This window comes from Streptomyces sp. NPDC093149 (assembly GCF_044754145.1).
Lineage (GTDB): Bacteria > Actinomycetota > Actinomycetes > Streptomycetales > Streptomycetaceae > Streptomyces.
This window is the reverse complement of record NZ_JBIVON010000022.1, coordinates 1-57,671: the sequence shown is the minus strand read 5'-3', so window position 1 is coordinate 57,671 and position 57,671 is coordinate 1. Positions and strand designations below refer to the sequence as shown.

The 57,671-nt window shown below is 71.7% G+C and carries 38 protein-coding genes (1 of these 38 running past the window's edge); 32 read left to right on the top strand and 6 right to left on the bottom strand.

The features are described 5' to 3' along the window. From ACIQCZ_RS36945 to ACIQCZ_RS36915, 7 genes are all read left to right on the top strand, one after another. On the top strand, positions 1-146 hold the end of the coding sequence (locus ACIQCZ_RS36945; protein WP_402289585.1) for a ScbR family autoregulator-binding transcription factor. The gene continues 511 nt to the left of window position 1, outside the view; only the last 146 of its 657 coding nucleotides appear in the window; the start codon falls outside the window, past its left edge; it ends in the stop codon at positions 144-146. 232 nt (positions 147-378) lie between these two features. Continuing rightward, positions 379-1,215, top strand: a complete 837-nt coding sequence (locus ACIQCZ_RS36940) for a BTAD domain-containing putative transcriptional regulator (protein WP_402289584.1) — start codon at positions 379-381, stop codon at positions 1,213-1,215. A 17-nt stretch (positions 1,216-1,232) separates the two neighbouring features. Continuing rightward, entirely contained in the window at positions 1,233-1,970 is a 738-nt protein-coding gene (locus ACIQCZ_RS36935) for a ScbR family autoregulator-binding transcription factor (RefSeq protein ID WP_402289582.1), read from the top strand. 182 nt (positions 1,971-2,152) lie between these two features. After that, a complete protein-coding gene (locus ACIQCZ_RS36930) occupies positions 2,153-2,983 on the top strand; it encodes an acyl carrier protein (RefSeq protein WP_402289579.1) in 831 nt (276 codons plus the stop codon). A gap of 14 nt (positions 2,984-2,997) precedes the next feature. Beyond that, positions 2,998-4,863, top strand: coding sequence for a beta-ketoacyl synthase N-terminal-like domain-containing protein (locus ACIQCZ_RS36925; RefSeq protein ID WP_402289577.1), 1,866 nt, complete (start codon positions 2,998-3,000; stop codon positions 4,861-4,863). Continuing rightward, positions 4,860-5,696 carry a 4'-phosphopantetheinyl transferase family protein gene (locus ACIQCZ_RS36920; protein WP_402289575.1) on the top strand — a complete coding sequence of 279 codons (837 nt, stop codon included), beginning with the start codon at positions 4,860-4,862 and terminating at the stop codon, positions 5,694-5,696. Before ACIQCZ_RS36925 ends, ACIQCZ_RS36920 begins: the two co-directional genes overlap by 4 nt. Positions 5,697-6,394: 698 nt before the next feature. Beyond that, positions 6,395-8,755, top strand: coding sequence for an AAA family ATPase (locus ACIQCZ_RS36915; protein ID WP_402289605.1), 2,361 nt, complete (start codon positions 6,395-6,397; stop codon positions 8,753-8,755). A 31-nt stretch (positions 8,756-8,786) separates the two neighbouring features. On the opposite strand, the gene ACIQCZ_RS36910 is transcribed toward ACIQCZ_RS36915, so the two are convergent. Both ACIQCZ_RS36910 and ccrA read right to left on the bottom strand, forming a co-directional pair. Continuing rightward, positions 8,787-10,535, bottom strand: a complete 1,749-nt coding sequence (locus ACIQCZ_RS36910) for a 3-hydroxyacyl-CoA dehydrogenase family protein (protein ID WP_402289573.1) — start codon at positions 10,533-10,535, stop codon at positions 8,787-8,789. Beyond that, on the bottom strand, positions 10,532-11,884 hold the full coding sequence (gene ccrA, locus ACIQCZ_RS36905; protein WP_402289572.1) for a crotonyl-CoA carboxylase/reductase: 1,353 nt from the start codon (positions 11,882-11,884) through the stop codon (positions 10,532-10,534). Before ccrA ends, ACIQCZ_RS36910 begins: the two co-directional genes overlap by 4 nt. A 211-nt stretch (positions 11,885-12,095) precedes the next feature. On the opposite strand from ccrA, the gene ACIQCZ_RS36900 reads away from it, so the two are divergent. Both ACIQCZ_RS36900 and ACIQCZ_RS36895 read left to right on the top strand, forming a co-directional pair. Continuing rightward, the gene (locus ACIQCZ_RS36900; protein WP_402289570.1) at positions 12,096-12,860 is read left to right on the top strand and encodes a thioesterase II family protein; all 765 of its coding nucleotides are present in this window, start codon (positions 12,096-12,098) and stop codon (positions 12,858-12,860) included. After that, complete coding sequence (locus tag ACIQCZ_RS36895; RefSeq protein WP_402289568.1) at positions 12,857-13,876, top strand: 3-oxoacyl-ACP synthase III family protein; 1,020 nt, start codon at positions 12,857-12,859, stop codon at positions 13,874-13,876. Before ACIQCZ_RS36900 ends, ACIQCZ_RS36895 begins: the two co-directional genes overlap by 4 nt. A 67-nt stretch (positions 13,877-13,943) precedes the next feature. On the opposite strand, the gene ACIQCZ_RS36890 is transcribed toward ACIQCZ_RS36895, so the two are convergent. Then, positions 13,944-14,141 carry a hypothetical protein gene (locus tag ACIQCZ_RS36890; RefSeq protein ID WP_402289565.1) on the bottom strand — a complete coding sequence of 66 codons (198 nt, stop codon included), beginning with the start codon at positions 14,139-14,141 and terminating at the stop codon, positions 13,944-13,946. Between the two features lie 181 nt (positions 14,142-14,322). Beyond that, the gene (locus tag ACIQCZ_RS36885; RefSeq protein ID WP_402289564.1) at positions 14,323-15,060 is read right to left on the bottom strand and encodes a thioesterase II family protein; all 738 of its coding nucleotides are present in this window, start codon (positions 15,058-15,060) and stop codon (positions 14,323-14,325) included. A gap of 291 nt (positions 15,061-15,351) precedes the next feature. On the opposite strand from ACIQCZ_RS36885, the gene ACIQCZ_RS36880 reads away from it, so the two are divergent. The 6 genes from ACIQCZ_RS36880 (at position 15,352) to ACIQCZ_RS36855 (ending at position 20,944) form a co-directional block, all read left to right on the top strand. Then, a complete protein-coding gene (locus ACIQCZ_RS36880; RefSeq protein ID WP_402289561.1) occupies positions 15,352-16,173 on the top strand; it encodes a BTAD domain-containing putative transcriptional regulator in 822 nt (273 codons plus the stop codon). Between the two features lie 81 nt (positions 16,174-16,254). Further along, positions 16,255-16,998 carry a thioesterase II family protein gene (locus ACIQCZ_RS36875; RefSeq protein WP_402289559.1) on the top strand — a complete coding sequence of 248 codons (744 nt, stop codon included), beginning with the start codon at positions 16,255-16,257 and terminating at the stop codon, positions 16,996-16,998. Between the two features lie 40 nt (positions 16,999-17,038). Beyond that, a complete protein-coding gene (locus ACIQCZ_RS36870) occupies positions 17,039-18,304 on the top strand; it encodes a beta-ketoacyl-[acyl-carrier-protein] synthase family protein (RefSeq protein ID WP_402289557.1) in 1,266 nt (421 codons plus the stop codon). Beyond that, complete coding sequence (locus tag ACIQCZ_RS36865; RefSeq protein WP_402289555.1) at positions 18,301-19,557, top strand: ketosynthase chain-length factor; 1,257 nt, start codon at positions 18,301-18,303, stop codon at positions 19,555-19,557. Before ACIQCZ_RS36870 ends, ACIQCZ_RS36865 begins: the two co-directional genes overlap by 4 nt. Positions 19,558-19,610: 53 nt before the next feature. Continuing rightward, positions 19,611-19,877 (top strand): acyl carrier protein, encoded by a 267-nt coding sequence (locus ACIQCZ_RS36860; protein ID WP_402289552.1) that lies wholly within the window; start codon positions 19,611-19,613, stop codon positions 19,875-19,877. A gap of 131 nt (positions 19,878-20,008) precedes the next feature. Beyond that, positions 20,009-20,944: an MBL fold metallo-hydrolase gene (locus ACIQCZ_RS36855; RefSeq protein ID WP_402289549.1), complete on the top strand. Its 936-nt coding sequence runs from the start codon at positions 20,009-20,011 to the stop codon at positions 20,942-20,944. 7 nt (positions 20,945-20,951) lie between these two features. Here ACIQCZ_RS36855 and ACIQCZ_RS36850 read toward each other — a convergent pair whose 3' ends face one another. Both ACIQCZ_RS36850 and ACIQCZ_RS36845 read right to left on the bottom strand, forming a co-directional pair. After that, positions 20,952-21,410 carry a nuclear transport factor 2 family protein gene (locus ACIQCZ_RS36850; protein ID WP_402289547.1) on the bottom strand — a complete coding sequence of 153 codons (459 nt, stop codon included), beginning with the start codon at positions 21,408-21,410 and terminating at the stop codon, positions 20,952-20,954. A 46-nt stretch (positions 21,411-21,456) separates the two neighbouring features. Beyond that, a complete protein-coding gene (locus ACIQCZ_RS36845; RefSeq protein ID WP_402289545.1) occupies positions 21,457-21,957 on the bottom strand; it encodes a nuclear transport factor 2 family protein in 501 nt (166 codons plus the stop codon). A 150-nt stretch (positions 21,958-22,107) separates the two neighbouring features. Here ACIQCZ_RS36845 and ACIQCZ_RS36840 point away from each other — a divergent pair, with 150 nt between their 5' ends. The 17 genes from ACIQCZ_RS36840 to ACIQCZ_RS36760 all read left to right on the top strand — a co-directional run. Then, positions 22,108-23,877, top strand: a complete 1,770-nt coding sequence (locus ACIQCZ_RS36840; RefSeq protein ID WP_402289543.1) for an AMP-binding protein — start codon at positions 22,108-22,110, stop codon at positions 23,875-23,877. Beyond that, positions 23,874-25,619, top strand: a complete 1,746-nt coding sequence (locus ACIQCZ_RS36835; RefSeq protein WP_402289542.1) for an FAD-dependent oxidoreductase — start codon at positions 23,874-23,876, stop codon at positions 25,617-25,619. The genes ACIQCZ_RS36840 and ACIQCZ_RS36835 overlap by 4 nt, the downstream gene beginning before the upstream one ends. A gap of 2 nt (positions 25,620-25,621) precedes the next feature. After that, on the top strand, positions 25,622-26,404 hold the full coding sequence (gene fabG / locus ACIQCZ_RS36830; RefSeq protein WP_402289539.1) for a 3-oxoacyl-ACP reductase FabG: 783 nt from the start codon (positions 25,622-25,624) through the stop codon (positions 26,402-26,404). A gap of 25 nt (positions 26,405-26,429) precedes the next feature. Continuing rightward, complete coding sequence (locus tag ACIQCZ_RS36825) at positions 26,430-27,386, top strand: aromatase/cyclase (protein ID WP_402289538.1); 957 nt, start codon at positions 26,430-26,432, stop codon at positions 27,384-27,386. 214 nt (positions 27,387-27,600) lie between these two features. Further along, positions 27,601-30,066 carry an FkbM family methyltransferase gene (locus ACIQCZ_RS36820; RefSeq protein WP_402289537.1) on the top strand — a complete coding sequence of 822 codons (2,466 nt, stop codon included), beginning with the start codon at positions 27,601-27,603 and terminating at the stop codon, positions 30,064-30,066. A gap of 14 nt (positions 30,067-30,080) precedes the next feature. Beyond that, positions 30,081-30,932, top strand: a complete 852-nt coding sequence (locus ACIQCZ_RS36815; protein WP_402289535.1) for a 3-hydroxyacyl-CoA dehydrogenase family protein — start codon at positions 30,081-30,083, stop codon at positions 30,930-30,932. 50 nt (positions 30,933-30,982) lie between these two features. After that, on the top strand, positions 30,983-31,237 hold the full coding sequence (locus ACIQCZ_RS36810) for an acyl carrier protein (protein WP_402289533.1): 255 nt from the start codon (positions 30,983-30,985) through the stop codon (positions 31,235-31,237). Positions 31,238-31,259: 22 nt separating this feature from the next. Then, entirely contained in the window at positions 31,260-32,411 is a 1,152-nt protein-coding gene (locus ACIQCZ_RS36805; RefSeq protein WP_402289530.1) for an acyl-CoA dehydrogenase family protein, read from the top strand. Continuing rightward, on the top strand, positions 32,408-33,445 hold the full coding sequence (locus ACIQCZ_RS36800) for an HAD-IIIC family phosphatase (protein ID WP_402289528.1): 1,038 nt from the start codon (positions 32,408-32,410) through the stop codon (positions 33,443-33,445). Before ACIQCZ_RS36805 ends, ACIQCZ_RS36800 begins: the two co-directional genes overlap by 4 nt. A gap of 61 nt (positions 33,446-33,506) precedes the next feature. Further along, positions 33,507-43,781, top strand: a complete 10,275-nt coding sequence (locus tag ACIQCZ_RS36795; RefSeq protein ID WP_402289525.1) for an amino acid adenylation domain-containing protein — start codon at positions 33,507-33,509, stop codon at positions 43,779-43,781. Further along, a complete protein-coding gene (locus tag ACIQCZ_RS36790; protein ID WP_402289523.1) occupies positions 43,774-44,655 on the top strand; it encodes an alpha/beta fold hydrolase in 882 nt (293 codons plus the stop codon). Before ACIQCZ_RS36795 ends, ACIQCZ_RS36790 begins: the two co-directional genes overlap by 8 nt. Before the next feature lie 17 nt (positions 44,656-44,672). After that, positions 44,673-45,974, top strand: coding sequence for a cytochrome P450 (locus ACIQCZ_RS36785; RefSeq protein ID WP_402289521.1), 1,302 nt, complete (start codon positions 44,673-44,675; stop codon positions 45,972-45,974). After that, positions 45,971-46,477: a hypothetical protein gene (locus ACIQCZ_RS36780; RefSeq protein WP_402289518.1), complete on the top strand. Its 507-nt coding sequence runs from the start codon at positions 45,971-45,973 to the stop codon at positions 46,475-46,477. Before ACIQCZ_RS36785 ends, ACIQCZ_RS36780 begins: the two co-directional genes overlap by 4 nt. Next, the gene (locus ACIQCZ_RS36775; protein ID WP_402289515.1) at positions 46,474-47,013 is read left to right on the top strand and encodes a DinB family protein; all 540 of its coding nucleotides are present in this window, start codon (positions 46,474-46,476) and stop codon (positions 47,011-47,013) included. The genes ACIQCZ_RS36780 and ACIQCZ_RS36775 overlap by 4 nt, the downstream gene beginning before the upstream one ends. 98 nt (positions 47,014-47,111) lie before the next feature. Beyond that, positions 47,112-48,302: a macrolide family glycosyltransferase gene (locus tag ACIQCZ_RS36770; protein WP_402289512.1), complete on the top strand. Its 1,191-nt coding sequence runs from the start codon at positions 47,112-47,114 to the stop codon at positions 48,300-48,302. A 219-nt stretch (positions 48,303-48,521) separates the two neighbouring features. Further along, a complete protein-coding gene (locus tag ACIQCZ_RS36765; RefSeq protein WP_402289509.1) occupies positions 48,522-50,159 on the top strand; it encodes a glycoside hydrolase family 1 protein in 1,638 nt (545 codons plus the stop codon). 94 nt (positions 50,160-50,253) lie between these two features. Continuing rightward, positions 50,254-57,671 (top strand): SDR family NAD(P)-dependent oxidoreductase (locus ACIQCZ_RS36760; protein WP_402289507.1); only part of this gene is annotated, 7,418 nt, incomplete at its 3' end.

Genomic DNA, 57,671 nt, shown 5'->3' with positions numbered 1-57,671 from the left:
GGTGGCTGTCCGAGGAGACGATCACCGGATTCTGGGACCTGATGCTGCCGAGGCTCGCGAGCCGGCGAAAGCCGGTGCCGGTCAGTTCGTCCCCGGCCGGCGGCCTCCGGCGCACCGTGATGCCGACGGCACGAGCAACAGACTGATCATGCTGTTTTGAGGGTTCGGCAGGGGGTGGCCCTGTCGAAGCCCCCTCCTCGCCTCCGAGATGCGGAGGGGCTCTGTTGCGTGCGATCCGCGAGACCCCCAGGTCAGGCGGCATCGAAGGCGCCAAATAAAACAGTACGGACGGTTTGATATTGACAAACCGTGTGTCCTGTTTTTTACTCAGGGTACTTCGGAGTGGCTCACCATTCATGCACGGATAGGGGAAACGGCGTGGATATCGATGTACTGGGCGCGTTGGCCGTCCGCGAGAACGGGCTCTCGGTGACGCCGACGGCGCCGAAGCCGCGACAGGTACTGGCCCTGCTGGCGCTGCACGCCGACCAGGTCGTGCCCGTGGCCACACTGATCGAGGAACTCTGGGGCGACCGCCCGCCGCGCAGCGCACGCACCACGCTGCAGACCTACGTACTGCAGCTGCGGGACCTCATCGCGACCGCTCTCAGGCACGATCCGCAGGGGGCCGAGCCGCGCTCCGCCAAGGACGTGCTCGTCACCACACCGGGCGGCTACCTCCTCAACACCGACGGCGGCACCAGCGATGTGCGCGAGTTCGAGCGGCTGGCAGGGCTGGGCTACCGGGCGATGGACGCCGGTGACTTCCCGGGCGCGGCCCGGCAGTTGGGCGAAGCGCTCTCGCTGTGGACCGGATCCGCACTCGCCGACGTCCAGGCAGGGACGCAGCTGGAGATGGAGACCCGGCGGCTGCAGGAGACCCGGCTCTGCGCCCTCGACCAGCGCATCGAGGCCGATCTGAGGCTGGGCCGGCACCGTGAACTGCTGGCAGAGCTGACCGTGCTGGTCAGCCGCTATCGCACCCACGAGAATCTGCACGGCCAGTTCATGCTGGCGCTGCACCGCTCCGGGCGCCGCAGCGAGGCACTCGACGTCTATCAGCGACTGCGCGCCGTTCTGGTGCGGGAGCTGGGGTTCGAACCGTCCGCCGGACTGCGGCGGCTGCAGCGCTCGATCCTGATGTCCGGTCCGGAGCCCGCCCTCGACCCGGTCGCCGCCGGTGGCGGCGGCGAGCGTCTCAGCCGGGTCGGCTGAGGGGAAAGGCGGTCGAGATGCAGGCCAGATCGCAGCGGACTCGCCAGAGGCTGGTCCACGCGGGCGCGCAGATGTTCAACCGGAACGGCTACGCCAACGCGACGCTGGGGCAGATCGCCGGGGCCGCGGGGATGACGAAGGGAGCGCTGTACTTCCACTTCGCCTCCAAGGACGCACTCGCCGACGCGGTGCAGGAGCGGGGCCGCGCCATGGTGCAGGACTTCATCACGGAGCACCAAGAGGCGGGCGTGCCGCCGGTGCAGGTGCTCATCGACATGACGCACTGGCTGGCCCGGACGTTCCACGACGACCCGGTCATCCGGGCCGGCTTCCGGATCACCAACGAGTGCACCGGGCGGCAGCCGCCCGTCACCGACTTCCACCAGACCTGGATCACCGAGGTGCTGCGGCTCCTCGGCCAGGCCCGCGAGGCGGGGGCACTGCAGGACCGCGAGACGTACGACGGACCCGAGACGCTGCTGTCCGCGACAGTGTGCGGAATCGGCGTGCTGGCCGGCACCGGTATGCCGCACCCGCAACTCAGCGACCGCGTCACGGCGTTGTGGAAGCCGCTGCTGTCCGCACTGGTACCGCAGGACGACATCGCGGACTACCGCACCCACCCGCCGGTCACCGCCGGAAGCACCCACCCGCCGGTCACCGCCGGAAGCACCCAGTCGCCGGTCACCGCCGGTGGCGGGAACACCCGGTCGCCGGCCGCCGCCGGGAGCCCGGCCCGGGAACGCGCGGCCTGACACCGCGCCCACCGCGTACGGCGACACAGCTCGCTCGTACGACGTAGTCGCGGGGCAGCGGTCCCTCCTGGGGACCAGGCCGTGCCCGCACGGTTCAGCACGGGCGGCGATTGCCCCCGTTCAAACGCACCTTCGATACTTCCCTCGTCGGCCAGCCGGGACGGACACTTTGGAGCCCATCCATGCCCCATGAACGTCAGACCTCCCTCAGGGCGCATGCCGCTGTGCCGCCCCCCGACGTGGTGACCGAGCTCGTCACGGTGCTCGCCGGCGTCCTGCGGCTGAAGCCCGAGAAGATCGATCCCGAGCAGACCTTCCGGTCGCTGGGCATCGACTCGCTGCTGACCGTGGAGTTCGTCGCCACGGTGAACACCCGGTACGGCACGGCCGTCAAGGCCGCCGCGCTGCTCGACCACCCCACTCCACTGGCCTTCGCCCGGCACATGGCGCACGAGCTGGGACCGCGGGGCTCCACGGCCGCGGACGGGCCGCCGCTGTCCGGGCCCGAGATCCGGGTCATCGCCCCGGCCGTCGCCGCGGCTTCGCCCACACCGCTCTCGGCACCCCCGCCCTTGCCGGGCGGGCCGGCTCCGGCGACCGTACCCCCGGGCCCGGGGGTACGGGAGATCCTCGACCTCCTGCGCGAGGAACTGGCCCGCATCCTGTGCTGCGACCCCTGGGACATCGGCCCCACGACCGCCTTCAACCTGCTCGGGGTGGACTCCATCATCGGCGCGCAGTTCGTGGCGGTCATCAACCGCACGTTCGGCACGAGCGAGCGGGCAGCCACACTCCACAGCCACCCCGATCTCGCCGCGGTCGCCTCGCACATCGCCCTCCTCACCAAGGCACCGACGACGGCCCCGGCGGCCGCACAGACCCCGGTGACAACGGTTCCGGCGACAGCCACCGCGGAGCCCGAACCCCTGGGGGTACAGGCGCTCCTCGACGCGGTACGCGACGACCGGCTGTCCATCGACGAGGCGCTCACGCTGCTGCCCAGGCGGGCGTGAACAGGCAAAAGACAATGAACGAACGCGAAATACTCACCCGGTTCAAGGCCGGAACCCTGGAGCGCGGACAGGCCGTACGGCTACTGGCCGAACTGGAGGCCGCGCCCGCCCCCGGCCCGCAACCGGTTCTGTCACCGGCTTCGGACCGGGCCCCTTCACAGACCCCCGGTCCGAACACACCGAAGATCCCGCCGAACACACCGCCAAAGCTCCCGCACAGCACACAAGTCCCTGACGTCGACGACCGGTTCGCCGTCGTCGGCATCGCCGGCCGATACCCGCACGCCCCCGATCTGCGCACCTACTGGCAGAACATGCGCGAAGGACGGGACACCTCGTCGGCCGCGCCGACCGGCCGCCCCGGCACGCCTCCACTGGGCGCGGGGCAGCGCGGACACTTCCTTGACGGGGCCGCCGACTTCGACGCGGACTTCTTCGGGCTGACCGACCACCGGGCGAGCCTGATCGACCCTCAGGAGCGGCTCTTCCTCGAAACGGTCTGGGAGGCACTGGAGGACGCCGGCTGCACCGGCACCCGGCTCGACACCCTGACCGGCCCCGGTGGTGCGCCGCGCGGCCTCGGGGTGTTCGTCGGCGTCAGCGCCGCCGACTACGCGCTGGTGGCCGCCGAGGCCTGGGCACGGGGCGGGCGGCAGATGCCGGAAAGCGGCCACTGGAGTATGGCGGGCCGGCTGTCCGGCCTGCTCGAACTCAGCGGCCCGGCGCAGGCCGTCGACACCGGCGAGTCCTCCGCCCTCGTCGCGGTGCACCTCGCCGTCGGCGCGCTGCGGCGCGGGGAATGCGCGGCGGCCGTGGCCGGCGGGGCCGAACTGCTGCTGCACCCCTCGCGCGGCCGGCAGAACGCCGGGGAGGGAGTGGGCGCCGTGGTACTCAAACCGCTCGCCCGCGCGCTTTCCGACGGCGACCATGTGCACGCCGTCATACGTTCCACCTCCACGGGCCCCAGTGCCAGAACCGGCACACCGGGGCTGCGCGAGACCCGGGAGACCACCGCCTGCCGGGTGGGCCACGCCGGGGCCGTCACCGGTCTCGCGGCCCTGACCGCCGCCGTGCTCCAGCTGCGGCACGGCACTCTCGCGCCCGCCCGGGGCAGGGACACGGCCACGCCCTGGCCGCGGCCCCGCGACGCGCGGGGCCATGAGCTTCCCCGGACGGCCGCCGTCGAGGTCACCGGTGCGGGCGGGCCGTTCGACGCCCGGGCCGTCCTGGAGGAGTTCGTCCCGGACGCCCACCCGCAGAACGGCCAGGACGACGCGTGCGAGGACACCGGCGAACGCGACGAGCTGATCCTGCTGTCCGCCCCCACCCCCGCCCATCTCGCCGCCACCGCCGCCCGCCTCGCCGCCTGGCTCACCCCGGACCACGGCAGAAGCGGGGACACCGGCACCGGTGACGAGCCGGCGGCACTGGCGGACGTGGCCCGCGCCCTGCGCACAGGCCGCGCCGCACGCCCCTGCCGGATCGCGCTCCTCGCCCGCGACATCCCCCAACTGGTCCAGTCGCTCAGCACGTTCGTGTCCGAGCACGCCACCGCCGAGGAAGCCGGCGGCGACACGCACAACAGCCATGCCCGCGACAGCGATGCGCGCTACGCGGATCTGCGCACGGGCGGATCCGATCCGTTGGGCCTGGGCGATGTGCCGGAGACCCGCGACTACCTCGGCGCGCTGTGGCGCGCCGGCCGCATCGGGCAACTGACACGCCTGTGGCTGTCCGGGCTCGACATCGACTGGGCCGCCCTGGACCCCGGACCGGGCCCCGCACGCGCCCTGGTGCCGCTGCCCCCCTCGGCCTTCCTGCGCCGTCCCCTGTGGCTCGGACACCAGGAGGCCGCGGAGGGGACGAGGAGGGACACATGACCGGCCTCCCACCGGCGGAGCACTCCGCCACCGGGCTCGCACCGGACCGGCCCGAACCCGTCAAACTGTGGTTCTGCCCCAACGACGAACTCACCCCCGGGGTCGCCGCCACCCTGGCCACGCACTGGCTGGACGAGCACGAACAGGAGATCGCGAGCCGGTTCCTGTTCGAACGCGACCGGCGCCAGTACCTCGTCGCCCACACACTCGTACGACGGGTGCTGGCGCTGGAGAGCGGGGTGCCCGAGGCGGAGGCCGTGATCTGGCGTTCCTCACGGGGCCGGCCGTTTCTGCAGAAACCCGCCGAAGGGCTGCCGCGCGGCGGCCGGGAGCTGGACTTCAACCTGTCCCACGCCCATGGCCACAACTTCCTCGGCGTCGTCCGGCGCCATCGGATCGGGGTGGACGTGGAGCGCCTCGACCGCGACGGCCAGGGATTCGACACGATCGTGGAAACCTTCGCGGACGAGGAACAGCGATGGGTGGCCCAGGCCGCGCCCGGCCGTCCCCGCGACCGCCGGGTGCTGCGGCTGTGGACGCTGAAGGAGGCGTACTCCAAGGCACGCGGGCTGGGGCTCCAACTGCCCTTCGACAGCTTCGCGTTCACCCTGGCCGAGGACCGGGGCGTACGGGGCTTCCGGCCGCCCGGGACCGAGGCCGCGCTGCCGTGGCGGTTCCTCGAACTGGAGCCGGTGCCCGATGTGCTGGCGGCCGTCGCCGTTGCGGCCGGGACCGATGTGCCGCCCGTCTTCCAGCTGCACCACGGATTTCCGTGGGCCCGCGGGGCGCCCCGGCTGCTGCCACTGCCGCAACCGGTGACCGTGCCCGCGTAGACGCAGGGGACGGCGACAGAGGGGCTCCAGGTTCTTGGGCCGGCGGGCCGCCCGCCGACGACAGCCGCACCCGCACGCAGGCCGGCAGCCGGCCAAGGAGCCCCTTGTGCGACCGTGCCACCGCCGCGGGCCGCCGCAGGAGCCGAAAAATTCCGGGACACGATGGCACTGTTCCGCCGCGCCCGTCACCGCCGTCACTGCTGCCACCGCCGCGGACGGCGACGGGCGACGCCGGGGAATCACCGCCGGCCCGGTCACCTCCGCCTCCCTCGGCCCGCCCCTCGTCCTCGCGGGGGTCACGCGCGGCTCCAGCTGCCACCTGCCCCCGCTCGCCCCCGGGGGGAGTTCGTCATCGACGTCCCCGGCGGCCATCACGGCACGCCCGCACGGCGCCTCACGCCCGCACGGCGCCTCACGGCCCCCGGTGCGGACCATTTCGGCGGCGGGGAGTCCGAGAGCCGGCCCGGCGGCGATCCGCCGCCCCCGCCGGACACACGGCCCTGCTGCCGAGCCGCCACCCCGGCGGACGTCGCGCCCGCAGAAGAAACGACCTGCTGCAGGGCAGCCCCGGCCGAAGTGCGCACGAGCGGCTCGAGCGGGGCTCCGGTCCGGTACCAGCGAAGCTTCCATGTTCCCGTGCAGACTTCCCGGAACAGGACGGCGGCCACCAGGGCCGCCCGACGACTTGGGGGTTGCCGGTGCGGCTGGCGCGGCGCGGCGCACAACTCGGCCTGCTCGGGCAGTTCCTCGAAGCTGCCCGGCGGGGCGAGGGCCACGCGGCGCTCGTCACCGGCAGCCCCGGCACCGGCAAGAGCGCCCTGCTGCAAGTCTTCGCACAGGAGGCCGGACACTCGGGCGCGCTGGTGCTGAACGCGTCCGCGTCCCCGGCCGAGACGGACCTGCCCTCAGGGGTCGTGGGGCAGCTGCTCAGCGGCGCGGGACCGAACGCCGAATACCACCACCGGGCACGAAGTCCCTCACCACGGCACTCCTTCGAGGGCGCCACTTCGCGCGAGGAGCCCGGGGACGCCCCGGCCGTACTCCACGACGCCCTGCGCGACCTCGCCGCGACCGCCCCCGTGGTGGTCCTCGTCGACGATGTCCACCACGTGGACGAGGCCTCCGCCCGGTGCCTGCTGTACGTGTGCGGACGCCTCGCGACGAGCCGGATCCTGCTGGTGATGAGCGGCCGCCCACGGCCCCGCTCCCGGACCCCGCTGCCGTTGCCGCTGGCCGAACTGCTGAGACATCCCCGCTGCACCTCCCTACCGCTCACGACCTTCGACAAGGACGGCGTCGCCGACTTCCTGGCCGCGCCCTCGGGCGGCGGAATGGACCCGCCCACGGCGAGGCGGCTCGCCCCCGACTGGCACCGCTTCACCGGCGGGAACCCACGGCTGCTGCGCGGGCTGCTCGACGACCACCGGGACTGCGAACCGGTGCGCCCCTCCCGCCCGGTGGCGGGCACGGCGTTCCGGCGGGCCGTCACCGGCTGCCTGCGGGGAGCCGGTGCCCCGGCGGTGTCGGCCGCGCGGGCCCTGGCCGTGCTCGCCGACGCCTCGACACTCACCCTGCTCGCCCGGCTGCTGGAGACCCCCGAACACGCCGTCGGCCCCTGCCTGGACGAACTCGACACGATCGGACTGCTCGACGGCGGACGGCTGCGCCACGAAGGCGTGCGGGCGGCCGTGCTGGAGGAACTGTCCGCCGAGGAGTCCCACCGGCTGCACACCGCGGCCGGCCGGATGCTGTACGAGAACGGCGCCGAACCGGCCACGGTCGCCCGTCACCTGGTCGCCGCCGAAACCGCCGGTGCCCGGCCCGGCCCGGTGTGGGCCGCCACGGTGCTCACCGAGGCGGCCCGGCACACGATGAGTTCCGGCCGGGCACGGCAGGCCGCGGACTTCCTCCGTACCGCCCACCGGGCCGGCGGCCACGACGGAGCCGGGCTGCTGACGATGCTGGCCCGCGCCGAGTGGGAGACCGATCCCGCAGCCGTGATCCGGCACCTGCCCGACCTCGAACAAAACCTCGGCGCCCGGTCGCCCGCCGCCATGGACACCGCGGGCGTGGTGGGGCTGCTGCTCTGGCACGGCCGCCCGGCCGGGGCGGCGCGGGCCCTGTCACAGCCGCACCACCCCGGCGCGCCGGGCGAGCCGGCCGCAGCGCTGGCGTACGTCTACCCGGATACGGGCACAGGCCCGTTCCCGCACGACGCGGCCGGGACCGGCCGGGAGCCGGCCGAAGGCGCGGCCGAGCAGCGGGACGAAGCTGCCGAACGCGTACTGGAGTCGATCGTCTACGACCACGCGCCACCGGCGTCCGTCGCCGCCGTCCTGTCGGCGCTGCTGCACACGGGGGAGACCGGGCGGGCCGCCCGGTGGTGTGCGCTGCTGGCCGGCGCGGACGGCACGCGGGCGACCCCGGCCCGCCGGGCGGTGGCCGCCGCGGCGGCGGCCGTGGTGCACGAACGGACCGGCGCACACGACGTCGCGGCCGAGCACGCGGGCCGGGCGCTGTCGTTGCTGTCGCCGGGGGCCTGGGGGGTGGCCATCGGGATGCCGCTGTCCGCGGCGGTGCTGGCCGCGACCCGCCGGGGCGCGTACGAGGAAGCAGCGGCGCGGTTGCGTACCCCCGTGCCCGCCACGATGTTCCACACCCGGGCCGGACTGCACTATCTGCTGGCCAGAGGCCACTACCAACTGGCCGTCGGGCGCCCGAAGGCCGCTCTCGGCGACTTCCACGCCTGCCGTGACCTGCTGGCCGCCTGGCGCCTGGAGCCGCAGGGCGCCACCGACTGGAGCACCCCCGCCGCCGTCGCCCTGCGGGCCCTGCGCAGCGAGGACACCGCGAACGGCGACCCGGCCGCCGCTCTGACCGAGGCCGAGCGGCGGGTCGCGGTGCTGGCGGCCGACGGATGCACCAACCGGGCCATCGCGGCCCGGCTGTACGTCACCACCAGCACGGTGGAGCAGCATCTGACCCGGATCTACCGCAAGTTGTGCGTGAAGTCCCGCCTGGACCTGGCGGGCCTCGTGACGGCGCGGCCCCGGCCCTGACCCCCGGGACGGGCCCCGGGCCGGGGAACGGTCAGCGACGCGCGGCCGAGGTGCACAGCCCCCGCCCGTTCTTGCGGCCCAGCACTCCCGCCGCCACCAACTCCTCCAGGGCGGGAGCCGGTTCGTACTCGGGCGTCTGGAAGCACGCGTACAGCCGGTTCTGGATGGCGAGCGAGACATCGAGACCGATGGCGTCCAAAAGCGCGAACGGGCCCATGGGGTAGCCGAATCCGGACCGGATCGCGTGGTCCGTCTCCTCGATGTCCACGTCGTGCCGATCCAGCAGGGCGAGGGCCGCGCCGAGGTAGGGGAACAGCAGACTGTTGACGATGAAGCCGGCACGGTCCGGGCACACCACCGCCGTCTTGCCGAGGGTGCGGCAGAAGGCACGGGCCGTGGCCAGGACCTTCCGGCCCACCGTCCCGGTGTGCGCCAGCTCCACCAGTTTCATCACCGGCGCCGGGTTGAAGAAGTGGATTCCCACGACATCGGCCGGGCGGCCGGACGCCTCGGCACACTCGGCGACGGAAAGACTCGAAGTGGTGGTGGCCAGCACGGCGCCGGGAGCGCAGATCTCGCCGAGCGCCGCGAACACCGCGCGCTTGACGCCGATGTCCTCGGCGACCGCCTCGATCACCAGATCGCAGTCGGTCAGCGCCGCCATGTCGTCGGCGCCGGTGAGGAGTTCACCGGCCGATGCCTTGACCTGCACGGTGACCCTGCCCCGCCGAACGCCTCGGGTGAGGGACTCGTCGATGGCCTCCAGCGCCCGGCCGGCCTTCCTCGCGGTGCGGGCCACGAGGACCGTGGGGTACCCGGCCCCCGCCGTGACCTCGGCGATACCGCGTGCCATCGCACCGGAGCCGAGCACACCCACCCGCCGCACCGCCGCGACATCCGTGTCGCCGGGGCCATCGGCCGCACAGCCGATCACGGCACCGGTCTCGTCGTACGCGTAGAACCCGTCGCCGCTCGTGCGGCCGAGCCGTCCGGCCGCGACCATCCGGCTGAGCAGCGGGGCGGGTTCGAAGGCGCTGTCGCCGGTGCGCCGCCACAGTTCCGTCAGCGCGGTGTGCGCGGTCCTGAGACCGATACGGTCGAGCGTCTCCAGGGGGCCCGCCGGCAGTCCGCAGCCGAGCCGCATGGCGGTGTCGATGTCGTACTGGGTGGCGTACCCCTCGTCGAAGAGGATGACGGCACGGTTGAGGAACCCGTAGACCAGCGCCGTGGCGTCGGCGGCGGGCCGGGCGCCGACCGCGACCGGGTCGAGCCCGGCCGATGCCACCAGCGCGTCCACGGCGGCGGCAGTGTCCGGGGAGGTCAGAGCCGTCCGTACCGGTTCGACGGGGCTGCCGGCGACGGGCGGGATGAACAGCCGCAGCCCCGCGACGTCGCCCGGGCGGCCGGTGGCGACGGCCAGACGCGCGACGGACAGCGCCGCCGTGGTGGTCACCACCGGGGTGCCGGGCGGACAGACCGCGGCGATCCTGCCGAGCACATCGCTCTTGACGGCCGGGTCGTCCGGTACCGCCTCGATGACCAGACCGGCCGCGCGCAGCGCCGTGTGGTCGGCGGTGAAGGCGACGTCGGGGCGCACCGGGCCGTCCTCGGCGGCGAGGGCGGCCTTGAGCCGGCCGGCCACCCGGGCCAGGACGTCGAGGTCGCTGTCCACGGCGACGACGGTGTGACCCGCGCGGTGCAGCAGATGCAGGAGGGCCTCGCCCGCCGAGCCCAGGCCGACGATGCCCGTCACGGGTGCGGTGGTCTGTTGTGCAGTCATGAGGTCCGCGCCTCCTCTTGCCGGAAACGGTTGATGGCGCCGATGTGCTTCTCGCGCAGTTCCTCGTTCCGCACGCCGAGCCCCTCGCACGGGGCGAGCGCCAGCACACCGACCTTGCCCTGGTGGAGATTGCGGTGGACCTCGTACGCGGCCTGGCCGGTCTCCTCCAGCGGATACGCCTTCGACAGCGTCGGGTGGATCTTTCCCTTGGCCACGAGCCGGTTGGCCTCCCACGCCTCGCGGTAGTTCGCGAAGTGCGAGCCCACGATCCTCTTCAGCGACATCCACAGATAGCGGTTGTCGTACTCGTGCTTGTAACCGGACGTCGAGGCGCAGGTGACGATCGTGCCGCCCTTGCGCGCCACATACACACTCGCACCGAACGTCTCGCGGCCCGGGTGCTCGAAGACGATGTCCACGTCCTCGCCGCCGGTGAGCTCACGGATACGCGTGCCGAACCGCTTCCACTCGCGCGGGTCCTGGTCGTGCTCGTCCTTCCAGAACCTGTACCCCTCAGCGCTGCGGTCGATGATCGCCTCCGCGCCCATCCTCCGGCAGATGTCCGCCTTCTGCTCGCTGGAGACGACACAGACCGGGTTGGCACCACCCGCCAGCGCCAACTGCGTGGCGTACGAACCGAGTCCGCCGCTGGCACCCCAGATCAGCACATTGTCGCCCTGCTTCATCCCCGCACCGTTGCGCGAGACGAGCTGGCGGTACGCGGTCGAGTTGACCAGACCGGGAGCCGCCGCCTCCTCCCAGCTCAGGTGCTCGGGCTTCGGCATCAGCTGGTTCGACTTCACGAGCGCGAGCTGCGCCAGGCCGCCGAAGTTCGTCTCGAAGCCCCAGATCCGCTGCTCGGGGTCGAGCATCGTGTCGTCGTGGCCGTCCGAGGACTCCAGTTCCACCGACAGACAGTGCGCGACGACCCGGTCGCCGGGATGCCAGGCGTTGACACCGGGGCCGGTGCGCAGCACCACGCCCGCCAGGTCGGAACCGAGGACGTGGTACGGCTGGTCGTGGCGGGCGGCGCCCGGGAACCGCCTGGCGTACCGCTCCAGGAACCCGAAGGTCGGCAGCGGCTCGAAGATCGACGACCACACGGTGTTGTAGTTGACGGCACTGGCCATGACGGCGACCAGGGCCTCGCCCGGACCCGGCTCGGGGGTCGGCACATCCTGCAGATGAAGCGACTTGCGCGGATCCTTGTCCGCGGAGGACATTCCCTCGAACATGCCGGTGTCCTCCTTGCGGACAACGGCGCCGCGATAGCTCTCCGGGAGCCGAAGACCCGCGAAATCCTGCGCCGTCGCGTCCTCGGAGAGAAGAGCACTGATGATCTCGTCCACGTGAATTCCCTGAATTCTCTTGAGAGCCGAGGAGGGCGAAGCCGGCCACCGTTCATCAGCGTGGGACACGGCACCGCCGCGGGGCACCCCTGTCCGCCCCCTCTGAACGCACACGCCGGCCCTAGGGGCCGGTTAGGGGAACCCCCGGGGCGGTGCGCACAGCCATCCTTGGCCCCTATCGCGGCTTCACTCGGATCGGCTAGGAGAACTCATGACGGGAATCCCCGACAGCCCTTGGTTCAGGAACTACCGTCCCGCTCCGGACGCACCCCTGCGCCTGGTCTGCCTGCCGCACGCCGGTGGTTCGGCCAGCTTCTACTTCCCGGTGGCGCGGGAGCTCTCGCCACAGGTGGAGGTCCTGGCCGTCCAGTACCCCGGCCGGCAGGACCGCCGCACCGAGCCGGCCGTCACCGGCCTGGAGGCGCTGGCCGACCGGATCGCCGAGGCACTGGGGCCGTGGACGGACCGGCCGTACGCGCTGTTCGGGCACAGCATGGGCGCCGTCGTCGGCTTCGAGGTGGCCCGCCGGATGGAAGCGGCGGGCAACGGTCCCGCCGAACTGTTCGTCTCCGGCCGCCGCGCCCCCCTGCTGGACCGCGGCGACGAGTGGCAGCCGGGCACCGACGAGGAGGTCGTCGCGGAGATCCGGAAGCTGAACGGAACCGGAGGCGCGCTCCTCGACGACGAGGAGACACTGCGCATGATCCTGCCCGCACTGCGCGCCGACTACGGGGCGGTGCGCGGCTACCGCTACCGCCCGGGACCGGCCCTGGACTGTCCCGTCACCGCGTTCACCGGCGACCAGGACCCCAAGGCACGCGTCGAGGACGTACAGGCATGGGTGAACCACACCCGGTCCGGATTCGGCCTGAGGGTCCTGCCCGGCGGGCACTTCTTCCTCGTCGAGGAACAGGACGAGGTGCTCCGCACTGTCCAGGAGCGGCTGGCCCGGACACCGGTGGCAGTGCCGGCATGACCGTGTACTCGCCCGCCCCGGGCGGCACCGGGATCATCGGCACCGGCTCGTACCTGCCCGAACGGATCGTCAGCAACGAGACGGTCGCCGCCCGGGCCGGGGTCACCGCCGAATGGATCGAACGCAAGACCGGCATCCGGGAGCGGCGCTACGCCGCGGACCACGAGGCCGCCTCCGATCTCGCGACCGAGGCCGCCGTGCGGGCCCTGGCCGACGCCGGGGCCCGGCCGAAGGACCTCGCCTGGATCATCGTGGCGACCTCCACCCCCGACCATCCGCAGCCGGCCACCGCCGTGTTCGTGCAGCACCGCCTCGGCGCACGCCGGGCGGCGGCCTTCGACGTGAACGCCGTGTGCGCCGGCTTCATCGCCGCGCTGCACACCGGTTCCCGGCTGCTGGCCGTGCCCGAGACCGATGGACGGCGACGCCTGGCGCTCGTCATCGGCAGCGAGGTCTACTCACGCATCATCGACCGCGAGGACCGCAGGACCGCACCGCTGTTCGGGGACGGGGCGGGTGCCGTGGTGCTCGGACCGGTGTCCGAGGGCCGCGGGCTCCTGGGTACGGGCATGCGCACCGACGGCCATCTGCACGGGCTGATCGGTGTCACCGCGGGCGGCAGCAGGAAGCCCGCGTCGCAGAAGACCGTCGACCGCGGCGACCACTTCTTCCGGATGCAGGGCCGGGACGTACGGGACTTCGTGGAGCGGGAACTGCCGGACGCCGTCACAGGCACCCTCGACGCCTTCGGGGTGACGGCCGACGAGGTCGACCACTTCGTACCGCACCAGGCCAACGGAGAAATGCTGCGGAGCGTGGCCGGCCGGCTCGGACTGACCTCGGCACGTGTCCACCTCCCGGTGGAGCGACACGGCAACACCGGGGCCGCCTCGATACCGCTGGCACTGGACGACGCCTGCCGCGCGGGTGAGCCGTCCGACGGCGACCTGGTGCTGCTGGCGGGGTTCGGCGGCGGAATGACGCTGGGCACCGGCCTGCTGCGCTGGGGCCGCTGACGGACGTCCGCTCCTCCCGCTCCCCGCGGGGAAGCGGCGACGCCTCGCGCACGGCCTTCAGCACCGGTCAGCCGGCCGGCACCACCCATCCCGTTTCCGGCAGCCGGGACGTCAGGGCATCGAAGCGCCGTGCCGGCGCCTCCTGCTCCCGGCCCGGTTCGCCGATACGCCGCCGCAGCCCGGCGATCTCGCCGCCCGGGCCGGGCACCTCCACCACTGCCACGGTCCCCGGCAGGGCAGGCAGCCGGAGCGGGACCGGCAGCATGGCTCAAGAACGCCCCCACCCGGCCGCGCAGCGCCGGTCCCGGCCCGACGCCGGAGCGTGTCCATCAGCTCGCGGCGCGCCCGCCCGCACACACCCAGCGCCCCGGCCCGGCGGCCACCCCGGTACAGGCAGCCGGAATTCGGCCCGCGCGCCGCCCACGACGGCCCGGGGCCGAGTACGGTCATCGCGGCACCGCGCGGGTGGATCCGTCGCGTGCGAGCGCACGCCGGATGTCCTCGGTGATCTGCCGGGTCAGCGCGGTGGGGTCGGGCTGGAAGTAGAAGTGCCCGCCCTCGAACAGATGCACGCCGAGGAAGTGCTCCGACCGCTCGGCCCAGCCGGCCAGGCGCGCGGGCGGAGCCACCGTGTCGGCGGTGCCGCCGAAGACCGACAGCGGCACGGGCAGCGGCGCCGGGTCGGGCGCCGGGCGCCAGGTCTCCACCAGCCGCAGGTCGCCCCGGATGGCCGGGCCGAACAGCTCCCACAGCTCGGGGTCCTCCAGGACCGCGGCGGGCGTGCCGCCCATCGCCGCCAGTTCGCGGCGCAGCCCGTCGTCGTCGAGCAGGTGCCGGTGGGTGCCGTCGCCGTCCGGGCGGGGCGTTCCGCGCGCCGACAGACCCAGCCAGACGGGCGGCGTGCGGCTCTCGGCCAGGACCCTGCGGGTGAGCTCATAGGCGATGAGGCCGCCCATGCTGTGACCGAACAAGGCGTACGGGCCGGTGAGTTCGGCATCCAGCTCGGCGCGGAAGTGGTCCACGAGCTGGAGGGCGTCACCGATGGTGGGACGGTTCGTCAGCAGACCGCGGCCGGGGGCATCGAGAAGCCGCACGTCCCAGCCGGCCGGGAAGCGGCCCGGCCAGTCCCGGTAGGGCAGATGCGAACCACCTGCGTGGTGGAACACGAACAGGCGCAGTTCCATGCTGACTCCGTCCCACGGTCTTGGGTCAAAACACCGGACGATAGCGGGTCCGCAGGCCCGCGATCATTTCTCCGAGCCCGGTTCGAGCATGTGTACGCACGTTCTCGAGTGTGCGGAGCGGCTTTCCGCCGCCGCTCGTTGGAGGGCCGCTAGAACGCAGGTCGAGGACCGGGGGCGGGTAGGGCGAACGGAGCTAGCGTGCGGAACGCCAACAGCTTCGAGCCAGCACCTGCCCGACATTGATCCGCCGGACAGGCACTGGGGAATCGACCGGGCAACGGGGAGGAAATCGTGGAGATTCAGGTCCTGGGTCCACTGAGTGCCGACGCCAACGGGGTGTCGATCGTTCCGACCGCGGGAAAACCGCGGCAGATTCTGGCGCTGCTCGCCTCCTACCCGGGCCGGGTGATGCCCGTGCCCACGCTCATGGAGGAGATCTGGGGCACCAACCTGCCCCAGAGCGCGATGACCACACTGCAGACGTACATCCTTCAGCTGCGCCGCAGGCTGGGCACCGCGATGGGACCGGACGCGCCCGGCACCGCCAAGGAGGTGCTCGCGACCCGGCACGGCGGCTACCTGCTGCAGATCCCGCAGGAGTGCGTCGACGTGCACCGCTACGAACAGCTGGTCTCGGCGGGGCAGAGCGCCTTCGACGACGGCGACGACGCCCGGGCCGGGAGCCTGTACCGCGAGGCGCTGGGGATGTGGCACGGCCCGGCCCTCGTGGACGTACGCGTCGGACCGATCCTGGAGATAGAGGTCCTGCGCCTGGAGGAGAGCCGTCTGGTGACCGTGGAGCGGCGCATCGACACCGATCTGCGACTGGGCCGGCACAGCGAACTCCTCGCCGAACTCACCGACTTGATAGCACGTCACCCCCAGCACGAGGGGCTGCACTCGCAGGCGATGGTGGCGCTGTACCGCTCCGGCCGCCAGGCCACCGCCCTGGACGTCTACCGCAGGCTGCGCACCCGCCTCATCGAGGACCTGGGCGTGGAGCCCTCGCCGCAGCTCCAGCGGCTGCACCAGGCGATGCTCGCCGTCGACCCGGCGCTGGACACCATCAGCGGACCACGCCGCGGCTCCACCTTCGATCTGTACGCGGCCTGAGCCGAGCGGATCTCCAGGCACTGTCGAGGAAGGCCGGCGACCCTGAGGCCGGCCGGCGAACACACCCAGGAGGTACGGCAGATGGCCGACGAACAGCCGGTACGGATGCACTGCTTCGCGCACGCCGGAGCCGGCGTCTCGTCCTTCTACAGCTGGCCCGGCGATCTGGGCCCCGGCGTCGAACCGCTGCCGAGGCTGCTGCCGGGCCGCGAGGCCAGGCGGCGCGAGCCCCGTGTCACCGGGCGCGAGGCACTGCTGGCCGATGTGATGAACACCTTCGCCCGGACGCCGGACGCTCCCTACGTGCTGTACGGGCACAGCCTCGGCGCGATGATCGCCTACACCGTCACCCGCGCCCTGCACGAGGCCCGGCTGCCCGGCCCGGCACTGCTCGCCCTCGGCGCTTGCCCGCCGCCCGACGCCGCCTCCGAACTGTCCGACGCCGCAGGGGAGTCCGAGGACCGGCTGCTGGAACTGCTCGACGGGGCCGGCGCTCTCCCGGAAGGGGCGGCACCCGGCGGACTCTGGCACCGGGCCGTGCTGCCGGTGCTCCGCGACGACCTGACCCTCGCCGACGACCTGCGGGCCAACGCCCGCGAACCGGTCGCGGGCGCGCCGCTGTCCGTGCCGATGCTGGTCGTCTCCGGTACGCACGACCCGCTGGCGCAGCCGGACGTGATGGCGGGCTGGCGGCGCTGGAGCACGGGACCGGTGGTGACCCGGACCGTGCCCGGAGACCACCTCTTCGTACGCGGCCACGAGCTGCCGCGTCTGCTCGGGCGCGCCTGCCGGGTCGTACGGCGCACCGTGCCGGCCCGCGGCTGACCGCCACCGACCACAGGAGGACAGACATGGGGGACAGCCCATGAGACGCGTCGTCATCACCGGGATCGGGGTGGTCGCCCCCGGCGGGGTCGGCACCAAGGCGTTCTGGTCACTGCTGACCGAGGGCCGCACCGCGACCCGCCGCATCACCCTCTTCGACGCCTCCTCGTTCCGCTCACAGATCGCGGCCGAGGCCGACTTCGACCCGGCCGGCCACGGCTTCGGTCCGCAGGAGGCCCGACGCCTGGACCGTGCGGCCCAGTTCGCCCTGGTCGCCGCCCGCGAGGCGGTCGCCGACAGCGGACTGACACCGGCCGAACGGGCCGAACGCACCGGAGTCACCCTGGGCAGCGCGGTCGGTTGCAGCACCGGACTCGACGAGAGCTACGCACACGTCAGCGAGCACGGCAGCCACTGGCTGCTGGACCACACCCGGGCCGAGCCCAGGCTCACCGACTACCTCGTGCCCAGCTCCATCGCCGCCGAGGTGGCCCGTGACGTCGGCGCGCAAGGACCCGTCGCGGTCGTCTCCACCGGCTGCACCTCAGGCCTGGACTCGCTCGGTCACGCCGCCGAACTCATCCGCGAGGGCAGCGCCGACGTGATGGTGGCGGGCGCCTCGGAGGCGCCGGTCACCCCGATCACCCTGGCGTCCTTCGACGCCATCCGCGCCACATCCCCGCGCAACGACGAACCGGAGACCGCCTCCCGCCCCTTCGACCGCACCCGTAACGGCTTCGTGCTCGGCGAGGGCAGCGCGGTGCTGGTCCTGGAGGAGTACGGGCACGCGCTGCGGCGCGGCGCCCATGTGTACGCGGAGATCGCCGGCTTCGCGAGCAGGTCCAACGCCTACCACATGACGGGACTGCGCCTGGACGGCCGGGAGATGGCCGAGGCGATCCGGGTCGCCCTGGACGAGGCACGCCTCGACGGCACGTCCGTCGACTACATCAACGCCCACGGATCGGGCACCAAGCAGAACGACCAGCACGAGACGGCGGCGTTCAAACGCAGCCTGGGCGAGCACGCCCACCGGGTGCCGGTCAGCTCGATCAAGTCGATGATCGGCCACTCGCTCGGTGCGATCGGCTCCCTGGAGATCGCCGCCAGCGCCCTGGCGATCGCGCACGACATCGTGCCGCCGACGGCCAACCTGCACGATCCGGACCCCGCCTGCGACCTCGACTGCACACCACTGGTTGCACGGGAGCAGCGCACCGACACCGTGCTCAGCGTCGGCAGCGGCTTCGGCGGCTTCCAGAGCGCGATGGTGCTGACCACCCGCCGGCTGGGGGCGGCCGCATGACCGCCGCGGCTCCCGAGGAAGCCGGGCTGATCGATGCCCGCGGCGTGGAAGCGGCCGTCACCGGCATCGGTGTCGTCGCGCCCGGCGGCGTCGGCACCGAACAGTGGTGGGCGGCCGTGCTGCGCGGCGAGAACGCCATCGGGCCCGTCACCCGCTTCGACGCCTGCGGCTATCCCGCGCGCCTGGCCGGGGAGGTGACCGGATTCGTCGACGAGGACCATGTGGCGAACCGGCTGCTGCCCCAGACCGACCGGATGACCCGCCTCTCGCTCGCCGCAGCGGCCGAGGCACTGAGCGACGCGGACCTCGACCCGGCCCGGCTGCCCGACTACGCGGTGGGCGTGGTCACCGCCAACGGCACCGGCGGTTTCGAGTTCGGGCAGCACGAACTCCAGGCACTGTGGAGCAAGGGCAGCCGGCACGTCGGCGCCTACCAGTCGTTCGCCTGGTTCTACGCCGCCAACTCCGGCCAGATCTCCATCCGGCACGGACTGCGCGGCCCCAGCGGAGTCATCGTCTCCGAGCAGGCGGGCGGCCTCGACGCCGTCGCCCAGGCCCGCCGCCGGCTGCGCAGGGGGACACAGGCGGTGATCACCGGCGGAGTCGACTCGGCGATCTGCCCCTGGGGCTGGACGGCACACCTGGCCGACGGCGCACTGAGCACCCGCGACGACCCGGACCGGGCCTATCTGCCCTTCGACACCGAGGCGTCGGGCCATGTCGTCGGCGAGGGCGGTGCCCTGCTCGTCCTGGAGGACGGGGACGCCGCCCGCGCTCGCGGCGCCACCGTCCACGGCACGATCGCGGGCTGCGCCGCCACGTTCGACCCGGCGCCCGGCACCGGGGAGCCCCGGCTGCGGGCCGCCGCCGAACTGGCCCTGGCGGACGCCGGAACCACCCCCGGCGAAGTCGATGTGGTCTTCGCCGACGCGGCGGGCGAACGGAACGCCGACCGCGCCGAGGCCCAGGCGCTGGCCGGGCTGTTCGGCCCGTACGGGGTGCCGGTCACCGCACCCAAGTCGATGACCGGCCGGCTCTCGGCGGGCGGCTCCGCCCTCGACCTGGCGGCCGCCCTGCTCGCCCTGCGCGACCAGGTGATCCCCTCGACGACCGGCACGGCACGGGCCGCCGACGACTGCCCCGTGGATCTGGTGACCGGCGGGCCGCGCCCGGCCGCGCTGCGGACCGCACTGGTCCTGGCCCGCGGCCGAGGCGGCTTCAACGCGGCCACCGTGGTGCGCACCGCGCGCTGACCGCGCCCCGCCGCCGGACGCTCTGAAACAACACCGAGGAGAAAGGCACTTCTGTGGACCGGCTGGAGCTCACCGAACTCACCACCCTGCTGCGCGCCTGCGCGGGCGAGAAAGAAGGCATCGACCTGGACGGCGACGTCCTGGACACCCTCTTCCTCGACCTGGGCTACGACTCGCTCGCCCTGCTGCAGACCACCGGCGTCATCGAGCGCGACCACGACGTACTGCTGGACGAGGAGGCACTGGAGGACGCCAGGACCCCGCGCCAGTACCTCGACCTGGTCAACCGCGCCCTGTCTGCCCGGGCCGCCGCCCGATGAACGGCGACGTCCCCCAAGAGCGGCGCACAAACACGCGCGTCACCGGCACGGGCCCTACCGGGCTCGCACCGGCGGACCGGTTTGTCCGCCGCCGCGGCCCCGGCAAAGGGCTGCCCCGCAAGGAGCCGAACATGCCACACACCCGACCCGCCCGCCGGGCCGGGGAGACGAGAACACCCCGGCTCACGGAGATCGCCGACGGCGTCTTCGCCTACGTTCAGCCCGACGGCGGCTGGTGCCTGAACAACGCCGGAGTGATCGCCGACGGCGGCGACGGCCTCCTCGTCGACACCGCTGCCACCGAGACACGGGCCCGGCACCTGCGCGCGCAGGCGCTGCGGGCCGCGGGCGGCCCGCCACGCCTGGTGGTCAACACCCACTTCCACGGCGACCACACCTTCGGCAACTTCGTCTTCCCCGAGGCCGTCGTCATCGGCCACGAGCGGGCGCGCACCGACATCGCGGCGGCCGGACTGCACATGGCCGGGCTGTGGCCCGACGTGCACTGGGGCGACCTGGAGATCGTGCCCCCGAGCATCACCTACCACGACCGCATGACACTGCACGTGGGCTCCCTGCGGGCCGAACTGATCCACCCGGGGACCGCGCACACCACCGGCGACACCGTCGTATGGCTGCCCGGACAGCGCGTGGTCTTCACCGGCGACCTGGTCATGTCGGGCGCCACACCGTTCTGCCCGATGGGCTCGGTCTCCGGCTCCCTGGCCGCGCTGCGGACCCTGCGCACACTCGGAGCCCGCACGGTCGTGCCGGGCCACGGACCGGTGGGCGGGCCCGGACTGTTCGACGACAACGAGGGATATCTGCTGCGCCTCCAGCAGCTCGCCCGGGAAGGACTGGCCGCTGGGCTCACCCCGCTCCAGGTCGCGCGCGAAGCGGGCCCCGGCCCGTACGCCGGCCTGCTGGACGCCGAGCGGCTGGTGCCCAACCTGCACCGCGCCTACGCGGAGGAGCGCGGCGCGGCGCCCGGCGATCCGCTGGACATCCCGGCGCTGTTCCGCGAGATGTCCGAGCACCACGGCGGGCGGCCCGCCTGCCACGCCTGACGTAACGTCAAAAAGACTGGTGGTCGGGGGTGATGCGCCGCTCACGCGTGCACAGCTCCCCGTCCTCGTACACCAGCACGTCCTCCACCACACTGCTCGGCGCGACGACCGGCGCCGGGTCCCAGGGGCGGCTGACCATCACCAGCGTGTAGTAATGCGTGACCAGGGAGCCGTCCGGCCCCGGGTCCACGCGCAGCATGTTGTACCAGTGCCGGCGCTGCACCGGCTCGGTGCCGAAACGCCGGGCGTGCGCGGCGCGCAGCGCCGCCGCGATGGCCTCGCGGCCGCGCACCGGCGGAAGCCCGGGTGACGGCGCGAACACCCCGTCCGCGGTGAACGTGGCGGCGAACTCGTCCGCCCGCAGATCGTCGAGCAGCCGGACCTGCCGGGCGTAGAACTGCTGGACCTCCACATAGAGCGCGGCCTGGTCGGTGCCGAGCCGCGGCTCGGTCGCATACGTCGTCATCTGATCTCCTGGTCTCAAGGGCCCATGGGGCCGGTGCGGCTGTTCCTCAGCCGAGGTCGTCGCGGGTCACGACGCGGTGGCGGGTGCGCCACTTGCCGCGCGAGCGGACGAGCACGTCCTCCATGACGCAGACCCGGTGCACCGCCGATCCGCTCTGGCCCGGTGTCACGTACACCAGCGCGTAGCAGCGTGTGCGCAGCGTCCCGTCGGCCTGCGGCCGCAGGTCGAGCATGCCGATCCAGTGCCTGAACCGCTCCCCGCCGCGGGCCTGCTGGGCCTTGTTGCGCCGCACGTTCGACGCCAGAGCGGCGCGTCCGCGCACCGGCTCGTCCAGTGTCGGTACGTCGAAGACGGCGTCCTCGGTGAAGGTGCCCGCCCAGCGCTCGGCCTCGTGCGAGTCGAAGAGCTGCATCTGGTGCGCGTAGAACTGCTGGATCTGCGCGTACAGGACGCCGAACTCCGCTTCGGCGAGCACCTCGGCGGGTGCCCCGAAGACGGCTTCGGCTGCGGTGTCGCCTGCGGTGCGGCTGAGCATCCCGGTGGTCATGTGACCGGCCCTCCGTTCCATCGGATGCGGACACTCTCTGCGGCACAGATCGAGCGCTCTTCGAAGATTCCTCAAGCGCCCCGGTCGAACGTGTGAACCGCAGCCTGTGGAACGGCAGCCGCACACCGACCAGCCGGAGGAGAACGAGCCATGCCGAACTTCACCTTCCCGGACCTTCCGCTGGACGGTCTGCTGCGCAGGGCAGCCGTGCGCGACCCCGACGGCATCGCCGTACGGACCGCGGACACGGCCCTCGGCTTCGGCGAGCTGGACGCGCTGGCCGATCGCGTCGCCGGCTGGCTGCAGCGGGAGAACCCGGGCCCGAAGGGCGTACGGATCGGCGTCGCCCATGTCCTCGCCCCGGTCTTCGCCGCCACCTACTACGGCACGGTCCGCAGCGGTGCGACCGCCGTCCTGGTCAACCCGCTGGCGGGGGAGGACGGGCTGCGGCACGTCCTCGCCACCGCCGAGGTGGAGACGGCGTTCGTCCCCGCGGCCACCGCCGAGCTGCTCACCACGATGCGCGGCGCACTGCCCCGGCTCCGCACCGTCGTGGTGACCGACGCACCGGACGGGGTGACACCGGGCGACACGGTGCCGCTGCACGTGGCGCTGGAGTCGGCACCGGACGCTCCCGGACACGGCCCGTTCGACCCGGCGTCGATCGCCTGCGTCCAGTTCACCACCGGCACCACCGGCCGCCCCAAGGGCGTCCTGCTGACCCACCGCAACCTGGTCGCCAACGCGAAGCAGACCGCTCTCGCCCACCGCCTGGACCAGACGTCGGTCACCCTCAACCACCTGCCGCTCTACCACATCATGCACCTCAACTCGGCGGTGTACGCCGGGTCCTGCCAGGTGCTCTGCCCGGACCCCGACCCGTTCGCCTCGCTCGCCGCGGCCGCCGCGGCCGGCGCCACCCACTACTACGGACTCCCCGCCCGGCTGCACCGCCTCGCCACCGACGAGCGCCTGACCGCCACCGCACCGGCCGTGCCCGCCGGCACCCGCCTGACGGCCGTGCTCTCCGGCGGCTCCGGACTGCGGCCCCAGGCGGCGCGCGCCCTGCGCGACCGGCTCGGCGTCCCCGTCATCCAGGGCTACGGCATGGCCGAGCTCTCCCCGCTCACCCACTGCCAGCGGCCCGAGCGCCACCGGGCGGGCGAGGTCGGCGAGACCGTCCCCGGGACCGAGTGCCGCCTCGTCGACGTGGACTCGCGCACCCCGGTCGAGGTCTGGTCCACCGGAGAGGTTCAGGTCAGGGGCCCGCAGCTGATGGCCGGCTACCTCGGCGACGCACAGCCGTCCCGGATCGACGAGGACGGCTGGTTCTCCACCGGCGACATCGGCTACCTCGACGACGACGGAGCGCTGCGCCTGGTGGACCGGCTCGCCGACATCTTCAAGTACGACAACGAAATCGTCTCGCCGAGCCGGGTCGAACGGGTCATCGGCGAGGATTCGCGGGTCGCCGACTGCATCGTCGCCGACTGGCCCGACGACGTGCACGGCGGCCTCGTCTGGGCCGGGATCGTCCTGCGCGACGACCCGGGGCCCGGACCGCACGCCGGACACGACGGGTCCGGACAAACCCCGGTGCCCGACGTCCTCGAATCGATCACCGCACGCGCCAACGAGCGGCTCGGGGACTTCGAGAGGATCCGCCTCGCCGAGGCGCTGGAGGCCGTGCCCCGCACCCCCACCGGAAAGCCCGAACGACGCGCCCTGCGAAAGCAGTTGAAGGCCCGCGCCGCCGCCGAGCGACCGCATCCGCCCCACCACCAGGAGCAGACCATGGTGACCTTCGCCAACAAGCCGACCGTGCACGGCGCCATCGACGCCCTCCTCACCGCCAAGAACCTCGGGCCGCCGGCGACGCCCGAGCGCAGGCTCCACGAAACGGCCGAGGAGGGCGCATGACCACCGACCGGCCCGACGCGATCGTCGCGGGCGCCGGCCCCGTCGGTCTGACCGCCGCCCACGAACTGGCCCGCAGGGGCCTGCGGGTACGGCTCGTCGACGCCGCCGCCGGCCCCGCCCGCACCAGCAGGGCCGTGGCCACGCATCCGCGCACCCTGGAGACGTACGACCAGATGGGCATCGTCGACGACATGCTCGTACGGGGCCGCCGCAACCGCGCGTTCACCATGTACGCCGAGGGGCGCCGGCCGGTGCGGCTGGAGGCCGACTACGCCACGATGCCGACCTCCTACCCGTACACCCTCGTCATCGGTCAGACCGAGACGGAAGAGGTGCTGCGCGAGGCCGTGGCCCGCCTCGGCGTCGAGACCGAGTGGGGGGTCCGGCTCACCGCCTTCGAGCAGGACACCGACTCCGTACGGGTGAGCCTGAGCAGCTCGGACGGCACCGAGGAGAGCGTCGAGACGTCCTGGCTCGTGGGATGCGACGGAGGCCACAGCACCGTACGCAAACTGCTCGGCCTGGAACTGGTCGGCGGGGCGGGCGAGACCTGGATGCTCGCCGACGCACCGGTCACCACCGACCTGCCGCCCGACACCATCTACTGGGCCCACACGGGCGGACAGGCACTGATGATGGTGCCCTACGCCCGCCAGGGACACTGGCGGCTGCTGGACACCGCACCCGTCGGGCGGGACACCGACCCGCGCCCCGTCGAGGAGCGGCTCACCGAGAAACTGTCGGCCGGGCTCGGCCGCCGGGTCCGGGTCGGCGAGAGCGAGTGGACCTCCGTCTTCACCTTCCAGCAGCGGATGGTGCAGCGGATGCGCGAGGGCCGCGTCCTCGTCGCCGGGGACGCCGCGCATGTCCACAGCCCCGCCTCCGGACAGGGCATGAACACCGGCATCCAGGAGGCGTACAACCTCGGCTGGAAGCTGGCCATGGTCGAGCGCGGCCACGCGGGCCCGGAACTCCTGGACACCTACGGCGAGGAGCGGGTGCCGATCGGCCGGGCCCTGCTCGGCTCCACCCGGGCCGCCACCTTCCTCGTCCAGCTGAAGAACATGCTCGCCTCGGTGGCACTGCCCGTCGTCTTCACCGTCGTACGCAACGTGACCCCGCTGCGCCGGGCCATCCAGCGCAAGGTGCTCGGCGGCATGTCCGGGCTGCGCATCGGCTACGGCGAGTCGTCCCTGACCACCATCGACACCTTCCACCACGTACCCGGCACCGCCGTGCTCTCCATGGCCGCCGTGATGTCCGGCGCCGAACCCACCCCGGCACCCGGGCCCGGCGAACGGGTCACCAAGGCCCCGGTCCACGACCCGGACGACCCCGGCTGCGCCGGACTGCGCGCCGAACTCCGCGACCCCCGCTGGTCGTTGCTGCTCGCCGCAGGCGGCACCGGCCCCGGGGACGTCCCGGTGGGCGTGGCCATCACGGCCGCCGCCCAGTACTCCGAGTGGCTGTCGGTGCGCACCGTCGGCGGCACCGGACCCGACGGACCCGCCCCGCTCACCGACCCGGACGGACGGCTGCGCACGGCACTCGGCCTGGCGCCGGGCGGCTGGCTGCTGGTGCGCCCCGACGGCTACACCGCCGCGCGCGCCACCGCCCTGACCCGGGCCGCCCTGGGCCGGGCGCTCGCCCCGCTGCGGCCGGCCGAGCCGCTCGCCGACGCGGCCCGGCCCGAGCCGCGACTCGTACTGACCGACCCCACCCACCGGCTGAAGGAGCACTGACCGTGACCGACGACGAACCCGTCGCCCTGATCACCGGAGCCACCAGCGGCATCGGACTGGCGGTGGCCCGGCAGCTCGGCCGGTCCGGGCACCGCGTCTTCCTGTGCGCACGCACCGAACCGGACGTCGAGCAGACCGTCGAGGACCTCAGGAACGAGGGCCTGAAAGCCGACGGACTGGCGGCCGACGTCCGCTCCCGCGAATCCGTGGCCGCGCTCGTGAACGCCGCCGTCGAGACGTACGGACGCATCGACGTGCTGGTCAACAACGCCGGGCGCAGCGGCGGCGGCGTCACCGCCGACATCGCCGACGAGGTCTGGTACGACGTCATCGACACCAACCTCAACAGCGTCTTCCTGGTGACACGTGAGGTGCTCAAGAACGGCGGCCTCATGGACACCGGACACGGGCGGATCATCAACATCGCCTCGACGGCCGGCAAACAGGGCGTGCTGCTCGGCGCCCCGTACAGCGCCTCCAAGCACGGGGTCGTCGGCTTCACCAAGGCGCTGGGCCGCGAGCTGGCCCCCTCGGGCGTCACGGTCAACGCGGTCTGCCCCGGCTACGTCGAGACGCCGATGGCACAGCGGGTGCGCCAGGGGTACGCGGCGGCCTGGGACACCACCGAGGAAGCCGTGCAGGAGCAGTTCGAGGCGAAGATCCCGCTCGGCCGCTACTCGACACCGCAAGAGGTCGCGGGACTGGTCGGCTATCTGGCCTCCGGTTCCGCCGCCTCGATCACCGCACAGGCGCTCAACGTCTGTGGCGGACTGGGCAATTTCTGAATCCGCGAGAAAGAGGTGATGTGTGGTGTCGGGTGAGCGTGTGCACCGTACGGCGCATTCGGTCGAGGTGGCCGCACCGGCGGGGGTCGTCTACGGACTGATCTCGAACGCCGTGCAGTGGCCGCTGTTCTTCCCGCCGAACGTCCACGTCGAGCGGCTGGAGTTCGACGGGCGCAACGAACGGCTGCGGATGTGGGCGACGGCCAACGGACAGATCCGTTCGTGGATCTCACGGCGCGTGCAGGACCCGCAGACGCGGCGGATCGACTTCCGCCAGCAGCACCCGCAGGCCCCGGTCGAGACGATGAACGGGACCTGGACCGTCGAGGAGCGGACCGGCGGCACGAGCCTGCTGACCCTGCTGCACGACTTCACGGTGAACGGCGACCGGCCCGAGGACGTGGCCTGGGTGGAACTGGCGATCGACACCAACTCGGGTGCGGAACTGGACCATGTGAAGCGGCTTGCCGAGCGCTGGACCCGGCTCGACGAACTCGTCCTGTCCTTCGAGGACGCGGTACGGGTCAAGGGCCCGGCCGAGCTGGTCTACGACTTCCTGTACCGGGTGAACGACTGGCCCGAACTCATCCCGCACGTGGCACGCCTGGAACTGACCGAGGACACCCCCGGCGTCCAGGTCATGGCGATGGACACCCGCACCGCGGACGGCTCGGCCCACCTCACGGAGTCGGTACGGGTCTGCTTCCCGCACGCGGGCCGCATCGTCTACAAGCAGACCACCACCCCCGCCCTGATGGACGCGCACACCGGTGAATGGTCGGTGCTGCCCGACGAGTCCGGCGTGACGGTCATCTCCCAGCACAGCGTGGTGCTGCGCGAGGAGGCCATCGAGAGCGTGCTCGGCGAGGGCGCCGACCTCGCCCGGGCCCGTCGCCACGTCCGCGAGGCACTCGGCCGGAACTCCACGGCCACCCTCGACCTGGCCAAGCGCCACGCGGAGTCCGCGATCCGCGTCCTGTGACCGGACCCTTCACACCGGCACAGCCTTCCACGCCCAGACCTTTTCTGCCGAATCAACACTGAATGCCCGGCACGGTGGGGCGTCCACCGCTGCTCCGGCCCCGCTCTAGCCGTCGCCGTGAGAGTTGCCGCGACGGACTTCCTCGGAGGGGAACGGAGCGGCAGCAGTGGGCGCTCGACTCTTTCCGGCCGGCCGAGAGACCTCTAGGAGAGGCATGAGCCCCAACACGATCACAGCCGAGGAGACCCACGACCGGACGGCCCCGCCGTCCGACGGGCCGGTGCTGTGGCACCTCGCCCTGGTCAGCGGTGCCAGCGGCACATCCCTGGACGCCGGACTCGCCGGGCTCAAGGCCCGGTACACCGCGTCCCCGGCCCACGAGGACGCACCCGTCCGGATCCGGACCCTCGGCAGTGCCGACGGCGGCCACCGCGGCGCCGTGCTCGCCGGTGAGGGCGGGGCGACGGAACTGGGCGCCGAAGCGTCCGCCGGGACCACCGCGTCCGTCGCCTTCATGTTCCCCGGCCTCGGCGACCACTACCTGGACATGGGCCGCGATCTCTACCGCGACTTCCCGGTCTTCCGCGACGCCGTCGACAACTGCGCCGACGCCCTCGCCCCCGAACTGGGCCTGGACATCCGCGAGATCGTCTTCCCCGCCCCGGCACCCGGGGCACACCCCGCCCCGGCCGTCGACCTGCGCCGCATGCTCGGCCGCGACACGGCCGAGCAGAGCGAGAACGAACGCAGGCTGAACGCCACCCGCTTCGCCCAGCCGGCGCTCTTCGTCATCGAGTACGCCCTGGCCAGGCTCTGGGAATCCTGGGGCGCCCGGCCCTCGATCATGATCGGCTACAGCCTCGGCGAGTACGTCGCGGCGACCCTCGCCGGCGTGCTGTCCCTGAACGACGCGCTGACCCTGGTGGCCCGCCGCGCCGCACTCATCGACACACTGCCGCAGGGCGCCATGCTCGCCGTGATGCTCCCGGAGGAGCAGGTCCGCCCGCAGCTCGGCACCGACGTCTCGCTCTCCGCCGTCAACGGCACCGAGTTCTGCGTGGTGGCCGGGCCGGTGCCCGCCGTCGAGACCCTGGAACAGGGCCTCACCCGACAGGGTGTCGTCCACCGCCGGGTGCAGTCCACCCACGCCTTCCACTCCTCGATGATGCAGCCCATCGCCGACGAGGTCACCGAACTGGCGCGGACCCTGACCCTGAACACGCCCCGCATCCCGTACATCTCCAACGTCACCGGCCGGATCATCACCGACCAGGAGGCCACGGACCCCGGCTACTGGGCCCGCCACCTGGTCAGCCCGGTCCGCTTCGCCGACGGACTGAACGCCCTCGGCGCCGCCGACCTGCTGCTGGAGACCGGCCCCGGCCAGACGCTGAGCAGCATGGCCACCGTGGCCCGCGGCAGCGCGGCAGGCACCGTCGTCGCCTCCATGCGCCACCCGCTGGAGAACCGGTCCGACTCAGCCGTGGCACTCAAGGCCCTGGGCCGGCTCTGGCTCGCCGGCGCCGACATCGACTGGGCCGGCTTCCCCGCCTCCGAGCTGGACATCGTGGCCGACGGCGCCACGACGGCCGCCCGGGACACCGAGGAACACACCTCGACCGCCACCGAGCAGGAACTGCACGGCCTGTGGGCCAGGCTGCTGAAGACCGACCGGCTCCCGCACGACGTCAGCTTCTTCGAGGTCGGCGGCAACTCGCTGCTCGCCACCCGCCTGATCCTGCGCGTCAAGCGGACCTTCGGCGCCGAGCTCTCGCTGCGCCAGGTCTACGAGTGGGCCACCCTGTCCCGGATGGCGACCGCGATCGACACCCTGCGTGCCGGCGCCGAGCTGGCCCGGCCCGAGGGCTCCTCGCACACCGGCAACTCCCTGGCCCGCTTCACCCTGCCGAACGGCCTGACGGTGTCCCACCAGAACGAGGCGGAGACCCGCCACTTCTACGAGGACATCTTCGACCACCGCACGTACGCCAAGAACGGCATCTTCCTCCCGGACGGTGCCACGGTCGTCGACGTCGGCGGGAACATCGGCCTGTTCACCCTCTTCGCGCACTACGAGGCGAAGGACGTACGCGTCTTCACCTTCGAGCCCGCACCCCCGATGTTCGAGCTGCTGAGCCAGAACGTGACCGAGCACGGCGTCAACGCCCAGCTCTTCAACATCGGCATCTCCGACACCGAGACAGAGGCGAACTTCACCTTCTACCCGCGCAGCTCCGGCATGTCCTCGTTCCACCCGGACGACGCGGAGGAGAAGCACAACCTGCGCACGATCATCGCCAACCAGCAGAAGACCGAGGCCGACGCCGAGATCGCCGAACTGGTCTCCTCCGACGAGCTGCTCGACGTCCGCTTCGAGGCGATCGAGTTCACCGCCACGCTGCGCCCGCTCAGCGCCGTCATCCGCGAGCAGGGCATCGAGCGCATCGACCTGATCAAGATCGACGTGCAGAAGAGCGAGCGCCAGGTCATCGACGGCATCGCCGACGAGGACTGGCCCAAGATCCAGCAGATGGTGCTGGAGGCACACGACGCGGACGGCGAGGTCCGCCGCCTGGTCGAACTGCTGGAGAACCGCGGCTTCACGGTCAGGGCCGAACAGGACGAGCTGTACGTCGGCACGGACATCCACAACATCTACGCCGTACGCGGCGCACGCTAACGGAGTCGTACGACATGGAATTCACCACGGCAGGAGTCGTCGGCGCGGGCGTCATGGGCGTCGGTGTCGCACAGAATCTCGCACAGACCGGTCACCGGGTGGTGCTCGTCGACATCTCCGACGAGGTGCTCGACAACGCACGCCGCGAGCTGCGCAACAGCCTGCGCGCCTACGCCCTGTTCAACAAGGGCTCCGGCGTCGACCCGGCGGCGGTCTTCGAGAAGATCGAGTTCACCACCGACTACGAACTGCTGGCCAAGGCCGACTTCGTCGTCGAGAACGTCACCGAGGACTGGGGCATCAAGCAGCAGGTGTACGAGCGGATCGACCGCATCGTCCGCCCCGACGTGGTCTTCGCCGTCAACACCTCGGCGATCTCCATCACCCGCGTCGGCTCGGTGACCACGCGCCCCGAGCGGGTCATCGGCATGCACTTCATGAACCCGGTGCCGATGAAGCCGATGGTCGAGGTGATCCGCGGCCACCACACCACGCCCGAGACCATCGACACCGCCCGCCGCTTCCTCGCCGGCATGGGCAAGGAGTGCATCGTCGTCGAGGACGTGCCCGGCTTCGTCTCCAACCGGGTCCTCATGCTCACCATCAACGAGGCGGCCTTCCTGGTCCAGGACGGCGTGGCCCCCGCAGCCGACGTCGACCGGATCTTCCAGACCTGCTTCGACCACCGGATGGGCCCGCTGGAGACCGCCGACCTGATCGGCCTCGACACCATTCTCAAGTCCGTCGAGGTGCTCTACGAGAGCTTCAACGACAGCAAGTACCGGCCGGCCCCGCTCCTCAAGAAGATGGTCGCCGCCGGCCTGCTCGGGCGAAAGAGCGGCGAGGGATTCCACAAGTACCACTGACCTGCCGGTCACCCGGCGCCGCACACCACGACAACAGGACGGATGAAGAGATGAGCACGGACAACAGGGCCAGGATCGCGGAATACCTCTCCCGTTTCTTCCCGGTTCAGGACCTGAAGGACGACGACGACATCTTCGAACTCGGCTTCGTCAGCTCGATGTTCGCGATGCAGCTCGTCTCCTTCGTGGAGCACGAGTTCGGCATCACGGTCGAGAACGAGGACCTGGAGCTGGAGTACTTCCGCTCCATCGGCGCCCTCGACGCATTCGTCGCCCGCAAACAGTCCGTCCTGGTCCCGCAGTAGGACGAGAGCGGACACGACGACGATGACCGGAGCGCTCACAGCCCAGCAGGCACAGGACCGGAAGGAATTCCGGGCCTTCGCCGACCGCCACATCGCACCCCACGCCGACGCCTACCACCGGGCCCAGCGCACCCCGCCCGAGATCATCCGGCTCCTCGCCGACGAGGGCCTGCTCGGGCTGCCCGTCGCCCAGGAGTACGGCGGCGGTGGCTGCGACGCGGTCACCCTCGGCCTGCTCGCCGGTGAACTCGGCCGGGCCTGCTCCTCGCTCCGCAGCCTGCTCACCGTCCACACGATGGTGGCGCACGCGATCGCCCGCTGGGGCAGCCGCTCCCAGAAGGAGACCTGGCTGCCCCGGCTGGCCCGCGGCGAACGCATCGGCGCACTCGCCGTGTCCGAACCGGGCGCGGGCAGCGACGCCTCGGCGGTCACCACCCGGCTCGTCCGCGACGGCGACGACTGGGTGGCCGACGGCCACAAGAAATGGATCACGTACGGGGAGAGCGCCGACCTGTTCCTGGTCGTCGGCCGCTCGGCGGAAGGGCCCACGGCCCTGCTCGTGGAGCGGGACACCCCCGGACTGCGGACCGAACCGATCGAGGACATGATCGGCATCCGGGCCTCGATGACGGCCCATGTGTACTTCGACGACTGCCGCGTACCGGCCGGCAACGCACTGGCCAGGCCCGGACTCGGCGTCTCCCACGTGGTCGGTGCCGCCCTCGACCTCGGCCGCTACACCGTCGGCTGGGGCTGCGTCGGCATCCTCGACGCCTGCCTGGAGGCGAGCGCCGACTACGCCGCGACCCGCGAGCAGTTCGGCTCCCTCATCAAGGAACACCAGCTCGTCAGACGCATGATCAGCAACATGTACACGGACGCGCACGCCGCCCGGCTGCTGTGTCTGGAGGCCGGACGGCTGCGCGACGAGCGCCACCCGGGCGCCCTGGCCGCGACCTCCACGGCCAAGTACTTCGCCGCCACCGCCGCCGGCCGCGCCGCGGCGGACGCCGTCCAGATCCACGGCGCCAACGGCTGCAGCTCCGACTACCCCGTCCAGCGTCTCCTCGGGGACTCCAGGGTCATGGAGATCATCGAGGGCAGCGCACAGCTCCACCAGGTGGGGCTCGCCGAGTACGCGTTCCAGGAACGCGGACCGAGGAGTGACCGATGACGACGACCGTGACGACCGTCAAGTGCGTGGTGTGGGACCTCGACAACACGGTGTGGGACGGGGTGCTGCTGGAGGACGGCGACGTCACCCTGCGCCCCGCCGTCGTGGAGGCGATCCGCACACTCGACGAGCGCGGCATCCTCCACTCGATCGCCAGCCGCAACGACCACGACGCGGCCATGGCGAAGCTGACGGAGTTCGGCATCGCCGAGTACTTCCTCCACCCGCAGATCCACTGGGGCAACAAGTCGGACTCCGTCAGGGCGGTCGCCGAGGCCATCAACATCGGCATCGACACCCTGGCCTTCGTCGACGACCAGCCCTTCGAACGCGACGAGGTCGGCTTCGCCCACCCGCAGATGCTGTGCATCGACGCCCTCGACGCCCCGGGCATCCCCGACCTGCCCGAGATGCGGCCCCGCTTCGTCACCGCCGACTCCCGCGAGCGCCGCCACCTCTACCGCGCCGACATCCGACGCAAGCACGCCGAGGACGCCCACCAGGGCACCGACGAGGACTTCCTCGCCTCGCTCGGCATGCGCTTCACCATCGCGCCCGCCCAGGAACGCGACCTCCAGCGCGCCGAAGAGCTGACCGTACGCACCAACCAGCTCAACGCCACCGGCTACACCTACTCCTACGAGGAGCTCGACGCCTTCCGCCGCTCGCCCGAACACGACCTCCTCGTGGCCGCACTGGAGGACACCTACGGCACCTACGGCAAGATCGGCCTCGCCCTCGTCGAACGCGGCGACGACGCATGGACCGTGAAGCTGCTGCTGATGTCCTGCCGCGTCATGTCGCGCGGCGTCGGCTCCGTCCTGCTCAACCACCTGATCCGCAGCGCCCACGACGCGGGCGTCAAGCTGCGCGCCGAGTTCGTGCCCACCAGCCGCAACCGGACCATGTTCGTCACCTACAAGTTCTCCGGCTTCCGCGAGGTCGGCAGGAACGGCGACGTGTCCGTCCTCGAACACGACGGCACCCACCTGCAGGGCTTCCCGCCGTACATGGACGTCACGGTCGAGCACTGACCACGGACCCGCACACCCGACACACCGCCACCGCACTGCTGGAGAGGGACGGAAAGCAGAGATGAACGCCCAAGCCAACGAGGAGCGACTGCGGCGGGCCATGGCTGCCGTCCTGCAACTCCAACAACGCAACGCGGAAATCGAGAACCAGCGCCACGAGCCGGTGGCCATCGTGGCCATGGCCTGCCGGCTGCCCGGCGGGGTCACCACCCCGCAGGACTACTGGGACCTCCTCGCCGAGGAACGGGACGCGATCGGCCCCCTGCCCTCGCGCTGGGAAGCCTTCGACCTGTACGACCCCGATCCCGCCGCCCCGGGCAAGAGTTACGCGCGCGAGGGCGGATTCCTCGACGGCATCGAGCAGTTCGACGCCGGATTCTTCGGCATATCGCCACGCGAGGCGCAGTCGATGGAACCCCAGCAGAGGATCGTCCTGGAGACGTCCTGGGAGGCACTGGAGCGCGCCGGGCTGCGGGACGACCAGTTCAAAGGCAGCCGCACCGGCGTCTACATAGGCGCGATGCGCCCCGACTACGAGACGATCCGCACCGACCTGGAGCTGCTCGACGGCTACCAGGGCACCGGCGTATCGGGCAGCGTCATCTCCGGCCGCGTCTCGTACGCCCTGGGCCTGCAGGGCCCCGCGGTGACGGTGGACACCGCGTGCTCGTCGTCGCTGGTCGCGATCCACCTGGCCGTCACGGCGCTGCGCAACGACGAGTGCGACATGGCCCTCGCCGGGGGAGTGACGGTCATGAGCTCTCCCGGGATGTTCGTGGAATCCAGCCGGCTCGGAGCGATGTCCCCCGACGGACGGTGCAAGAGCTTCTCGGCCGACGCCGACGGCGGCGGCTGGTCCGAAGGCGCAGGCATCCTGGTCCTGAAGCGGCTCTCGGCCGCGCAGCGCGACGGCGACCGGGTGCTCGCGGTGATCCGCGGCAGCGCGGTGAACCAGGACGGCCGCAGCCAGGGACTCACCGCCCCCAACGGCCCGGCACAACAGCGGGTCATCCAGGACGCGCTCGCCGCCGGCCGCCTCACACCGTCCGACATCGACGCGATCGAGGCACACGGCACGGGCACCCCCCTGGGCGACCCGATCGAGGCGGGCGCGCTCGCGGAAGTGTTCGGCCCGGGGCGTACCGAAGGAACACCGGTGTACCTCGGATCCTCGAAGTCCAACATCGGGCACAGCCAGGCCGCCGCCGGTGTCACCGGCGTCATGAAGATGGTGCTCGCGCTCCAGAACGACACCCTGCCCAGGACCCTGCACGCCGAGCAGCCGAGCCCGCACATCGCCTGGGAGGGCAGCGGTCTCGAACTCCTCCAGCAGGCACGCCCCTGGCGCCGGGGCGAGCGCACCCGCCGCGCGGGCGTATCGGCCTTCGGTATCAGCGGCACCAACGCGCACGTGGTGCTGGAAGAGGCCCCGCTGCCCGAGGACACGGCACCCGAACCGCGGCACGAACCCCGGGGCACCCTCCCGGCCGTGCTGCCCCTGGTGCTGTCGGGCCACGACGAGCAGGCACTGGGCGCACAGGCCGAACGCTGGGCCGCATGGCTGACGGAGCACCGCGACGTGCCGCTCGCCGACGTGGTGCGCACGGCGGCCCTGCAGCGCTCGCACCTGGAGACACGGGCCTCCCTGCTCGTCTCCGGCCACGAGGACGCCGCCGACGCACTGCGGGCACTGGCACAGGGGCTCTTGAGCGCCGACACGGTCACCGGCACGGCACGGGAGCGCGGCAAGGCCGTGTTCGTCTTCCCGGGCCAGGGCAGCCAGTGGGCCGGCATGGGCCGCGCGCTGCTCACCGAGTCCGAGGTGTTCCGGCAGGCGGTGGAGAACTGCGACGCCGCGCTGAAGCCGTGGACCGGCTGGTCGGTGCTGGACCTGCTGCGCGGGGAGACGGACGAGGACCTGCCGTCCCTGGACCGGATCGACGTGCTGCAGCCCGCACTGTTCGCGGTCATGATCGGCCTGGCCGAACTCTGGGCGTCACTGGGCGTGCAGCCCGCCGCCGTGGTGGGCTCCAGCCAGGGCGAGGTCCCGGCCGCGGTGATCGCCGGCGCGCTGTCCCTGGCGGACGGCGCACGCCTCACGGCGCTGCGCTCCCAGGGCCAGCTGCGCGAATGCAGCGGCCGGGGCGCCATGGCACTGGTCGAGATGCCGGTCGCCGACGTCGAGGAACTGATCGCCCCGTACGGCGGAACGCTCTCGGTGGCCGTGGTCAACACCCCCACCTCGACGGTCGTCTCCGGCGAAGTGGCCGCGGTCGAGTCGCTCCTGGAGGAGCTGGCGGGCCGCGACGTGTTCAGCCGCCGCATCCAGTCCGACACGGCAGGGCACAGCGCCCACGTGGACCCGGTCCTGCCCTGGCTGGCCGAGCAGCTCCGGGACCTCGAGGCACGCCCCTCCGCCGTACCGTTCTTCTCCACGGTCACGGGCGGCCTGCTCGACGGGGCGGAACTCGACGCCGCCTACTGGTGCCGCAACGTCCGCGACACCGTCCGCATGGACCTGGCGCTGCGCGAACTGGTGGACGGCGGCCACGACGTCTTCATCGAGATCAGCCCGCACCCGGTCCTCGGCATGGCACTGACCAGCGCGACCGCCGACACGCACGGCGCGGTCGTCGGCAGCCTCAACCGTGACCGCGGCGGACTGTCCCAACTCCTGCGCTCCCTGGGCGCCCTGCACGCCCAGGGATACCCGGTCGACTGGAGCCGCGCCCTGGGCGACGCCCCGGCCGCTCCCACGGCGGACCTGCCGACATACGCCTTCCAGCGCCAGTACCACTGGACCGACCTGCCGCCGGCCGTTTCCGGCCCGCGGCCGGCCGCCGGGACACCGGAACACGACACGGCACGGGACGGTGCCCCGCCCCGCAAACCCGCCGGGCTGCGCGGGCGGCTCGCCGGACTCGCGGACCACGAACGGCTCGACGTCCTGCTCGACGTCATCCGGCGCGAGGCCGCGACGGTGCTCGGCGCCACCGAACCCGTACCCGCGGACAAGCGCCTCCAAGAACTCGGCCTGGACTCGATCATGGGCCTCCAGCTGCGCAACCGACTGTGCGACCTGACGGGCAGCACGCTCGCGACGAACCTCGCCTTCACACACCCCACGGCCGAAGACCTCGCCGCCCATCTGCTGCCGCACGTCCTCGCCGCGGCCGACGACGAGACGGCCGTACCGCCCCTGGAGCGGGCCGAGGCCCGTGACGTCCACCCGGCCACCGAGGGACAGCGCCGTCTGTGGTTCCTGGAGCGGATGAACCCCGGATCGGCCCAGTACAAGGTGGCGATGCGGATCCGGACCGCCAGGCCGCTCGACCACGCCACCCTGACCCGTTCGCTCGAATGGATCGTCGCCCGGCACGAGGCACTGCGCACCGGCCTGGAGATGCGGGACGACGAGCTCGTCCAGGTCGTGCACACGGACCTGCCGGCCCCCGTCGTCTTCGAGGACCTGCGCGAACCCGGCGCCGACACGCTGCACGAGCACATCCACCACGAGGAACAGGAGCCGTTCGACCTCGGCGGCACCTCGCTGTTCCGCTGCCGCGTCCTGGACATGGCGGCCGACGACCAGGTGGTGTGTTTCAGCCTGCACCACGCCGTCACCGACGGCTGGTCGCTCTCGCTCTTCCTGATGGAACTCTTCCACGCCTACCAGGAGTTCCTGGCAGGACGTGAACCCGACCCGGAGCAGGCCGAGTTCCACCTCGGGGACTACGCGGCCTGGGAACAGCGCAGCATTGCGGAGGGTCGCTTCGAGGAGGCGCTGCATTTCTTCGGCACCGAGATGGAGGGCGTGGAACGGCTGGAGTTCCCGCCCGGCCCGGACAGCGTTCCCGACGGCGCCGAAGGCGGCGACACCCTCTACTTCACCGTCCCGGCCGGCCTCCGGACCGAACTGGAGGCACTCGCCGCCCGCACCTCGGTCACCCCGTACACCGTGCTCGTCAGTGCCTTCGCCACCCTGCTCGCACGCTCCACCGACCAGTACGACTTCGCCGTCGGCACCGTCTGGTCGAACCGTCAACTCCCAGGAATGAGCGGGACCTTCGGCTTCCTCGCCAACACCCTTCCGCTACGCTGCGACCTGTCGGGGGACCCGCGGTTCGAAGAACTGCTGGCCTCGATGTCCCCCCGCGTCAGGGGCGTGTTCGAGCACCAGAACGTTCCCCTGACCGAGGTCGTCCGCGCGGTCGGCGGCGCACGCACCGGCGACGAGAACCCGCTCTTCCGCGCCGTCTTCAACTACGGCGGCGCCGCCATGCCCACCGTGGGCGAGGGCGACACCGTGTGGCACCTGCCCTCGGCCGGCAGCCTCGCGGGCAACGTCCGGGGCGCCTCCAAGTTCGAGCTCGGCATCACACTCATCCCCTGCGGGGACGAGCTGCGGGGCGAGTTCGAGTACCAGGGGCACACGATCGACCGCACGGCCGCGCAGCGCATGGTGGACAACTTCACCACTCTCCTCCAATCGGTCGTCCGGGAGCCGGACCGCCCGCTCAGCCGCCTCCGGCTCCTCGCCGACGAAGAGCTGCGCTGGCTCGCCGAACGCGGTGGCCGCGTCACCCCGCACGCCCCCGACACGGCGTCCGCCCTGCAACTGGTCTGGGACCAGGTCCGCCGGACCCCCGACGCCGTGGCACTGATCTCGGACGGGCAGGAGCTGACCTACCGCGAGATGGCCTGGCACGCCTCTGCCCTGGCGGACAAGCTGCGCGCCGCCGGCGTCGGCCCCGAGACCCCGGTGGGGGTCCATCTGCCCAGGTCCTCCCAGCTCGTCGTCTCGGCCCTCGCCATCTGGCTGGCCGGCGGCGCCTACCTGCCGGTGGACCCCGGCTACCCGCAGGCTCGGGTCGCGTACGTCATCGAGGACAGCGGCATCGAGGTGGTCATCACCCGGGCCGGCACCGAAGCGGACCTGACCGGCACCACCGTCCGGGTACTGCTCGCCGACGACCTCCACGACGCGCCCGTCCCCGACGGCGACACGCTCCCGGAGATCACCCCTCCCGCGCTCAACGACCTGGCCTACGTCATCTACACCTCGGGCTCGACCGGCAGGCCCAAGGGCGTGCAGATCGAGCACAGCCAGTTCGTCAACTTCTGCCACGCGGTCGACGAGCGGATCGGGGGCGGCACCGGTGACACCTGGCTCGCCGTCACCAGCCCGTCCTTCGACATCTCGACCGTGGAACTGCTCTGGACACTGACCCGCGGCTACCGCGTGGTGATCGCACAGGGCAGCGTGGGCGAGTGGCCCTCCTACCGCACGTACGCGCCGACGCACCTCCAGTGCACCCCCTCACTCGCCCGGATGCTCCTCGCGGACTCCGCCGGCCGGGCCCTGCTCCGGGGCCTCGACCGGATGATCGTCGGTGGCGAGGCGCTGGACCGCGGCCTCGCGGCCAGACTCATGAACACCTGCCGGGGCGGCCTCACGAACATCTACGGCCCGTCCGAGACGACCGTCTGGTCCACCACCTGGCACGCCGAGCCCGGCGAGGTGTCCCTGGGCGACGCCGTGCGCAACACCAGCCTCTACATCCTCGACCGGCACGGGGCCCGGGTGCCCCGCGGCAGCCGCGGCGAACTCTTCATCGGCGGTCTCGGCGTCACCCGCGGGTACCTGAACCGCCCGGAGCTCACCGCGGAGCGATTCGTGGACGACCCGTTCACCGAGGCGGACGGCGCCCGGATGTACGGCACGGGAGACGTCGTCCGCTACCGCGAGGACGGCAGCCTGGAGTACTGCGGCCGGGGCGACGCCCAGATCAAGCTGTACGGCCACCGGATCGAGCTCGGCGAGATCGAGGCGGTCGCCGGGGAGCACCCCGCCGTCGCCGAATGCGCGGCCGTGGTGCGCAGGGACGAGGGCAGCGACCCCAGGCTCTGCCTGTACTGGGTCCGCGGCGACAGCACCGGGGACGTGGACGACGACGAACTGCTCCGCCACTTCCTGGCCAGGGTCCCGTCCTACATGGTGCCGTCGCAGCTCGTCGGCATGGACGAACTGCCGCACACGCCCAACAAGAAGGTGGACCGCAAGGCCATCCTGGCGCTGCCGGCGCCCGGCCCCGCAGCCGCCCCGACACCCCGGGACGGTGACGACTCGCTGGAGAACCTCGTCTCCCGGGCCTGGGCGGAGGTGCTCAACATCGCCCGCGTGGACCGCGACCGCGGCTTCTTCGAACTGGGCGCCAGCTCGATGACCGCGCTCCGGGCACACAGGACGATCTGCGAGGGACTGGGCCGGGAGTTCCCCCTCTCCGCGCTCTTCCGCTATCCGACCGTTCGGCAGCTGTCCGCCTTCCTGGGCGGCGCGTCGCAGGCCACCGCCCCCGGCCGGGTCGCGGCACGCCGGGGCCCGGCCACCGACGAGGCGGTCGCGATCATCGGGTTCGCCTGCCGGCTCCCGGGCGCCCCGGACGCCGACACGTTCTGGACCAACCTCAAGAACGGCACGGAGTCGATCCGGCGGTTCACCCCCGAGGAGCTCAGGGCGGCCGGGATCGGCGACGACACCCTCTCCGACCCCGACTACGTACCGGCCAAGGGCTTCGTCGAGGGCGCCGCCCTCTTCGACGCGGAGTTCTTCGACTGCTCGCCCGCCGAAGCCGGGACGATGGACCCGCAGCACCGGCTCTTCCTCGAATGCGCCTGGCAGGCCCTGGAACACGCGGGCCAGGTCCCGCAGGAGTTCGACGGCGCCGTCGGAGTCTTCGCAGGTGCCGGCCAGGGCGGGTACCGCAGCAGTGACGACGCCACCGAGCTGTCGGACTTCTACCGCACGATGGTCGGCACGAAGAACGACTTCCTGGCCACGAGGGTCGCCCACAAACTGAACCTGCGGGGGCCCGCCCTGACCGTCCAGACGGCCTGCTCCACCAGCCTCGTGGCCACACACCTGGCCCGGGAGAGCCTGCTGCGCGGCGAGTCGGACATCGCCCTGGCAGGCGGGGCCTCGCTCACCTACCCGCTGGAGCACGGATACTTCCACCAGGAAGGCCTGGTGTTCTCGCCGGACGGCAAGTGCCGGGCGTTCGACGCCGACGGGGCGGGCACGGTTCTCGGCAACGGCGTCGCAATCGTCGTGCTGCGCCGTCTCTCCGACGCACTGGCCTCGGGAGACACGGTCTACGCGGTCATCCGCGGCAGTGCGATCAACAACGACGGGTCCAACAAGGTCGGCTTCACCGCGCCCAGCGTCGACGGACAGGCACGCGTCATCGCGGCCGCCCAGGCCGACGCGGGCGTGAGCGCGGACACCATCGGATACATCGAGGCGCACGGCACCGGGACCACCCTCGGGGACCCGATCGAGGTCCAGGCCCTGCAACAGGTGTTCGCGACGGCCGGCCGCACCGAGCCGTGCGCACTGGGCTCGGTGAAGACCAACATCGGACACACGGACGTGACAGCGGGAGTGGCCGGTCTCATCAAGGCCGCACTGTCCATCCACCACCGGCAGTTGGTGCCGAGCCTGAACTACGACAAGCCGAACCCCGAGATGGAACTCGACCCGGAGCTCCTGTACGTCAACACGGAGCTGAAGCACTGGGCACAGGCACAGGGCCCGCGCCGCGCGGGAGTCAGCGCCTTCGGCCTCGGCGGTACGAACGCACACGTGATCCTCGAAGAGGTCCCGGTGACACAGGAAACGGAACCGTTCCCGCCCGAGGACACACGGCCGCTGCCGGTGGTGGTGTCGGGCCGCGACGAGGCAGCGCTGCGCGAGCAGGCCGGACGCTGGGCGTCCTGGCTGTCCGGGCGCGAGGACGTCCGCCTGGCGGATGCGGCGGTGACGGCTGCCCGGCACCGTGCGCACTTCGAGTCGCGGGCCAGTGTCGTCGCGGCCGACTCCGCTGAACTGGTCGAGGCGCTGGAGGCGCTGGCCGCGGGCCGGGCGCACGACGCGGTGGTGACCGGCAGTGCCGAGCGGCGCGGGAAGGTCGTTTTCGTCTACCCCGGCCAGGGCTCGCAGTGGGCCGGCATGGGACGTGAACTGCTCGCCTCCAGCGAAGTGTTCGCGCGGGCGGTCGATGCGTGCGATGCGGCGCTGAGGCCGTTCACGGGCTGGTCGGTGCGGGAAGTCCTCGCCGGAACCGAAGACGATCACCTGCTGCTCGACCGGACCGATGTGGTCCAGCCCGCCCTGTTCGCGATGGGCGTGGCCCTGTCCGCGCTGTGGCGCTCCCTGGGCGTGGAGCCGGCCGCGGTGGTCGGCCATTCGCAGGGCGAGGTGGTGGCCGCGGTGGTGAGCGGCGCTCTCACTCTGGAGCAAGGGGCGCAGGTCATCGCCCAGCGCTCCCAGGCCGCGCTCGTCTGTGTCGGCCACGGCGGGATGGCACTGATCGAGCGTCCCGTCGCCCAGGTCGAGGCATTCCTCGCCCCCTACGGCGACGCCCTGTCGGTCGCGGCGGTCAACAGCGCGGCCTCCACCGTGATCTCCGGCCAGGTGAACGCGATCGAGCAGATCGTCTCGGAACTCCAGGAGCGGGACGTCTACGCCCGCAGGATCAAAGCCGGCTACGCCTCCCACAACGCCCAGATGGACCCGCTCCTGCCGGACCTCGCCTCGAAGTTCGAGGACCTGGTGCCACAGCGAGCACAGATCGCGTTCTACTCCACCGTCACGGGCGAGGTGTCCGACGGGACCGGTCTGGACGGCGGCTACTGGTGCCGCAACCTGCGCGAGCCCGTCCGCTTCGACCGCGCCCTGGACCGGCTCCTGGACGACGGCCACACCGTCTTCGTCGAGATCTCCGCCCACCCGGTGCTGTCCATACCGCTCACCGACGGCAGTGCGGACCGCGGCGGCATCGTCGTCGGCACCCTCGCCCGCGACCACGGCACCACCACCCAACTCCTCCGCAACCTCGGCCTGTTGCACGTCCAGGGTCATGGCATCGACTGGAACCGGGCCCTCGGCCTCGAAGCGGGCCAGGGATCCCTGCTGAACCTGCCCACCTACGCCTTCCAGCGCGAGCACCACTGGAAGGAGGCACGGCGGTCGCCGCGGACCTTCGACGCCGAGGCCGGCGAGGCACTCCGCGAGGCCGTCGGCACCGGCAACGCCGCCGAGGTCATGGAGGTGCTGGGCGCCCCCGAGAACCTCAAGGACAGCGTCGCGGACGTCCTCCCGCTCCTGGAGAGCTGGTTCAGGAAGCAGACGGAGAAGGCCGAAGCGGAACGACAGGACCCGACCGCGTCCAGCGGCCGCCGGACCGGCCTGCGCGAGCGGCTGGCCGCGATGGCCGGGCACGACCGGCTGCCGACGGTGCTCGAACTGGTCGTCCAGGAAGCGGCCTCGGCCGTCGGCGTGCCGAGCGATGACATCGTCACCGATCAGCCGCTGTTCCAGCTCGGTGTGGATTCACTGGTCGCGGTCGGCCTGCGCGGCCGCATCGCCCGCGCGACCGGTCTGACCGTCCCCGTACAGGTCGTCCTGGGCGAGACGGGCTGCCTGGGCATCGCCGAGCACCTGATCGAAGGTCTGGCCGGGGACCGGGACGCGACCGGCGGAGACGGACAGGGACGCTGGCTGCGGACCCTGAAGCCCGCGGCCGAGCCGACCGCCCGGATCGTCTGCGTCGCCGGGGGCGGCGGAACGACCGCCGGCCACGTGCCCCTGATCCGGCACATCCCGGACGGCATCGAGCTGCTCGGCGTGCAGATGCCGGGCCGGGAGAGCCGGACGGCCGAGGCCCCCGCGACCTCCATGCGGGACGTGGTGGCGGCGATCACCGCCGAACTGACCGACCGCGCACCCGTGCCGACCGTCGTCTACGGCCACAGCCAGGGGTCGTGGATGGCCTGGGAACTGGCACACGCCCTCTCGGCCCTGCCGGAACCGCCCCCTGTCACGTTCGTGCCGGCGTGCGCGCTGCCGCCCTTCGCGAAGATGCCGCCGGCGATGCAACGGATGGAGGAGCTGGCCAGGACCCTCGACCAGGCCACCACCGATGAACTGGCCGTCGCCCTCGAGGGAATCCTGCCCGACGACATCCTGGCGAACGCCGAGCTCCTCACCACGTACAGCTCCGCGCTCCACCACGACGCGATCCTGTCGATGAATCATCGGGACTCACTGGTCGGTGACGGACGGGACCGTCTCCGCATCCCTGTCGTCGCCGTCGCCGCGAAGGACGATCCCGTGCTTCCCGAAGGGACGACACAGGGCTGGCAGAACCTGACGGACGGGGAGTTCGCGCACCACGTCATCGACGGCAGCCACGCGGCTCCGATCGAGAACAGCGAAGCGATGGCCGCAGAACTCGTGGCGGCGATACAGAAAAGCAGGGGAGAGAAAAATGTCTGAGGCAGTCCGGCCGGACGGCGCACGGATCCACTACGAGGTGCACGGCGAAGGCTTCCCCGTGCTGCTGCTGGCCCCCGACGTGGTGGGCAGCCGGACCGAGTCGTGGGAGGAGAACTTCTTCCACCCGGTGCGCGAACTGTCGCGGCACTTCAAGGTGATCGCGATGGACCAGCGCCACGCCGGCCGCAGCACCGCGCCCGCCGTCCCCTTCTCCTACGAGCAGACGGTCGCCGACCAGCTCGCGGTGCTCGACGAGGTCGGGGCCGAGCAGGCACACGTGGTGGCCGCCGGGTTCGGCTGCGTGCACGCCTGGCGGCTGGCACACGACGCGCCGGACCGGGTGCGGTCGGTGGTGGCCCAGGAACCGGCGGGCCGCGACGGCACCAACACCCTGGGGGACTTCTTCGGCCTCTTCGACCCGGCGATGAGGCTTCCGCGTGCGGCCGGTTTCGACGACCCGGAGACGGAAGGTCTCGGCGCGGTCTTCGAGGCCGCCGCCCGGGACGGCGTCTTCGACCGGAACCCGGAGGCCGGACCGTTCGCACAGCGGCTGCACGACGACAGCGAATTCAGGAAGGAGATCCTCGCCTTCCGGCGCGAGAAGTACGTCACGCTGCTGGTGCGGTTCCGCGACGCGATCTTCCCGGACGGCCGCGACCACTTCTCCGTCCCGGACGAGTGGATCAGCGAGTTCCCCGCCCCGCTGCTGGTACTGCCGGGCAGCTGCCTGCACCGCCCCGAGGCCCTGGCCGGGCGGATCGCCCTGGAGGCCCCCGAGGCGACCCTCCTCGACCCGGGCTTCGCCGCGCCCGAGCGGCGTGCGAAGACCGTGGCGTCGATCGTCGAGTTCCTGCTGAAGAACAACCCGAGCTGAAGGAAGGTAAGCACGCCATGCAATCGCTCGCAGAGATCGACATCACGAGTGAGCAGTTCTACGACGAGAACGGCTACCCGTGGCAGGAGTGGGACCGGCTGCGGGAGGAGTCTCCCGTCCACTGGTACCACCGCCCCGGCTACGAGCCGTTCTGGGCCCTGACCAGACACGAGGACATCTCCTGGGTCGCCCGCAACACCGACGTCTTCTCCTGCCGCGAGCGCACGGCGATCGAGACCCCGGACGAGATCGAACCGTGGGAGACGGAGCGCGAGCGCCGCGGCCAGGTCTACGGCCACGTGGCCGACTACCCCGCCGGCCTGGGCTTCATGGACGCGCCGCTGCACCGCCAGGTCCGGCAGGCCATGTACCCCTGCTTCACGCCCAAGGCCATGGCGGCGATGGAGGAGCGCTTCTTCCAGCTCTCCACCTCGTACGTCGCCGACTTCGTGAAGCGGCTGGACGAGCACGGCACCGCGGATGTGGCGCACGACCTCGCCGCCCGGCTCCCGCTGGCCGCCATCTTCGAACTGCTGGGGGTGCCCGGCGAGGACTGGGACCACCTCTTCCGCGTCCACCAGGACACCGCCTCCGCCTTCCACAAGGGCTACAAGCAGGAAGAGGGCGAGGAGGCGCAGGCCCGCTTCATGCGCGCCATGATCGAGCTGGACCAGTACATGTCCGGTCTCGCGAAGAAGCGCATGGAGGAGGGCGGCAGCAACGGGACCGACGTGCTGAGCCGGCTGGCGAAGGCCACCGTGCTCGGCAACCCCCTCGCGTTCCACGACATGTCCTACCAGCTGTTCAACCTGGTGCAGGCAGGCAACGGAACCACGCGCAACGCCATCGCCGGCGGCATCAAGGTACTGCTGGAGAACCCCGACCAGCTGCAGAAGCTGATCGACGACCCCACACTGCTCGACGGTGCCGTGGACGAGATCCTGCGCTGGACCTCGGTCGCCGTGGTGATGGCACGCACCGCCATGAAGGACACCGAGATCCGCGGCCAGAAGATCCGCAAGGGCGAGACCGTGGCCATGTTCTTCCCGGCGGCCAACCGCGACCCGGACACCTTCCCCGACCCGTACCGCTTCGACATCACCCGCAGCCCGAACCGGCACATCGCGTTCGGCGGCAACGGGGAACACCGCTGCATCGGGGCCGCCCTGGCGAAGACCGAGCTGCGCGCCATGTTCCGTGCCCTGCTGCCCGTGCTCCCGACCCTGGAACTCCACGGCGAATCGAAGATGCTGGTGCTGCGCCTGCTCATCTCCGAGTTCGTGCAGCTCCCGGTCCGCCGCAAGGAGGGCCTGGCATGACGGTGGAACAGAGCCTGGGAACCGAAACCCGGCCGATGCCCACCACCATCGAGGAATTCGCCGCGTGCGACGAGTCCGACCTCGAGATCCAGGTGCCCTGGACCGGGCCGGCCATCGACCCGGAAACCGGTGGGCTGAAGGGGCCGCTGCCCGACTCCTACGTCGTGGCCACCTCCGGCGGCTGGCCCAGGCCCGGCGCGATCGAGATCGCCACCGAGCTGAACCGGGTCCTCCTGGAGGAGCTGTGGAAGCGGGAGGGCCTGCTCGCGGCGACGTTCGCCATCTCCCAGAAGTGCTGGATGAGCTCGCGCGCCCTGGCCGTGTGGACGGACGAGGAGGCGCTGATGGGCTTCCTGCAGTCCGAGGGGCACATGAACGCGGTGCGCAAGACGAAGAAGCTCGCGTACGCATGGGAAGGGACGCGCTGGGTGAGCAGCTCGCCGACACTTCCCACTTTTCACGAGGTACGGGCCAGGCTGGCCCGGCAGAGGAGGAACAAGTGACGATCACCGCGGTGGCGCCCGAAAAGACGGACGCACTGGTCGCGCATTTGCTTCAGGAATTCGATCTCGCCTACGAGATGATCCTGGAACTCATCGACGGTTTCGACAACGAGACCGCACGCACCGCGCCGGAAGGGCACATGCCCGCCCTTTGGTTCCTCGGCCACCTGATGTGCTCGAAGGACTATGTCTCGGGGCTTTATCAGGAGGGCGGCATATCTCTTTCTCTTGAGTTCTACGACAAATGGGCGGGTGACTGCGACAAGGTCGACTGGGAGGGGGTGCCTTCCCTGGACGAAATGCTCGGCCTCTACAAGCGGATCCACGCACGGCTGCGTGAACTCGTGGCCGCACTGGGCGCGGAGGACCTGCACCGCGAGTGCCCGGTCGAGATTCAAGCTCCGCTTGACGATTACTGGAAGAAGCGTCTCGGGAAGCTCGGTTCCGCGCTCTCCCTGGTACAAATGCATGACGCCTACCACGGCGGTCAACTGGGAAGCCTGCGTGGAGCCCTCGGAATGACCGTTCCCTTCTGAGGGAGGCCAGTTGTTGACGGAAGCGCCGGCACTGGGCCGCTGGTACAGTGCCGGATTGTCGTCAACGGAATTTGTGTCGTCCTCAGAGAAGGTGTTCGATGGCATCTCACATCGCGTTCTTCAACTTTCCCGCATTCGGACATCTGAATCCGACTCTAGGAGTCGTGGAAGAACTCGTTCGACGTGGTCATCGGGTCAGCTGCACCACCACGGATCACTTCGCCCCCGCCATCGAGGCGGTGGGTGCGGAACCGGTTCGCTACACCTCCGTGTTCGGCCAGTACTACACGAACCCCTTCACGCCCGAAGCCATTTCGGGCGAAGGGCTGCGGACACTCGAAGAGGCGACGTCCCTGGTGAGCCAGGTGGAGAGCTTCTACGGGGACAACCGGCCCGATGTGATACTCCATGACTTCATGGCGTGGGGAGCCCGCTTCTACGCGGCACAGCAGAACATTCCGACGGTGCGGCTGTTCCCGTCGTACGGAGTGAACGAGCACTTCTCCATCCAGGCCAAGTTCCCCATGGCCGAGATGACCGACCCCAAGGTCATGGAGATGGTCACCAAGCTCGACGGGATGCTTCCCGGGCTCGGGTTCCCGGGCATGACGTCCATGGAGTTCTTCATGGAGCCGCCGAAGCGCGGCATCATCTTCCTCCCCAGGGACTTCCACTACGACGGGCACACCTTCGACGAGCGGTTCGTGTTCGCGGGGCCGTGCCTCGGTGACCGGTCGGCCTTCCAGGGCACGTGGCAGCCCCCGTCGCAGGACCGCCCGGTGCTCCTCATCTCCCTCGGCACCGCCGCGACCGGCTGGCCGGAGTTCTTCAGGATCTGCGTCGAGGCCCTCGCGAACTCCCGCTGGGACGTGGTGATGGCCGTCGGCGACAACATGGACCCGGCCGAACTCGGCGACCTGCCCGCGAACTTCGACGTACGACGCAGCGTTCCCCAGTTGGACGTGCTCCGCCACGCCGAACTGTTCATCACGCACGGCGGAATGAACAGCGTCATGGAGTCGCTCTACAACGGCGTCCCGATGATCGTGAACCCGCTGATGAGCGAGCAGCGCGCCAACGGGCTCCGCGTCGAGGAACTCGGTTTCGGCCGGCTGCTCACCCGCGACGACTTCAGCCTCGAAGCCCTGCGCAAGGCCATCGACGAGGTGTCCGCGGACAAGTCCGTCGCCGACCGCACACGGGCGATGGGCGAGGCGATGCGCAAGGTCGACGGCCCCGCCGTCGCCGCGGACGCCGTCGAGTCGTACCTGGCCGAAGGCGCCCGCTGAGTTCGAGTCAAGCTCAAGCAGGCGGCGCGACGATGTCGGTGTGGCATCCCGCGAGTTCCGTCAGCCGTTGTTGATCCGACCAGGGCATATTCCCGTCACAACACCGGCCACGTCATCCCGCGCGGGATGACGTGGCCGGATTTTTTCTGTCCGCCGGGTCGAACGCCGGTGAGCCGGCGCCTCGCCACATGAATCCGTCTCCGCAACGAGGAAGACAGCGTGAAACGACTGATAGGCACAACTCTGGCCGCGACCCTGCTCGCCGTGGTCCTCACACCCGGTGCGAGTGCCCAGGGCACAACGATGGTGGACGAGGGCAGGATCCGGGGCGAGGCGGTGTCCTTCCCGGGCATGGGCTCGCTCTCACAGCCCTCGGGCAAGGGAGGTTTCCGGTTCGGCGTCTCGAGTTCCGCGACACAGATCGAGGACCGGAACGAGAACAACGACTGGTACCTCTGGAGCAAGCCGGCCCCCGAGGGCCTCGGCAGGAGCCCGTTCGTCGGCGACGGCGTGGGCGGTTACACCCGGGCGCTCGACGACACCGGCCTCGTCAAGGACCTCAATGTGGACTCCTACCGGTTCGGTATCGAGTGGTCCAGGGTCGAGCCCCAGCGCAACAAGATCGACGAGGCGGCGCTCGACCACTACAGCAAGCAGATCGACGCGCTCGTCGCCAAGGGCATCCGCCCGATGATCACGCTGCACCACTTCGCCAACCCCGTATGGGTCGACGACCCGCGGGACCCCGACTGCAAGAACGGTCCGAGCGACACCAACCTGTGCGGCCTGGACCACCCGCAGGGCGGCGAACTCGTCGTCAAGGAGATGGCCGAGTTCGCCAAACTCATCGCCGAACGATTCGGCGACCGGGTCGACGAGTGGGTCACCCTGAACGAGCCGATGGTCTACATGACCTTCGCGCACGCGTTCGGTGCCGGTCCGCCCGGCAAGGCCAATCTGAACGCCGCGAACCTGAGCAAGTTCACCATGGCGCAGCGCCGTTACATCATGGCTCACGTGGCGATGTACAAGGCCATCAAGTCCGCCGACCGGGTCGACGCCGACGGTGACGGCGTGGCGTCCAGCGTCGGTCTGACCGTCGGCGCCCAGGAGTACGTGCCGATCCGCGGCGGCAAGGTCAGCAACGACCCCCGCGACATCGCGGCCCGTGACCGCTACCGTCAGTACACCGATTACGGCTTCGTCGACGCCCTGTGGCGCGGCACGTTCGACAGCGACCTGGACGGCACCGCCGACGAGCGGCACCCCGAGTGGACGGGCACCCTCGACTGGCTCGGCCCCCAGCTGTACGCCCGCATCGGCGTGTCCGCGCCCGGCGCGTCCGGCGGCGGCGACCCGAGCTACCCCGTGCTCGACGTGGACCTGTGCACCACCTCGCCCTGCCTCCCCTACAAGGACCCGTCCTACTTCGTGCCGGCGATGGGCTACGAGGCGTCCACACAGGGCCTGGCCGGGGTGCTGAAGGAGTACGGCAACCGCTACCGCGGACTGCCGCTCCTGGTGAGCGAGTCCGGCATCGCGACGGAGAACGGCACACGCCGGTCCCAGCACATCGTGCGCACCCTGGAACAGATCTCCCAGGCACGCGCCGCCGGGGTCGACGTCCGCGGGTACTACCACTGGAGCCTGCTCGACAACTTCGAGTGGCTGTCGGGCTACTCGGCACGCTTCGGGCTCTACCAGGTGGACCGCACCACCATGGAACGCATCCCGACGAGCTCGGTGCCGGTCTACCGGGAGATCGCCCGGTCGCGTTCCCTGTCCCCGCAGACCAGGCAGGAATTCGGCGGTACGGGGCCGCTCGCCCCGGAGACAGCGAGCAGCACCGCCCGCTGACGCCGCACGAACACACCGGGGGCCGCTCCGCCCGGACGGCCCCCCGTTTCCCCCTCCCTCCCGGAAGTCCGGTTCGACGAGCAAGGAAGAGCAGATGAGCTTTGCCCAGCTGAACAGTGGTGCAGCCGCCCCCCTGCCGGGCGCCGACGACATCGCCGGCTTCCTGCGCGACATCGTCGCGGCAGCCCTCGACGCACGGCCGGAAACCGTCGATGCCGACCGGCCACTGCGTGACCTCGGACTGGACTCCGCACAGATCATGTCCCTCGTGGCCGCGCTGTCGGAACACCTCGGACGCCCCGTGCCCGGCTGGGTGGTGTGGCAGTACCCCACCGTCGCCGGGCTCAGCGCCCACCTGGCCGGCGACGAAGCACCCCCCGCCGCCGCACCGCGCACCGGACCGGCGCACACCACCGCGAACGAACCCATAGCCATCGTCGGCCTCGGCTGCCGCCTGCCCGGCGGCATCGAGACGCCCGAGGCGCTCTGGGAGAGCCTGTGCGACGGACTCGACGCGATCCGCGAGGTCCCCGCCGACCGCTGGAACGCCCAGGACTGGCTCGACCCGGACCCCAGGGCACCCGGCAGGATGAACACCCGCTGGGGCGGCTTCCTCGACGACGTCGCCGGATTCGACGCCGACCTGTTCCGGATCTCGCCCGCCGAGGCCAGGCACATGGACCCGCAGCAGCGCATGGCGCTGGAAGTCGCCTGGGCCGCCTTCGAGGACGCCCGGATCGTCCCCACCGACATCACCGGCACCCGCACCGGTGTCTTCTTCGGCACGATGGCGCAGGAGTACCACCTCGCCACCGGCGCCGACGCCGACGACATCGAAACGCACTCCGCCGTCGGCTGGGACAACTCCATCATCCCGGCACGCATCGCCTACACCCTGGGCCTGCACGGCCCCGCCATGGCCGTCGCGACCGCCTGCAGCTCCTCGCTCACCGCCACCCACCTCGCCGTGCAGAGCCTGCGCCGCGGCGAGACCGACCTCGCCCTGGCCGGCGGCGTCAACGTCATGCTCCACCCCAACACCACCGTCGCCATGACCAAGTTCGGCGGCATGAACCCGGACGGCCAGTGCCGCGCCTTCGACGCAGGCGCCAACGGCTACGTACGCGGCGAGGGCTGCGGCGCCGTCGTCCTGCGCAGGCTCTCCGACGCCCTGGCCTCCGGCGACCGCGTGTACGCCGTGATCCGCGGCACCGCCGTCAACAACGACGGCGCCTCCAACGGACTCACCGCCCCCAACCCGCGAGCCCAGGCGGACGTCGTGCGCACCGCCTGGCAGGACGCCGACGTCGACCCCAAGGACGTCTCCTACGTGGAGGCGCACGGCACCGGTACCCTCCTCGGCGACCCCATCGAGGCCGAGGCACTCGGCACGGTGTTCGCCGAGGGCCGCGAGGAACCGCTGCACCTGGGCTCCGCCAAGACCAACTTCGGCCACCTGGAACCCGCGGCCGGCGTCACCGGCCTGCTCAAGACCGCCCTGTCCCTGTACCACGGCGAAATCCCCGCCAGCCTCCACTTCGACGTGCCCAACCCGCACATCGACTTCGACGCCAACAAGCTCAGCGTCGTCGCCGAACGCCGGCCGTGGCCCGCCGCCCGCCGCCGCTACGCGGGCGTCAGCGGCTTCGGCTTCGGCGGCACGAACGCCCACGTCGCCCTCGAAGAGGCCCCCTACAGCCGTCGCCGCCTCACCCCCGTCACCGCCGACAGCGAGGGCGCGCTGCACGACGCCGTCGCCGGCCTCGGCGCCCGGGACGACACCGCCACCGGCCCGTACGCGACACCGGCCCACGACGCCGGAACCCACCGGGCGGTCGCCGCCCTGACCCCGGCCGGCCGTGCCGAACTCGTCGCCGGTCCCGGCCGCTCCACCGGGCGACCCCCGCTCGCCTTCTTCTTCTCCGGCCACGGCACACAGTGGATCGGCATGGGCCGAGACCTGCTCTCCGAACGCGCCTTCCGCGCCGCCCTCGACGCCTGCGACCGCGCCGTCGCCGGGTTCACCGGCTGGTCGGTGACCGACGAACTCCTCGCCGACAGCAGCCGCTCGCGGCTCGACCGCACCGACATCGTCCAGCCCGTCCTCTTCTCCGTCCAGGTCGCCCTCGCCCGCACCCTCGCCGCCTGGGGCATGGAGCCCGACACCGTCTTCGGCCAGAGCATCGGAGAGGTGGCCGCCGCCGTCGTCGCGGGCGCCCTCCCGCTGGACGAGGGCGCCCGGCTCATCACCACCTGGTCCGCACTGATCAACGAACGCGCCTCGGGCCACGGCGCCCTCCTCGTCTGCGACCTCACCGCCGACGAGGCCGCCCGACCGGCCGACGACCGCGGGCTCTCCGTCGCCGGACACCTCGCCCCCGGCCAGGTCTGCCTGTCCGGGCCCACCGACGCCGTCGCCGCCGTGGAACGGGAACTGTCCGAGAACGGCGTACGCACCGCACGCGTCAACATCGACTACGCCTCCCACAGCGCACAACTGGAGGACCTCGCCCCCGAACTCGTCCGCCGGCTCGGCGCCCTGCGCACCGGCGTCACGTCCGTCCCCTTCTGGTCGACCGTCGACGACGACTTCGTCGACGGCACCGCGCTCGGGGCCGAGTACTGGGCACGCAACATGTGCCGGCCCATGCTGGTGGCCGAGGCGGTCGCCGCCCTCGCCCGGACCGAGCCCGCCACCGCGCACGGACTGCGCATCGTCGAGATCGCCCCGCACCCCGTCGCCCAGCACTCCTTCGAGCGGACACTCGCCACGATCGACGACACCCGCAGCGCCGCCCTCGCCACCTGCCGACGCGACCGGCCCGCCCGCCGGAGCCTGGAGGACCTGGCCGCCCGCCTGTGGTGCGAGGGCCACGACATCGACTGGGCGGCCGTCCACGGCCGCCCCGACCGGCCCACGCTCAAGACACCCGTCGTCCTCACCGTGTCCGGCAAGACCGAAGAGGCACGGGCCGAGAACGCCGCCCGGCTCGCCGACCACCTGGCCGGCAGGCCCGAGCCGGAACTGCTCGACATCGCCTACAGCGCCGCGCACCACCGCGCCCACCTGGAACACCGGGCGAGCGCCGTGGCGAGCACCACCGCCCAGGCACGGGAAGCCCTGCTGGCGCTGGCGGAGGGCCGGGCGCACCGTGACGTCGTCGAGGGTTCCTCCGTCAGCGGTGATCTGGCGGTGCTGTTCACGGGACAGGGCAGCCAGCGGATCGCGATGGGCCGTCAGCTGTACGGGGCGTTCCCGGCGTTCCGGGAGGCGTTCGACGAGGTGTGCGCGGCACTGGAACCGCATCTGCAGATGCCGTTGGCCGCGGTGGTGTTCGCTCCCGAGGACAGCGCGGACGCGGTGCTGGTACATGAGACGGAGTTCACGCAGCCGGGGCTGTTCGCGGTCGAGGTGGCGCTGTTCCGGCTGTGGGAGTCCTGGGGTGTCGTGCCGGGCGCGGTGGCCGGCCACTCGGTGGGCGAGCTGGCCGCCGCCCATGTGGCGGGGGTGCTGGACCTCGGGGACGCGGCGCGGCTGGTGGCCGCACGCGGCCGGCTGATGCAGGGATGCGAGCGCGGTGGCGCGATGGCATCGGTGGAGGCACCGGAGCCGGAGGTCCTGGAAGTCCTCACGGGGGCCGCGGGACGGGTGTCGGTGGCGGGACTGAACGGCCCGGCGCAGACGGTCGTCAGCGGTGACACGGCCGCGGTGACGGCGGTGATGGAGCACTTCGCGGGACTGGGCAGGCGCACGCGGCGGCTGGAGGTGTCGCACGCGTTCCACTCGCCGCACATGGACACGATGCTCGACGCGTACCGGGAGGTCGTGGAGACCTGCACGTTCCACGCCCCCCGGATCACATTCGTGTCGACGGTGACGGGCGGACCGGTGTCGGGGGAGGAGCTGTCCGACCCCGGGTACTGGGTGCGCCAGGTCCGTGACGGGGTGCGCTTCCTGGACGCGATGCGGTCCCTGGAACGGGCCGGGGTGTCGCGCTATCTGGAGTGCGGCCCGGCGGGTGTGCTGTCCGCGATGGGCGCCAGATGCGTGGAGCGGGAGTCGGTGTTCACCGCCTCGCAGCGTGCCGCCCGCGGTGCGGACGAACCGGTCGACGAAATCCGGTCCCTGCTGAGGGCACTGGGCGCGGTCCACGTCTCGGGCCAGGACATCGCCTGGGACCGGGTCCTGTCCGGCGGAACGCCCGTGGACCTGCCCACGTACGCCTTCCGGCGCAAGAACCACTGGATCGAACCGAAGGCCGGGAAGAACGCCGGCCGCCCGCACGCCGATGACGCCCTGTGGCAGGCCGTCGGCAGCGGAGAGAGCGAACGCGTCTGCGAACTCCTCGGAGTGACCGACACTTCCGCCGTCGCCACCCTCCTGCCCTACCTCGCCACCTGGCGCGAACAGCAGGACAGGGCCGGCGAAGTCGCCGACCGGAGCTACGAGGAGACCTGGCAGCCCTCCCCGGTGGCACGCACCGCGCCGCTGCCGCGCGGCCACTGGCTGATCGTCGCCCCCGCCGCCGCACAACACCTCGCCGGACAACTCGCCGAGGCACTGACCGGCGCGGGCGCCTGCCCTCACCTCCTGACCGCCGACACGCACACGGATGCCGGCGCCGGTGCCGACACCGACCGCGCCACGTACGCCGCGTCGATCGGCGACCTGACCACGGAACTCGGCGACGAGCCGCTGCGCGGCGTCCTAGCCCTCACCGCCGCCGACACCGCCCCGCACCCCGGCCACCCCGCCGTGACCACGGGCGCCGCCCGAAGCCTCGCGCTCGTACAGGCGCTGGGCGACGCCTCGGTACGGGCCCCGCTGTGGTTCGTGACCCAGGGCGCCGTACACGCCCATGAAACGGACCCCGCCCCCGCCCCCGCCCAAGCCCTCACCTGGGGACTGGGCCATGTCGTCGCCCTCGAACACGCCAACCGCTGGGGCGGACTCCTCGACCTGCCCGCCGACCCCGACACGGCGACGACCCGCCGGCTCCTGGCCACCCTCGCCGCGCACGGCACCCCGGGCGCGGAGGAACACGTCGCGCTGCGCCCCGCCGAACGCCTCGTCCGCAGGCTGCGCCGTACGAAGGCCGCAGCAGCGACCGCACGGCCCTGGACACCCCGCGGCACCGTCCTGATCACCGGCGGCAGCGGCGCACTCGCCGCCCACCTGGCCCACCGCCTCGCCGAACGCGGCGCCGAACACCTCGTCCTCGTGTCCCGGCGCGGCCCCGAGGCCGAGGGTGCCACCGAACTCACCACCGCACTCGAGACCGCGGGCGCCCGCGTGACCCTCGCCTCCTGCGACGTCACCGACCGACAGCAGCTCGACGCACTCCTCACCGCGCTCGACCACGACGAGGCACCCCTGCGCGCCGTCTTCCACACCGCAGGTGCCCTCGACGACCGGCTCCTCGACCGCCTGGACGCCGAGGCCCTCGCGGCCGTGGCCGCACCCAAGCTCACCGCCGCCACCCACCTGCACGAACTCACCCGCGACCGCGAACTCGACGCCTTCGTCCTGTACTCGTCGGTCGTCGGCACCCTCGGCAACATCGGCCAGGCCAACTACGCCATGGCCAACGCGGCCCTGGACGCCCTCGCCGCGCAGCGCAGGGCCGAGGGCCTGCCCGCAGTCTCCATCGGCTGGGGCCCCTGGGCCGACGGCGGCATGACCCACGGCGCCGCCGAGAGCCAACTGCGCCGCATCGGCCTCGAACCGATGCCCGCCGAACACGCCCTGGACGCCCTCGACGCGGCGCTCGCCCACGGCGGCACGACCGTCGTCGCCGGCATCGACTGGTCCCTCGCCGCCCCCGCGTACACCGAGGGCGGCGACCGCCCCTTCCTGCACGAGATCCCCGAGGCCCGCGCCGCGGTCGCGGACGCCCCCGCCGAGCAGGCCAACCCCCTGCGCACCACCCTGCCCGGCCTGGCCGAGGACGCCCGCGAGAACCACCTGCGGTCCCTGCTCGCCGTCGAGGCCGCAGCGGTGCTCGGCGTAGAAAACCCCGCGACGCTCGACCCCGAGCGCGGGTTCAAGGACCTGGGCTTCGACTCGATGATGGCCGTCGACCTCAGCACGCGCGTACAGAAACGCACCGGGGTCATCACGCCCAAGACCCTGATCTTCGACCACCCGAACCTGGCAGCCGCCGCGCGGTGGCTGCTCGGCGAACTCGCCCCCGCCCTCGCCGAAACGTCCGCCGCCGCCGCGCACCGCACCGACGAACCGCTCGCCGTCGTCGGCGTCGGCCTGCGCATGCCGGGTGACGCCCACGACCTCGACAGCCTCTGGGAGGTGCTCGCCGAGGGCCGTGACACGGTCCGCCAGGTACCGGCCGACCGCTTCGACATCGACGCGTTCTACGACCCGGACCCCGACGCCGAGGGCAGGACGTACGCTCGCCACGCCTCCTTCCTCGACGACGTGGCCCACTTCGACGCGGCCTTCTTCGGTATCTCGCCGCGCGAGGCCGAACCGATGGACCCCCAGCACCGGCTCCTCCTGGAGGCCGCCTGGAACTCCCTGGAGAACGCCGGCATCCGCCCGCGCGAGCTGCGCGACTCCCGCACCGGCGTCTTCGTGGGCGCCGGCGTGGGCGAGTACGGCAAGTACCGCCCGAACGGCACCCCGGACACGTACACCCTGACCGGCACCCTGCCCAGCTTCAACGCGGGCCGCCTCTCCTACCACCTCGGGCTCCAGGGCCCCGCGCTGTCCATCGACACCGCGTGCTCGTCGTCACTGGTGGCACTGCACCTGGCCTGCGAGGCGCTGCGCAACGACGAGTGCGAACTGGCGCTCGCGGGCGGTGTCCAGGTCCTCACGGACCCCGGCGCGTTCATCGCCCTCAGCCGCTCGCACGCACTCTCCCCGGACGGCCGCAGCAAGGCGTTCTCGGCCGAGGCGGACGGGTACGGGCGCGGCGAGGGCGTCGGCGTGATCGCCGTCATGCGGCTCTCCGACGCGATCGAGCAGAACCGCACGGTGCTGGGTGTCATCCGGGCCACGGCCATCAACCACGACGGTGCCAGCAGCGGCATCACCGCCCCCAACGGCTCCTCCCAGCAGAAGGTCATCCGCGCCGCCCTCCGTTCGGCAGGCCTGTCCACCGGGGACGTCGACTATGTCGAGTGCCACGGCACCGGCACGTCGCTGGGCGACCCGATCGAGGTACAGGCGCTGGCAGCCGTGTACGGGGAGGGCCGCGAGCCGGGCCGGGAACTCGGACTAGGTACGGCGAAGAGCGTCATCGGACACCTGGAATCGGCGGCCGGCATCGCCGGTGTCTGCAAGATGCTCGCCTCCTTCAAGAAGGACGCACTGCCCGGCACCCGGTACAGCTCGCCGCGCAACCCGAACATCGCCTGGGACGACCTGCCGGTACAGGTGGTCGACGAACTCACGCCGTGGGAGCGGGAAGAGGGCCGTGTGCGGCGTGCGGGTGTGTCCTCGTTCGGTCTGAGCGGCACCAACGCCCACGTCATCATCGAGGAGCCACC

Excerpts from the sequence above, each read along its gene's own strand:
- ACIQCZ_RS36850 (WP_402289547.1), bottom strand. The coding sequence starts at position 21,410 with ATGACGACGTATGCGACCGAGCCGCGGCTCGGCACCGACCAGGCCGCG.
- ACIQCZ_RS36885 (WP_402289564.1), bottom strand. The coding sequence starts at position 15,060 with ATGGAACTGCGCCTGTTCGTGTTCCACCACGCAGGTGGTTCGCATCTG.
- ACIQCZ_RS36845 (WP_402289545.1), bottom strand. The coding sequence starts at position 21,957 with ATGACCACCGGGATGCTCAGCCGCACCGCAGGCGACACCGCAGCCGAA.
- ACIQCZ_RS36865 (WP_402289555.1), top strand. The coding sequence starts at position 18,301 with ATGACCGCCGCGGCTCCCGAGGAAGCCGGGCTGATCGATGCCCGCGGC.
- ACIQCZ_RS36770 (WP_402289512.1), top strand. The coding sequence starts at position 47,112 with ATGGCATCTCACATCGCGTTCTTCAACTTTCCCGCATTCGGACATCTG.
- ACIQCZ_RS36870 (WP_402289557.1), top strand. The coding sequence starts at position 17,039 with ATGAGACGCGTCGTCATCACCGGGATCGGGGTGGTCGCCCCCGGCGGG.
- ACIQCZ_RS36840 (WP_402289543.1), top strand. The coding sequence starts at position 22,108 with ATGCCGAACTTCACCTTCCCGGACCTTCCGCTGGACGGTCTGCTGCGC.
- ACIQCZ_RS36895 (WP_402289568.1), top strand. The coding sequence starts at position 12,857 with ATGACCGTGTACTCGCCCGCCCCGGGCGGCACCGGGATCATCGGCACC.
- ACIQCZ_RS36780 (WP_402289518.1), top strand. The coding sequence starts at position 45,971 with ATGACGGTGGAACAGAGCCTGGGAACCGAAACCCGGCCGATGCCCACC.
- ACIQCZ_RS36910 (WP_402289573.1), bottom strand. The coding sequence starts at position 10,535 with ATGACTGCACAACAGACCACCGCACCCGTGACGGGCATCGTCGGCCTG.
- ACIQCZ_RS36900 (WP_402289570.1), top strand. The coding sequence starts at position 12,096 with ATGACGGGAATCCCCGACAGCCCTTGGTTCAGGAACTACCGTCCCGCT.
- ACIQCZ_RS36790 (WP_402289523.1), top strand. The coding sequence starts at position 43,774 with ATGTCTGAGGCAGTCCGGCCGGACGGCGCACGGATCCACTACGAGGTG.
- ACIQCZ_RS36785 (WP_402289521.1), top strand. The coding sequence starts at position 44,673 with ATGCAATCGCTCGCAGAGATCGACATCACGAGTGAGCAGTTCTACGAC.
- ACIQCZ_RS36925 (WP_402289577.1), top strand. The coding sequence starts at position 2,998 with ATGAACGAACGCGAAATACTCACCCGGTTCAAGGCCGGAACCCTGGAG.
- ACIQCZ_RS36875 (WP_402289559.1), top strand. The coding sequence starts at position 16,255 with ATGGCCGACGAACAGCCGGTACGGATGCACTGCTTCGCGCACGCCGGA.
- ACIQCZ_RS36805 (WP_402289530.1), top strand. The coding sequence starts at position 31,260 with ATGACCGGAGCGCTCACAGCCCAGCAGGCACAGGACCGGAAGGAATTC.
- ACIQCZ_RS36800 (WP_402289528.1), top strand. The coding sequence starts at position 32,408 with ATGACGACGACCGTGACGACCGTCAAGTGCGTGGTGTGGGACCTCGAC.
- ACIQCZ_RS36815 (WP_402289535.1), top strand. The coding sequence starts at position 30,081 with ATGGAATTCACCACGGCAGGAGTCGTCGGCGCGGGCGTCATGGGCGTC.
- ACIQCZ_RS36820 (WP_402289537.1), top strand. The coding sequence starts at position 27,601 with ATGAGCCCCAACACGATCACAGCCGAGGAGACCCACGACCGGACGGCC.
- ACIQCZ_RS36890 (WP_402289565.1), bottom strand. The coding sequence starts at position 14,141 with ATGCTGCCGGTCCCGCTCCGGCTGCCTGCCCTGCCGGGGACCGTGGCA.
- ACIQCZ_RS36920 (WP_402289575.1), top strand. The coding sequence starts at position 4,860 with ATGACCGGCCTCCCACCGGCGGAGCACTCCGCCACCGGGCTCGCACCG.
- ACIQCZ_RS36795 (WP_402289525.1), top strand. The coding sequence starts at position 33,507 with ATGAACGCCCAAGCCAACGAGGAGCGACTGCGGCGGGCCATGGCTGCC.
- ACIQCZ_RS36835 (WP_402289542.1), top strand. The coding sequence starts at position 23,874 with ATGACCACCGACCGGCCCGACGCGATCGTCGCGGGCGCCGGCCCCGTC.
- ACIQCZ_RS36935 (WP_402289582.1), top strand. The coding sequence starts at position 1,233 with ATGCAGGCCAGATCGCAGCGGACTCGCCAGAGGCTGGTCCACGCGGGC.
- ACIQCZ_RS36810 (WP_402289533.1), top strand. The coding sequence starts at position 30,983 with ATGAGCACGGACAACAGGGCCAGGATCGCGGAATACCTCTCCCGTTTC.
- ACIQCZ_RS36930 (WP_402289579.1), top strand. The coding sequence starts at position 2,153 with ATGCCCCATGAACGTCAGACCTCCCTCAGGGCGCATGCCGCTGTGCCG.
- ACIQCZ_RS36855 (WP_402289549.1), top strand. The coding sequence starts at position 20,009 with ATGCCACACACCCGACCCGCCCGCCGGGCCGGGGAGACGAGAACACCC.